59 protein-coding genes (2 of these 59 only partly in view) are annotated in these 55053 nt (G+C 47.1%); 35 read left to right on the top strand and 24 right to left on the bottom strand.

What is annotated here, in order from left to right:
* On the top strand, positions 1-243 hold the 3' end of the coding sequence (locus ACQ4M5_RS03420; RefSeq protein WP_430674194.1) for a uracil-DNA glycosylase. Its footprint begins 456 nt before the window's first position; the window shows 243 of its 699 coding nt (coding positions 457-699); the start codon falls outside the window, past its left edge; its stop codon occupies positions 241-243.
* Here the strand turns inward: ACQ4M5_RS03420 and ACQ4M5_RS03415 are convergent.
* A complete protein-coding gene (locus ACQ4M5_RS03415; RefSeq protein WP_430674193.1) occupies positions 236-790 on the bottom strand; it encodes a hypothetical protein in 555 nt (184 codons plus the stop codon). The two genes, ACQ4M5_RS03420 and ACQ4M5_RS03415, sit on opposite strands and share 8 nt — an antisense overlap.
* A 144-nt stretch (positions 791-934) precedes the next feature.
* On the opposite strand from ACQ4M5_RS03415, the gene psbN reads away from it, so the two are divergent.
* The 3 genes from psbN to ACQ4M5_RS03400 all read left to right on the top strand — a co-directional run bounded on the left by psbN (position 935) and on the right by ACQ4M5_RS03400 (position 1792).
* The gene (gene psbN / locus ACQ4M5_RS03410; protein ID WP_430674192.1) at positions 935-1081 is read left to right on the top strand and encodes a photosystem II reaction center protein PsbN; all 147 of its coding nucleotides are present in this window, start codon (positions 935-937) and stop codon (positions 1079-1081) included.
* Positions 1082-1173: 92 nt separating this feature from the next.
* Entirely contained in the window at positions 1174-1416 is a 243-nt protein-coding gene (locus ACQ4M5_RS03405) for a hypothetical protein (RefSeq protein WP_430674191.1), read from the top strand.
* Positions 1397-1792: a type II toxin-antitoxin system RelE family toxin gene (locus ACQ4M5_RS03400; RefSeq protein ID WP_430674190.1), complete on the top strand. Its 396-nt coding sequence runs from the start codon at positions 1397-1399 to the stop codon at positions 1790-1792. The genes ACQ4M5_RS03405 and ACQ4M5_RS03400 overlap by 20 nt, the downstream gene beginning before the upstream one ends.
* Here the strand turns inward: ACQ4M5_RS03400 and ACQ4M5_RS03395 are convergent.
* On the bottom strand, positions 1789-5055 hold the full coding sequence (locus tag ACQ4M5_RS03395; protein ID WP_430674189.1) for an alpha-mannosidase: 3267 nt from the start codon (positions 5053-5055) through the stop codon (positions 1789-1791). The genes ACQ4M5_RS03400 and ACQ4M5_RS03395 overlap by 4 nt on opposite strands.
* Before the next feature lie 22 nt (positions 5056-5077).
* Between ACQ4M5_RS03395 and ACQ4M5_RS03390 the strand changes: the two genes are divergently transcribed.
* From ACQ4M5_RS03390 to ACQ4M5_RS03375, 4 genes are all read left to right on the top strand, one after another.
* Positions 5078-6571, top strand: a complete 1494-nt coding sequence (locus ACQ4M5_RS03390) for a hypothetical protein (RefSeq protein ID WP_430674188.1) — start codon at positions 5078-5080, stop codon at positions 6569-6571.
* Between the two features lie 72 nt (positions 6572-6643).
* A complete protein-coding gene (locus ACQ4M5_RS03385) occupies positions 6644-6760 on the top strand; it encodes a photosystem II reaction center protein I (protein ID WP_071837045.1) in 117 nt (38 codons plus the stop codon).
* A gap of 149 nt (positions 6761-6909) precedes the next feature.
* On the top strand, positions 6910-9084 hold the full coding sequence (locus tag ACQ4M5_RS03380) for a DUF3769 domain-containing protein (protein ID WP_430674187.1): 2175 nt from the start codon (positions 6910-6912) through the stop codon (positions 9082-9084).
* Between the two features lie 142 nt (positions 9085-9226).
* Positions 9227-10066 (top strand): hypothetical protein, encoded by an 840-nt coding sequence (locus ACQ4M5_RS03375; RefSeq protein ID WP_430674186.1) that lies wholly within the window; start codon positions 9227-9229, stop codon positions 10064-10066.
* Positions 10067-10147: 81 nt separating this feature from the next.
* Here ACQ4M5_RS03375 and ACQ4M5_RS03370 read toward each other — a convergent pair whose 3' ends face one another.
* Positions 10148-10978 (bottom strand): PRC-barrel domain-containing protein, encoded by an 831-nt coding sequence (locus tag ACQ4M5_RS03370; protein ID WP_430674185.1) that lies wholly within the window; start codon positions 10976-10978, stop codon positions 10148-10150.
* A gap of 168 nt (positions 10979-11146) precedes the next feature.
* On the opposite strand from ACQ4M5_RS03370, the gene rplU reads away from it, so the two are divergent.
* The 4 genes from rplU (at position 11147) to ispD (ending at position 13813) form a co-directional block, all read left to right on the top strand.
* Positions 11147-11500, top strand: a complete 354-nt coding sequence (gene rplU / locus ACQ4M5_RS03365; RefSeq protein WP_068382799.1) for a 50S ribosomal protein L21 — start codon at positions 11147-11149, stop codon at positions 11498-11500.
* 36 nt (positions 11501-11536) lie between these two features.
* Positions 11537-11806 carry a 50S ribosomal protein L27 gene (gene rpmA, locus ACQ4M5_RS03360; RefSeq protein WP_068382800.1) on the top strand — a complete coding sequence of 90 codons (270 nt, stop codon included), beginning with the start codon at positions 11537-11539 and terminating at the stop codon, positions 11804-11806.
* A 493-nt stretch (positions 11807-12299) separates the two neighbouring features.
* Positions 12300-13061 (top strand): pentapeptide repeat-containing protein, encoded by a 762-nt coding sequence (locus ACQ4M5_RS03355; protein ID WP_430674184.1) that lies wholly within the window; start codon positions 12300-12302, stop codon positions 13059-13061.
* A gap of 35 nt (positions 13062-13096) precedes the next feature.
* On the top strand, positions 13097-13813 hold the full coding sequence (gene ispD / locus ACQ4M5_RS03350) for a 2-C-methyl-D-erythritol 4-phosphate cytidylyltransferase (protein ID WP_430674183.1): 717 nt from the start codon (positions 13097-13099) through the stop codon (positions 13811-13813).
* 95 nt (positions 13814-13908) lie between these two features.
* Here the strand turns inward: ispD and ACQ4M5_RS03345 are convergent, their stop codons facing one another.
* Entirely contained in the window at positions 13909-14478 is a 570-nt protein-coding gene (locus ACQ4M5_RS03345; protein ID WP_430674182.1) for a Uma2 family endonuclease, read from the bottom strand.
* Positions 14479-14616: 138 nt separating this feature from the next.
* On the opposite strand from ACQ4M5_RS03345, the gene ACQ4M5_RS03340 reads away from it, so the two are divergent.
* Positions 14617-16398 carry an autotransporter domain-containing protein gene (locus ACQ4M5_RS03340; RefSeq protein WP_430674181.1) on the top strand — a complete coding sequence of 594 codons (1782 nt, stop codon included), beginning with the start codon at positions 14617-14619 and terminating at the stop codon, positions 16396-16398.
* A gap of 490 nt (positions 16399-16888) precedes the next feature.
* Positions 16889-17815 (top strand): zinc-binding dehydrogenase, encoded by a 927-nt coding sequence (locus ACQ4M5_RS03335; RefSeq protein ID WP_430674180.1) that lies wholly within the window; start codon positions 16889-16891, stop codon positions 17813-17815.
* Here the strand turns inward: ACQ4M5_RS03335 and ACQ4M5_RS03330 are convergent.
* On the bottom strand, positions 17768-20104 hold the full coding sequence (locus ACQ4M5_RS03330; protein ID WP_430674179.1) for a cation:proton antiporter: 2337 nt from the start codon (positions 20102-20104) through the stop codon (positions 17768-17770). The two genes, ACQ4M5_RS03335 and ACQ4M5_RS03330, sit on opposite strands and share 48 nt — an antisense overlap.
* A gap of 247 nt (positions 20105-20351) precedes the next feature.
* Between ACQ4M5_RS03330 and ACQ4M5_RS03325 the strand changes: the two genes are divergently transcribed.
* Positions 20352-21509 carry a histidine kinase gene (locus ACQ4M5_RS03325; protein WP_430674178.1) on the top strand — a complete coding sequence of 386 codons (1158 nt, stop codon included), beginning with the start codon at positions 20352-20354 and terminating at the stop codon, positions 21507-21509.
* 771 nt (positions 21510-22280) lie between these two features.
* On the opposite strand, the gene ACQ4M5_RS03320 is transcribed toward ACQ4M5_RS03325, so the two are convergent.
* Positions 22281-22445, bottom strand: a complete 165-nt coding sequence (locus tag ACQ4M5_RS03320) for a hypothetical protein (protein WP_430674177.1) — start codon at positions 22443-22445, stop codon at positions 22281-22283.
* 16 nt (positions 22446-22461) lie between these two features.
* On the opposite strand from ACQ4M5_RS03320, the gene ACQ4M5_RS03315 reads away from it, so the two are divergent.
* Together ACQ4M5_RS03315 and ACQ4M5_RS03310 are read left to right on the top strand one after the other, a co-directional pair.
* Positions 22462-22734 (top strand): Npun_R1517 family heterocyst differentiation transcriptional regulator, encoded by a 273-nt coding sequence (locus ACQ4M5_RS03315; RefSeq protein WP_430674176.1) that lies wholly within the window; start codon positions 22462-22464, stop codon positions 22732-22734.
* A 104-nt stretch (positions 22735-22838) separates the two neighbouring features.
* Positions 22839-24242 (top strand): TldD/PmbA family protein, encoded by a 1404-nt coding sequence (locus ACQ4M5_RS03310; protein WP_430674175.1) that lies wholly within the window; start codon positions 22839-22841, stop codon positions 24240-24242.
* A gap of 198 nt (positions 24243-24440) precedes the next feature.
* Here the strand turns inward: ACQ4M5_RS03310 and ACQ4M5_RS03305 are convergent, their stop codons facing one another.
* Entirely contained in the window at positions 24441-25286 is an 846-nt protein-coding gene (locus ACQ4M5_RS03305; RefSeq protein ID WP_430674174.1) for a universal stress protein, read from the bottom strand.
* Positions 25287-25413: 127 nt separating this feature from the next.
* On the opposite strand from ACQ4M5_RS03305, the gene ACQ4M5_RS03300 reads away from it, so the two are divergent.
* Positions 25414-25878: an acyl-CoA thioesterase gene (locus ACQ4M5_RS03300; protein ID WP_430674173.1), complete on the top strand. Its 465-nt coding sequence runs from the start codon at positions 25414-25416 to the stop codon at positions 25876-25878.
* 42 nt (positions 25879-25920) lie between these two features.
* Here ACQ4M5_RS03300 and ACQ4M5_RS03295 read toward each other — a convergent pair whose 3' ends face one another.
* Positions 25921-26235 (bottom strand): thioredoxin family protein, encoded by a 315-nt coding sequence (locus ACQ4M5_RS03295; RefSeq protein WP_430674172.1) that lies wholly within the window; start codon positions 26233-26235, stop codon positions 25921-25923.
* Between the two features lie 128 nt (positions 26236-26363).
* Between ACQ4M5_RS03295 and ACQ4M5_RS03290 the strand changes: the two genes are divergently transcribed.
* Entirely contained in the window at positions 26364-26939 is a 576-nt protein-coding gene (locus ACQ4M5_RS03290) for a DUF2854 domain-containing protein (protein WP_430674171.1), read from the top strand.
* A 112-nt stretch (positions 26940-27051) separates the two neighbouring features.
* On the opposite strand, the gene ACQ4M5_RS03285 is transcribed toward ACQ4M5_RS03290, so the two are convergent.
* Positions 27052-27435 carry a single-stranded DNA-binding protein gene (locus ACQ4M5_RS03285; RefSeq protein WP_430674170.1) on the bottom strand — a complete coding sequence of 128 codons (384 nt, stop codon included), beginning with the start codon at positions 27433-27435 and terminating at the stop codon, positions 27052-27054.
* Between the two features lie 400 nt (positions 27436-27835).
* On the opposite strand from ACQ4M5_RS03285, the gene ACQ4M5_RS03280 reads away from it, so the two are divergent.
* Positions 27836-28144, top strand: coding sequence for a hypothetical protein (locus ACQ4M5_RS03280; protein ID WP_430674169.1), 309 nt, complete (start codon positions 27836-27838; stop codon positions 28142-28144).
* Here the strand turns inward: ACQ4M5_RS03280 and ACQ4M5_RS03275 are convergent.
* The gene (locus tag ACQ4M5_RS03275; RefSeq protein ID WP_430674168.1) at positions 28093-28569 is read right to left on the bottom strand and encodes a molybdenum cofactor biosynthesis protein MoaE; all 477 of its coding nucleotides are present in this window, start codon (positions 28567-28569) and stop codon (positions 28093-28095) included. The two genes, ACQ4M5_RS03280 and ACQ4M5_RS03275, sit on opposite strands and share 52 nt — an antisense overlap.
* 30 nt (positions 28570-28599) lie before the next feature.
* A complete protein-coding gene (locus tag ACQ4M5_RS03270) occupies positions 28600-29403 on the bottom strand; it encodes a DUF2927 domain-containing protein (protein ID WP_430674167.1) in 804 nt (267 codons plus the stop codon).
* A gap of 294 nt (positions 29404-29697) precedes the next feature.
* On the opposite strand from ACQ4M5_RS03270, the gene psaB reads away from it, so the two are divergent.
* From psaB to ACQ4M5_RS03250, 4 genes are all read left to right on the top strand, one after another.
* Positions 29698-31914 carry a photosystem I core protein PsaB gene (gene psaB / locus ACQ4M5_RS03265; protein ID WP_430674166.1) on the top strand — a complete coding sequence of 739 codons (2217 nt, stop codon included), beginning with the start codon at positions 29698-29700 and terminating at the stop codon, positions 31912-31914.
* Entirely contained in the window at positions 31886-32014 is a 129-nt protein-coding gene (locus ACQ4M5_RS03260) for a hypothetical protein (protein WP_430674165.1), read from the top strand. Before psaB ends, ACQ4M5_RS03260 begins: the two co-directional genes overlap by 29 nt.
* Positions 32015-32158: 144 nt before the next feature.
* Entirely contained in the window at positions 32159-32926 is a 768-nt protein-coding gene (locus ACQ4M5_RS03255; RefSeq protein ID WP_430674164.1) for a hypothetical protein, read from the top strand.
* A 23-nt stretch (positions 32927-32949) separates the two neighbouring features.
* Positions 32950-33246 carry a hypothetical protein gene (locus ACQ4M5_RS03250; RefSeq protein WP_430674163.1) on the top strand — a complete coding sequence of 99 codons (297 nt, stop codon included), beginning with the start codon at positions 32950-32952 and terminating at the stop codon, positions 33244-33246.
* A gap of 61 nt (positions 33247-33307) precedes the next feature.
* Here ACQ4M5_RS03250 and ACQ4M5_RS03245 read toward each other — a convergent pair whose 3' ends face one another.
* Positions 33308-34006, bottom strand: a complete 699-nt coding sequence (locus ACQ4M5_RS03245; protein WP_430674162.1) for a glutathione binding-like protein — start codon at positions 34004-34006, stop codon at positions 33308-33310.
* 192 nt (positions 34007-34198) lie between these two features.
* Between ACQ4M5_RS03245 and ACQ4M5_RS03240 the strand changes: the two genes are divergently transcribed.
* From ACQ4M5_RS03240 to ilvC, 4 genes are all read left to right on the top strand, one after another.
* Positions 34199-35038 carry an Rpn family recombination-promoting nuclease/putative transposase gene (locus ACQ4M5_RS03240; RefSeq protein ID WP_430674161.1) on the top strand — a complete coding sequence of 280 codons (840 nt, stop codon included), beginning with the start codon at positions 34199-34201 and terminating at the stop codon, positions 35036-35038.
* A 155-nt stretch (positions 35039-35193) separates the two neighbouring features.
* Positions 35194-36180 (top strand): GTP 3',8-cyclase MoaA, encoded by a 987-nt coding sequence (moaA, locus tag ACQ4M5_RS03235; RefSeq protein WP_430674160.1) that lies wholly within the window; start codon positions 35194-35196, stop codon positions 36178-36180.
* A 284-nt stretch (positions 36181-36464) separates the two neighbouring features.
* Positions 36465-37943, top strand: coding sequence for a DEAD/DEAH box helicase (locus ACQ4M5_RS03230; protein ID WP_430674159.1), 1479 nt, complete (start codon positions 36465-36467; stop codon positions 37941-37943).
* 72 nt (positions 37944-38015) lie between these two features.
* Positions 38016-39011 (top strand): ketol-acid reductoisomerase, encoded by a 996-nt coding sequence (ilvC, locus tag ACQ4M5_RS03225; protein WP_430674158.1) that lies wholly within the window; start codon positions 38016-38018, stop codon positions 39009-39011.
* Between the two features lie 152 nt (positions 39012-39163).
* Here ilvC and ACQ4M5_RS03220 read toward each other — a convergent pair whose 3' ends face one another.
* The 7 genes from ACQ4M5_RS03220 to ACQ4M5_RS03190 form a co-directional block, all read right to left on the bottom strand.
* Positions 39164-39454, bottom strand: a complete 291-nt coding sequence (locus tag ACQ4M5_RS03220) for a hypothetical protein (RefSeq protein WP_430674157.1) — start codon at positions 39452-39454, stop codon at positions 39164-39166.
* A 291-nt stretch (positions 39455-39745) separates the two neighbouring features.
* Positions 39746-40324, bottom strand: coding sequence for a protoporphyrinogen oxidase HemJ (gene hemJ / locus ACQ4M5_RS03215; protein ID WP_430674156.1), 579 nt, complete (start codon positions 40322-40324; stop codon positions 39746-39748).
* Between the two features lie 8 nt (positions 40325-40332).
* The gene (locus tag ACQ4M5_RS03210; protein WP_068381549.1) at positions 40333-40533 is read right to left on the bottom strand and encodes a DUF2811 domain-containing protein; all 201 of its coding nucleotides are present in this window, start codon (positions 40531-40533) and stop codon (positions 40333-40335) included.
* 640 nt (positions 40534-41173) lie between these two features.
* Positions 41174-41413 (bottom strand): 2Fe-2S iron-sulfur cluster-binding protein, encoded by a 240-nt coding sequence (locus tag ACQ4M5_RS03205; protein ID WP_430674155.1) that lies wholly within the window; start codon positions 41411-41413, stop codon positions 41174-41176.
* Between the two features lie 167 nt (positions 41414-41580).
* Positions 41581-43047, bottom strand: coding sequence for a cobyric acid synthase CobQ (cobQ, locus tag ACQ4M5_RS03200; protein WP_430674154.1), 1467 nt, complete (start codon positions 43045-43047; stop codon positions 41581-41583).
* Between the two features lie 21 nt (positions 43048-43068).
* Positions 43069-43470: an Npun_F0494 family protein gene (locus tag ACQ4M5_RS03195; protein ID WP_430674153.1), complete on the bottom strand. Its 402-nt coding sequence runs from the start codon at positions 43468-43470 to the stop codon at positions 43069-43071.
* 206 nt (positions 43471-43676) lie between these two features.
* Positions 43677-44549 (bottom strand): ABC transporter permease, encoded by an 873-nt coding sequence (locus ACQ4M5_RS03190; RefSeq protein ID WP_430674152.1) that lies wholly within the window; start codon positions 44547-44549, stop codon positions 43677-43679.
* A gap of 91 nt (positions 44550-44640) precedes the next feature.
* Between ACQ4M5_RS03190 and ACQ4M5_RS03185 the strand changes: the two genes are divergently transcribed.
* The 4 genes from ACQ4M5_RS03185 (at position 44641) to ACQ4M5_RS03170 (ending at position 49306) form a co-directional block, all read left to right on the top strand.
* Positions 44641-45198 (top strand): Uma2 family endonuclease, encoded by a 558-nt coding sequence (locus ACQ4M5_RS03185; protein ID WP_430674151.1) that lies wholly within the window; start codon positions 44641-44643, stop codon positions 45196-45198.
* A 312-nt stretch (positions 45199-45510) separates the two neighbouring features.
* Entirely contained in the window at positions 45511-48813 is a 3303-nt protein-coding gene (locus ACQ4M5_RS03180; RefSeq protein WP_430674150.1) for an Eco57I restriction-modification methylase domain-containing protein, read from the top strand.
* A 23-nt stretch (positions 48814-48836) separates the two neighbouring features.
* On the top strand, positions 48837-49040 hold the full coding sequence (locus tag ACQ4M5_RS03175; RefSeq protein ID WP_430674149.1) for a hypothetical protein: 204 nt from the start codon (positions 48837-48839) through the stop codon (positions 49038-49040).
* Positions 49037-49306: a type II toxin-antitoxin system RelE family toxin gene (locus ACQ4M5_RS03170; RefSeq protein ID WP_430674148.1), complete on the top strand. Its 270-nt coding sequence runs from the start codon at positions 49037-49039 to the stop codon at positions 49304-49306. Before ACQ4M5_RS03175 ends, ACQ4M5_RS03170 begins: the two co-directional genes overlap by 4 nt.
* Here the strand turns inward: ACQ4M5_RS03170 and ACQ4M5_RS03165 are convergent.
* The 3 genes from ACQ4M5_RS03165 to ACQ4M5_RS03155 all read right to left on the bottom strand — a co-directional run bounded on the left by ACQ4M5_RS03165 (position 49303) and on the right by ACQ4M5_RS03155 (position 50511).
* Positions 49303-49536: a type II toxin-antitoxin system RelN family antitoxin gene (locus ACQ4M5_RS03165; protein ID WP_430674147.1), complete on the bottom strand. Its 234-nt coding sequence runs from the start codon at positions 49534-49536 to the stop codon at positions 49303-49305. The genes ACQ4M5_RS03170 and ACQ4M5_RS03165 overlap by 4 nt on opposite strands.
* An 86-nt stretch (positions 49537-49622) precedes the next feature.
* Positions 49623-50150 carry an FKBP-type peptidyl-prolyl cis-trans isomerase gene (locus tag ACQ4M5_RS03160; RefSeq protein ID WP_430674146.1) on the bottom strand — a complete coding sequence of 176 codons (528 nt, stop codon included), beginning with the start codon at positions 50148-50150 and terminating at the stop codon, positions 49623-49625.
* A gap of 37 nt (positions 50151-50187) precedes the next feature.
* Complete coding sequence (locus ACQ4M5_RS03155) at positions 50188-50511, bottom strand: phasin family protein (RefSeq protein WP_430674145.1); 324 nt, start codon at positions 50509-50511, stop codon at positions 50188-50190.
* A gap of 141 nt (positions 50512-50652) precedes the next feature.
* Here ACQ4M5_RS03155 and ACQ4M5_RS03150 point away from each other — a divergent pair, with 141 nt between their 5' ends.
* On the top strand, positions 50653-51834 hold the full coding sequence (locus ACQ4M5_RS03150; protein ID WP_430674144.1) for a class I SAM-dependent methyltransferase: 1182 nt from the start codon (positions 50653-50655) through the stop codon (positions 51832-51834).
* 124 nt (positions 51835-51958) lie between these two features.
* Here ACQ4M5_RS03150 and ACQ4M5_RS03145 read toward each other — a convergent pair whose 3' ends face one another.
* Both ACQ4M5_RS03145 and ACQ4M5_RS03140 read right to left on the bottom strand, forming a co-directional pair.
* Positions 51959-52123 (bottom strand): metallothionein, encoded by a 165-nt coding sequence (locus ACQ4M5_RS03145; RefSeq protein WP_430674143.1) that lies wholly within the window; start codon positions 52121-52123, stop codon positions 51959-51961.
* A 341-nt stretch (positions 52124-52464) separates the two neighbouring features.
* A complete protein-coding gene (locus tag ACQ4M5_RS03140) occupies positions 52465-54642 on the bottom strand; it encodes a S8 family serine peptidase (protein WP_430674142.1) in 2178 nt (725 codons plus the stop codon).
* Between the two features lie 66 nt (positions 54643-54708).
* Between ACQ4M5_RS03140 and ACQ4M5_RS03135 the strand changes: the two genes are divergently transcribed.
* Positions 54709-54981 carry a hypothetical protein gene (locus tag ACQ4M5_RS03135; protein WP_430674141.1) on the top strand — a complete coding sequence of 91 codons (273 nt, stop codon included), beginning with the start codon at positions 54709-54711 and terminating at the stop codon, positions 54979-54981.
* Positions 54978-55053, top strand: partial view of a glutathionylspermidine synthase family protein gene (locus ACQ4M5_RS03130; RefSeq protein WP_430674140.1) — the start only. It continues 1172 nt past the right edge of the window; only the first 76 of its 1248 coding nucleotides appear in the window; its start codon is at positions 54978-54980; its stop codon lies beyond the right edge, outside the window. Before ACQ4M5_RS03135 ends, ACQ4M5_RS03130 begins: the two co-directional genes overlap by 4 nt.

The following is a 55053-nucleotide window of genomic DNA, read 5'->3' as shown; positions in this document are numbered from 1 at the left end:
GTGAACCCGAAGATCATTCTCTTAACTGGGGCGACTGCGATGAAAGCGTTAGTTGGGATTAAGCAAGGAATTACGAAAGTTCGGGGGCAGTGGATTGAAAAAGACGATCGCTGTTATATGCCGATTTTCCACCCTGCTTATCTGTTGAGAAATCAATCGAAGGATAAGGGCAGTCCGAAATGGCTGATGTGGCAGGACATTCAAGCGGTTCGATCGAAGTTAGACGAGATTCAATCTAGCTAACGTTCTCAGGCAGTCTCACGGTCACGTTAAATTGACCAGATAGAAACCGCACACTTTCGATAAACACTTCTGCCTGACCCGTTTGCTGAATCACGGGGAGGGCAGTTCCCACTAGGGCGAGAAAATAAGCTTTAATCCGTTGAGGTTTGCGACGATAAGCAACCTTCATTTCGTTCTGCAAATCTTCGAGGTAGACACAGGCGACTTCTGCTCGATCGCTGGGCAACTTTTCAATAATTGGCTGAATACGATCGAGCGCTTCAATAATCAATCCAATGTCATCGATTGGAGCCGCAACTTCTGGAGATGGCGTTTTAACGATCGAAGCTTTTCCTTTATCTGTCAAATACGCCCGCACCACTTGAAATTCGCGGGTTGCATTGTCATAAACTTTCGCAACTTTGAGATAGCCATCTTCGGACAAGGTATCGAGATAGTAGCGAATCATCTGCATCGAAGAACCGATCGCGCTGGCAATACCCTCTCCGGTAGTATTTCCGGCATCAATGATCTCTAAAATTCGCTGTTGTTTTTCGTTCAATAACATGAAGAATCGCTCTATCCCTGGCAGGATGTTTACTTTAACAAATTCGCCCAATCTTTAGCTAGTGCCAGAAAGCATTCTGAGCGATACTGCTACAATCTGTTAAAATTTGTAATAATTTCATAATACTATCAAGAGATTTCTCTCATGGATTTATCCCAAATGGAACCTGCATTCGCGCTAAATATTTCGATTTGCGCGACGATTATTGGACTGACCGGATTTGCGATCTATACGGCGTTTGGTCCTCCTTCCGCCAATTTGGAAGATCCATTTGAAGATCATGAAGATTAAAAATCAGGGGGTGTCAGACGATGCCCTCTTTTTTATAGGTTTTGGCTGTATGTACAATAGCTAGAAAACTCGTAAATAGTGAATGGCTAGTTATGCAGATCACGATCGAGCTTCCTCAAGACTTGCAAACTCATCTTGCCGAACAAGCTCAGCAACTCAATTTGTCGATCGAAACTTTAATTCTTCAATCTCTTCAAGAACGGTTCCAGTCTCCAGACCCGGACGAGACTCCAACCGAAGTTGTCATTGAGGGAATTCATCAGGGCTTACACGAAGCGTTCACTGGACAAACCATTCCACTCTCGCAAATGTGGGATGGAATTGATGCCGAGTGATTTACCTCCGGTTCAGATCGAACTTGCTCCCCGCTTCAAACGAGACTTGCGCGATCTGGCAAAATCGTATCGTCACGTTCGATCTGATCTTCAACCCCTGATTGATCAGCTTCAGGCAGGCGAGCTTCCCGGCGATCGTATCTCTGGAGTCAGATACACGGTTTTCAAAGTTCGTCTCAAGAATCGTGATGTCCAGAAAGGAAAGAGCGGCGGCTACCGAGTCATTTACTATCTCAAAGCAGGCGACTTGATCATTTTGGTTACGATTTACTCCAAGTCGAACCTTACAGATGTCGGGGTTGAAGTGATTGAAGACGCGATCGCGAAATACGAGGAAGAACTTGATTCGGATTCTTCAGATTTGCAATCGCTCTAACTCTGTTGCGATGTCTTCTTTTTGATTCGATACGATCGTATTTGCCAAGGTTCGATTTTGTCAGGAATATTGAGCGGTCTTTCTAACAAATCAACCGCTTCAATAATCTCGAAGTCGCCTTTTAAGTTCAGTTCTGCGGGTTCACCGTGGCATTCGTAACAGCGCAGAATGTACTCGTCGGGATTGTCTTCAGATTGCTTTAGGCTCGTGAGAATGAGGTTGTCTGAGCCGAGATCGAGAAAGGAATGAACGGGCGGGAGAGTGCCGTTTTCGGGGATTTTATCAAGTACGATCGCGTGAAGCGGATTGCAAAATTCTTCAGCTTTCCGAACTGTCTGAGCTTCTTTCCAGTTGCCCGCATGAGGATAAATCGCATAACTAAATGTATGTTGTCCCAAGTCGGCTTCTGGATCAGGAAACTCGGAACCGCGCAGTAATGTGAGCCGAATTTGATTGGCTGTGATGTCGGTTCCGTGCTTGTAATCACTCAAAATACTAATGCCATAATTGTTACCGCAGAAATCTACCCAGCCAAGAAAGGGGACTTCCCACTTTGCTTGATCTGCAACAGAGAGCGGTTTTGTAGTTCTAGAAATTGCACCAGCAGAAATACCACAAGTAAAAGAATCCGCTTCTAAATTTAACGGAAATGCAGCCTTGATTAGCGTGTGTCTTTCTTGCCAATCAGCACAAGTGAAGATTTTAAGAATCGCAGAATCTTTCTCTAAAGAATAGTATTGATAAAACTTGGAGCTTCCGATCTCTTTTTCAATGAAAATGCTCGATCGAAGATTGCTATGTGTAGCAGGTGTAATTCGTATGAGGTTGGCACTTGGTAACGGAAAATCCGCATAGCTAGGATTAATATTCCAAGCATCCCAATATTGACCTTCATCCTTGAAAGCCTGCAAATGATTGCTTTGTCTAGGTAGAATCTCTTCGTCCTTGATTTTGTCAAAAAAGCTAAATATTTCTCCGGTTTCTGAATCAATTTCTACTCTGATTTTCTCATTTTCTAAGACAAGAGATTCTGGAAAATTAGCCTTTTCAAACATAGAGGGTTCGGAGTATAGCCAGAAGCAACGATAGCCAAGAGAAGGGATATCTTGTGCATAGAAGCTAACAAGGTGAACTGTGCGTGGTCCAGTGATTTTAAGTTGGCTTTCTGACTCGATTTCTTTTCCAGTTTCATCACAAGCTTTCCAAGTTCTAGAAACTTGTCCTTCGGTTTCTTCAATGATTACCGTATGAATTTTAGAACGTGACCAAGTTGAAGCATTGAAGACAACTATTGATTTAGCATTTGCATGTGGAGACGGTGGCAGAGCAAGTTGATTTGCGATCGCGCTCATTGCTTGTTGCTGAATTTCGCCACAAATTTGCAGTGCATCTTCCCATTCTCGATTTGCATCCACAAAAACTTGAGTCATAGAAGAACCAGGAAGAATATCATGAAACTGGTTGAAGAGAACCTTCTTTCTAGCAATTTCTATGACTTCTTGAGGATAAGTTTTATTAGTTGTAAGTGCTGCGATCGATGCCCATATTTCTGCTTCACAAGCAGTATTTTCACAGTCGCGATTGAATTTCTTCTGATCGCCATGTGTTGTATAACACCCGCGATGAAACTCTAAATAAAGCTCATCATTCCAAGTTTCTTTTGGAGCTTCTAAGCTTTCTAAATAGTTCAAAGCAGTCGTGAATTCTAACTTTGGAAAAAAGGGCGATCGCTTCCATCTCTCCGCAGTTTCCAACATATCCCGCGTCGGACCTCCGCCATGATCGCCCACGCCAAACAGCCACAGTGCATGAGGTTGTCCGGTTTTCTTCACCCAGTCCCAAGCGAATTTTGCCATTTTGATCGGCTCGATCGATTCCCCGATCGGGGATGACATCAAACTTTTTACCTGACTTCCATCGGGTGCTTGCCAGTTAAACCATTCATACGGAAACTGAGTCGTATCATTCCATCGAAGTTTTTGAGTTACGAAATAATCAATCCCTGCAAGTTTGAGAAATTGCGGAGTTTGCCAATTGAAACCAAAAGTATCAGGAAGCCATGCAACGCGACAGATTTCACCAAACTTTTCTTGACAGTAACGTTGACCATATAAGAGATGACGTACGATCGATTCTGCATTGATCAAGTTCATCTCTGGTTCAACCCACATTCCGCCAACGATTTCCCACTTTCCAGCTTTGACTTGTGCTTGAATTTGAGCAAAAATCTCTGGTCGATTTTGTTCAATCCATTCGTATAATGCGGGTGTCGTGTGGCAGAAAGTAAGTTCTGGATAATCTTTTTGTAGATTTAGAACTGAAACAAATGTGCGTTCTGCGGCTCTCCAAGTCTCTTCAACATCCCAGAGCCAAGCCATATCTAAATGAGCATGACCGAGTAAATAAATTGTGTGTTGTTTGATTTTGGAACTGATTGGGAGAAGGGCAGTTCTTAGGGATTCTAGAGATTGATGAAATTGTGTTCTATTACGAATCTTCCAATCAAATTCAATGCCTGAGATGGATGGAGAGTTTTCGCTTCGTTTCGGTATCGCCCCGGAATAGAATTCGGGGCTATCGGTGCGAAGTCCGTTAGAAACGGACTGAAGAGATTCTTGTAAATTGTCTTCAGTCCCCTTTAGTGGACTTTGTTCTGTTAGCCCCGAATTCCATTCCGGGGCGGGTGAATGTGATGAATGAGTTTCTCCAAATACTCCCTCGGCATTTCCCATCTCAAATGCATTGATATAACTCCGAATCACTTCTAATTCATCTGCGACAAACCCCGGATCAATTTCGTCGTAATCCGATTCATAAATTAAACGCGATCGCATTAATCCCCCAATGTCATGCCCCGGACTAATCAATCGAATTGCAACCGCAACTTTTTCACCAGGAACAACATTAGAACTTAAAACAATTCGACAAGAATGATCAAATAAATCGCCTTCCTGAACTTTCTCACCGTTCACATAAACTTCTGCGAATTCTGCCCACCAAGTTAACGCCAATCTCAGTGTTAATCCCGCCACTGGATACTCATTTAATGACTCAGGAAAAACGAATTCTTGATAGAACCAGCGGACTTTTCGCCCTTTTTCCCACACTAAATACCGCTTCTCGTTCAGTTCAATTTTTGTAAAGGACTGTGACGGAACATCCTCGATCGCGCAATCTTCGCAGACTAACCAATGTTCGATCGTGTCTTGTTGGACTAAGTTGCGTAAACGCTCGATAAATGATGCAGCAAGAACGTCAGTCATACCGATATGATGAGGGTGAGAAATGCGATTCGTCCCCCAGTCTATGACTTCTCGACGCTACCAAAGCCAATTTTTCAAGTTTGTTACCCAACAAACTCAGAAACTCGCTGACAAAAGTGCCACGCTCCTCAGACACGCGAAAGTGACGGCAATCTGGACAACTCAGATTTTGCTGTACCCGATCTATGCAGCGTTTCAGGGCACAAGAGCGATCGGGCAACAAATTGGACGAACGGTTGAAAAAGCAGTCTTGCGATTGCGGATGAGTCGAGAGGAAATTCCGGTCGATTCTGAGTCGAATCTCATTGATGCACCGATTCAGAATGTTTTGACCGCAGTAAAACGAGCCTTGGTCAGCGGCGGAAATTTGCCTGTTTTGAGAGAACGGCATCCATTAGTCGTGATTGGGCGATTTTTGATGCGGCGGGAAGAAACGTCGATCGCATCAAATCCATATCAAATTCAAGCGATCGCTTGTGCGGTTGATACTCGAAAATTCGTTCTCATTCTCGAAGGCAATGTCATTTTCGACATTCTCACACCCGAACAGCAACAACAAATCGAGCATCGAATCCGGTTAGAACTGGCACGATATTGGCAGTGGAAACGCAAGCTGTATCTGAAATCTGCACCGCTCGGATTGCCTGAAGATCGAGAAACATTACTGCCACCGATTCGGGTGTTCAGACAATTGATGGCTTGGGTGCAAGCGAGTCCAGTCGCGATCGCAATTAATCTCTTCCAAGAAGCCGAAATCGTAGAGCAACCTGGAGAACTCGATTGGTTTGTGCCCTCTGTGCCGCTCTCTGCGTGGAATCCTGGCTCTTTAATTCCGAAAGCTCCAAGCCCAAGAAATATCACGTCTTGGTTTGCTCAACTGCCGAATTTGACGGACTTAGAAGCCTTGATTTGGGCAGCGATTCATTACTTTTTTGGAGAACGGACTCGATTCTCTCCGGCACATGAGGCATTATCAGGAACCACTTCGACAACTTTGGGATTTCGGGATCTGTTTCGGGTCTCAGGACGAGAAGCGATGCCTAAGGGCACAGCAAAGCTGTCCGCCACTCCAGAAACTCTGATTTTGGAAGGAACCGCGAGCGGATTTGGCGAAACTCGATCGTTCTCATTCGCGCCTTCGCTAAAACAGAAAATTCGCGAATATTTGAGAAAGCTTTCGGGTGCGATCGTGCATCAAAAGAAAGTCGTTGTGTGGGAAGAAACTTCGATCGTAATTTCTCGAACTGAAGAAATCGTCACTCAAACTCGATCAGATCTCATCAACGCCGAATCGAATCCTACTGAGATCACTTCAACTCAAACCAACACGCTAACCGTAGAAGCTCCAGAGCCTTTCGAGGTAGAAACCGCATTTGATTGGATCGAAACCCCAGTCAACCAAGCTGAATACGTTCTCACCCCGTGGCAGAAATTCCTTCAATGGATTGATTCTGGCTTCTTGTGGATTGAACAGAACGTCATTTTGTTCTGGCAGTGGCTCACTCGTAGGCATTAAAAACGATCCCGCACTCCTGTAAGATGAAGGGACGATTCCCAACCATCTCCCATCGCCTTTGGAGTTATTGACATGATCACGCTCAAAATTGTTGTTTATATCACTGTTGCCTTCTTCGTTGGCTTATTCGTGTTCGGGTTCCTTTCAAACGACCCCGCACGGAACCCCAACCGCCGCGACTTAGAATAATTCGATCTCGCATTCGAGAATGAGAGGGCAGACGACCTGCCCTTTTTTTATAGGAAAACCAGCGGAATCAATTTGGCGATCGCGCTCGTCATCCGTTAAAGTGCCTATGCGGTTCCCTATTGTTAGCTTCGAGACAAATTTATTAAGATATGCCTTATCCGGTTCCCCCTCCTGAACCCCCCGCGATCGTCCAACCCGCTCCAGTTGCAACAAAGGTCGAGCTTGCCAAGCCAACTCCGCCTGAAAAAGTTCCGATGGAGCAGGAAACATCCAATCGCGCCGTAGATTTAGCGGGAACCGAATCGATCGCAGCTTCAGAACCGAATTGGAGCTTTGCAGAAACTCCCGTCGCCCAAACGCCTCCCCCTCCAGCGACGACCCCCTCTAGCCCGCTTCCAATTCCGACTCCCGCTCCAACGCCAACTCCCGCTCCCACACCCGCCCCGACTCCAAACAATATTCCAACTCAGCGGCTTAATGCGGAGGGCGTTCTTGAACTCAAAGCCGATCGACAAGAATTCGACCAGTTTCGCCAAGTTTTCACTGCTGAAGGGAACGTCTCACTCCGGTTTCGAGGTGCGTTACTGACAGGCGATCGCTTACAAGTGAATTTAGTCAATCGACTGGTGGTTGCAGATGGAAATGTCGCACTGACCAGAGGCGAGCAAATTCTGCGGGGAGCGCGATTTCGCTACAACTTGATCCAAGAAGAAGGAACCGTCGAACAAGCCAGCGGCGAGATCTTTATCCCAAGTGCGGGAACTGATTTGAATCCGAATTTGCCCACGAATATTACGGCAGGAGTCGTTCCGGTTGGATCAGTGGGCGATCGCGCTTTGGCAACTCAGACTAATATTTCTCAGGCGGGTGGAGTGCGGATCAGTGTCGGGTCACAGCGGAACCCAAGCGGCATTCCTGGCTTGCCTCAAGATGGAGGAAGCGTCCGGAGATTACGCTTTGAAGCAGCACAAATCGCGTTTTACCCAGAAGGGTTTCAGGCAAATAATATTCGGATTACGAACGATCCATTTTCGCCACCTGAACTAGAACTCAGAGCCGATCGAGCAGAACTGAGAAGAGTCGGACCTTTGCGCGATGAAATTCGCACGACTCGAAATCGATTGGTTTTTGATCAAGGATTTAGCTTACCGTTACCCAGTCGAACGATCGTACTGGATCGAAATCAGCGATCGCCTGCGTTATTCAATTTTGGAATTGATGGAACCGATCGCGGCGGTGTCTTTATCGAGCGTGAGATCAATGTCTTGCCTCAATCGCCCGTTCAATTCACCGTTACACCTCAGTTTTTTGTGCAACGAGCGATCGAAGATCGCAGTAATATTGCCGATCTGTTTGGAGTACGCAGTCAATTATCGGCGCGGCTGACTCCTCGGACACTGATTCGAGGGGATGGCGTATTAACGAGTTTAGATTTTAGTCAGATCGAAAGTTCGCTGCGGGGAAGTTTGCGGGCGCAGCAACTCATTGGAACCCATACCTTGAGTTTGGAAGCGAGTTACCGCGATCGCTTATTCAATAATTCACTCGGTTTCCAAGATGTTCAAAGCAGCGTGGGAGCGGTCTTTTTCTCGCCTGTTGTCCCAATTGGTAACACCGGAATTAATCTGAGTTACCAACTGGGTTATCAATTTGTGAACGCAGAAACCGATCGAGCAGATTTACTGGCTCCTGTTCGATCGAATAATCGGATTAGTCTCAGTCGATTTCAAGCGAGTGCGGCTCTGAGTCGTGCATTTACGCTTTGGCAAGGACAACCGTTACCAGCAACTCCGGATCAAGGGTTGCGCTATTCTCCGATTCCGATTCGTCCGTTTGTGGCGTTGGCAGTGGGTGTAACAGGTGTGGGAACGGCTTACAGCAATGGAGACAATCAAAATAGCATCAGTGGTGCGGTGAGTTTGGTGGGTCAGTTCGGGCGATTTTCTCGTCCGTTTCTAGATTACACCGCGTTCAATGTCACGTATTCTCAGGCGTTTCGATCGGGATTATCGCCGTTTTTATTCGATCGACTAGAAGATACTCGAATTCTCTATGCGGGGATTACTCAACAGATTTACGGTCCGTTCCGCATCGGATTTCAAACCGCTTACAATATCGGTAATGGTCGTGAGATTAGCACTGATTACTTTTTAGAATACAAACGTCGTACTTATGGAATCACTGTGAGATATAACCCAGTGCAAGAATTGGGATCAGTGGGATTTGAGATCAGTGACTTTAATTGGAATCGGGGTAGTACAGAGCCATTCTCTGGTAGCGGCGTGACTCCGGTAGATGGCGGCGTGATTCGATCGCCTCAATAAGATGGAATTTGGCTGAGTTATGAAAAGCATCACGATTATCGTCGAGTTCACATTCGGATCTCTGGAAAAGACGAGTCAATTCTAAAAAGAATGGTTTTAGATAGAGGAAATCAACTGCTTTTTTGCCTTAGAATGGCGAAGTATGACGACAGATCAGGCAAAAAGTTCTTCTAGCGATTCCAACGTGGCTCTGTGGCATGAGACCGCGACTCAAGTAGTGGATTTATTGACCCACTACAGCTTTGATCTGGGCGGGAATCAGGCGCGACAATTAATCGATCGATGGCAATCCACTTACTCCCCCAATTGGATTCGATGGGCAGTGATCGAAGCCCTCTATCAAGGACGATATAAAGCAATTTCAGTCGAACAAATTCTGCAACTTTGGCAACGCCGCCAACAACCTCGCTATCACTTCAATTACGAGTTTGAACGGTTAGTTTGCAACAAGTTCCCCCGCACTTTATCAGAATACTCAAAACAAAAATCTGCCCCAGATACAACCATTTTGCCGGATCTGCCTGCACCGAGTCGAACCGCTTCCCCTGCACCAAAGGTCGTTACAGAGTCGTCGATCGCAGAACCGCCACCCTGGGCAGAACTGGCAGAGCAAATCCAACAAGAAGAACCCGCTGAACCTGTCAATGCGATCGTTCTACGTGGCGAAGCGATCGCGCCTCTAAAAGTGGATCACCTCGAAGCGCCAGAGATTTTGCTCAATCGAGTTGCCAAACTGCAAGCAGGAGTCGAAGCCCTAATCGAGCAAGCGACCTCAAGTCTAAATGCCTCCAATGAGGCGATGAAAATAAAGCTGCACCCTGAAGAAACGAAGAACGAATCAGAGAATTCTGAGGAGCCATCCCTGGATTTATCTGAAGAAGTTCATCCTCCGATTCACCAATTTATGCCAATGCCAACCGAATCGGAATTTCACAGCAAACTAAAGGCAGTGGTCGAACAAGAAACCACGATCGATTCTTGACACAACATACCTCTTTAGCTCTGGTCAGCCCCGAATTCATTCCGGGGCGAATCGAACACTTCGATGCTGTTCAAACAGCCTCTAAGCCCAATCGTCGTCATCGTCCCAAATATCAGCAGCAGGAGATGACGAGGTTTGGGGCGGTTTCACTTCTTGTTTGGGTCGCGGTTTCGGAGGTTCCTCTTCCCAATCGTCCCAAGGTGCAGGCTCAGACGTGGGAGCAACATACGGCTCGGTTTCATCGAGCGCAATCTCTTCGACAAATTCGTAAGCTTGCTCAGTCATCGATCGAGCTTTTTCTTTTAATTTCCGCGCTTTTTCCCGTGCGATTTCAGCCAGCGATCGAACTTCTTGTGTCACCTGAACTTTCTCATCGCTCAGAAGATCTTTCACTTTCGAGAATCGTTCCTGCACTCCACCGCGATACACCGCAAACGATTCGACCGATTCTTTCGGAACCATCGCCCGACGACTTCCATATCTCAAAATATAGTTCGGTGGCAAAAGATAAACGCTTCCAACAATGCCACCCCAACCATCGGAAACATAGAGATAGTGTTGAATTTCACCCGTTTGCAAATCGAATAAGTAATCAACAATTTTTCCAACTTGATCGCCTGAGTCCGTCCAAACTTCGCAACCGACAAGCGTTTCAAGCTGTTTCACTTTCTCGGCATCGGTTTCGACAGGTTCCGAATTGACTAAAACGCCGTTACTTCCGATCGCTTCAAGTTGCTCCAGATTAAACGCCGTTTTTTTCTTACCAAGCCAACCCGACTTACAGATAAAGCCCAAGACTCGATGTACTTTTGGGTACATCCACATGACTTCCACCTGTCCCACCTCTTGCATCGAACCCTGGTCGAGGACAGTCTGATTCAAAAGCTCACTCTGCTTAACGATTTCTGCCATAGCATCACAAACGCTTTCCCTACTTCTCAGTGTATCTCGCACCCGCAGAAAATGTGACTTGACAGTAAACCAATTCATTCTGCATACTAGATAACTAGCTCATGCTCGGATCAGGTATGAACTGCGGTTTCGATCGCGACCTGTACGGCAACTACTTAGGAAAACCTCATGGCTTACGCAATTATCGAGATCGCAGGGCAGCAGATTCGGGTCGAACCGAGTCGGTTTTATGATGTCAATCGCCTTGTTGGAGAAGAAAACTCACAGCTTGAAATCGATCGCGTTTTATTCGTGAACAACGAAGGCGACATCACGATCGGTGCGCCCGTTGTCGAAGGTGCAACCGTTCAAGCGACCGTCATGCGTCATTTGCGCGGACGAAAGGTGATCGTCTACAAGATGCAACCGAAAAAGAAAACCCGCAAAAAACGCGGTCATCGTCAAGAACTCACCCGGATTATGATCGATTCGATCAGCGTCGGTGGAAGTGCAATTGCGACGAAAGACGCGGCGAACGGTTAATCTAGAGAATACGAGAACACGATTTCAGAGGGAATTATGGCTCATAAGAAAGGGACAGGTAGTACTCGGAACGGACGCGATTCTAATGCTCAGAGATTGGGTGTAAAGCGTTTCGGCGGTCAAGTGGTCAAAGCGGGCAATATCTTAGTTCGTCAACGCGGCACGAAGTTCCATCCTGGAAACAATGTCGGACGTGGCAGTGATGATACGCTGTTTGCTCTGATTACTGGCGAAGTGAAGTTTGAGCGGGTTGGCAAAGACCGTCAGAAAGTCAGCGTTTACGCGACCGAAGGATGTTCCGCTTAGATTGAACTTGAATCGATCGAGAGCCGTCCAGCGTTGGGCGGCTTTTTAGTGACAAAAGCGAGATGAACCCAAACGCGGGTTAACTCAAATCTTGCACCAATCTCAAAAAGACCGTTTCTGGCTGTTTCGTTCCCCGCTCCATTCCGCCCTCGATTCAAATCGGGGCTAACCGAGGAAAGTCCACTGAAGTGGACTCAAGCCCCACACTCTGGCTCTTAGGAGATTTATCGAAAACAAATTACCCGCTGTCTTCGGCTTCGCTCAGTCAGCTAGAGATCGCGCCCTGAGCGAAGCCGAAGGGCAGTCTTTCAAGCGGTAAGCTCTTTCGTAGAAATCTCCTTAGTCCTCTTTAGAGGAGTTTCCTCGATTAGCCCGGAGATTGATCTCCGGGTGGGGCAGTGGACTGAACGAAAGGCTTGAAAACACGCGAACTGAGAGTGGTGCAAGATCTCAGTTAAACTACAATGAATTCTCTGCTTTGACTTAGATTGTTATGAAAATCTCGATCGCGCTTGCAACGATTACTGGAATTTTGCTCTCTGCTCTCTCAGCCCACGCCCAAACTGATCCTGTTCAACAAGTTCGATCGACAAAAGAATGTCGAGGGTGTAGCTTGATCAATGTGAGTCTGGCAAATTCCGATCTGAGCACTGCAAGACTGATCAATTCTTCGCTCTTTGGAAGTGATTTTAGTAACGCGAATTTGACAGGAGCGAATCTAAGTGGCGCTCAGGCGGGTGAAGTCGTTTTGGATGCTCGATCGAGCGAGCGACGAAACAGCAACTTTACCGCAGCAAACTTCACCAATGCAGATATTAGTCGGGCTTCACTCAGTCGAGCCATTTTCGATCGAGCAAACTTTACCAATGCTTATTTGTTAAGTACTGATTTTGGATCGGCTCGACTCGCAGGCGCGAATTTCCAAGGAGCAGCCCTTAGCACTGCATTCTTTGGTGGAGCCGATTTAACAGGTGCGAACATGGCAAATCAACGATTGGTTAGTGTGTATCTGAGAAATACCAGACTCGATCGAGCACAACTTGCAGGGGCACAGTTCGATAGCTCCGATTTGACGAACGCAGTTTTGAACAGCGCAGATTTGCGAGGTGCAACTTTTACTCGCACTACGATTACCAATGCCGATTTCACAGGGGCGCAAATTGATCCTGCGATCGTGCCTCAACTCTGCCAAATTGCAAATGGCACAAACACAATTACGAATGTGCAAACTCGTCAAAGTTTAGGCTGTCGCTGATACACTTTAAACCCGAAGTGTTGTTGAGATAGCTTGTGTACTTACTGATTCCTGCGGCGGGTTCTGGACGACGAATGGGCAGCGCGTGGCAAAGCCAGAGCAAAGCTCCCCGCAATAAATTGCTGCTTGATTTATTCGGAAAGCCAATATTAGCTTGGACTCTTCTCGCCGCAGAAGCTTCACAGACGATCGAATGGATTGGTATTATCGGACAATCGATCGATTGGGAAGACTTCAAATCGATTGTTCACGCGCTCAATCTCACGAAGCCTGTTCACTTCATTCAAGGTGGTGCAACTCGTCAAGAATCGGTCTACAACGGACTTCAAGCTCTGCCACCAGAAGCTGAGAATGTTCTGATTCATGATGGAGCGCGATGTTTAGCAACTCCAGAATTGTTCGATCGATGTTCTCAAGCTTTAGATACTTGTAATGGATTCATTGCTGCAATTCCGGTGAAAGATACGATCAAAATTGTAGATGCGTCGGGTGTAATTGCAAGTACTCCAGATCGATCGAAACTCTGGGCAGCACAAACGCCTCAAGGTTTCTCAGTTCCGTTGCTGAAGAAATGTCATACTGAGGGACGGCGGAACGGTTGGGAAGTGACCGACGATGCAGCATTGTTTGAACAATGTGGATTAGAAGTCCGAATTGTGGAAGGGGAAGAAACGAACTTGAAAGTGACGACCCCAGTGGATTTAGCGATCGCGGAATTCATTCTCAGACAGCGATCCTTAGAGGGTGTTTGAGAAGTATAAAAAGCGGCTTTGCTGCGTTGCCAGTCCGCCCGGAGATTCATTTCCGGGCGGGTGAATGCGATAAAAGATTACTTCTCAAACACCCTCTAAGCTGAAAAAATCTGCGTTGCAGTAAGCGTCAGCATGGAAAACGTTGGAGACTGAATCATTTGATCACCTTGAAAAGTTCCAACTTCTCGATAGGTTGTGCCGTCTAGCTCTAGAACAGTCACGATTTGAGTTTGAGGATCGATAATCCAGTATTCAGGAACGCCGCGATTTTCGTATTGTTCTCGCTTGGTCGTGTAATCTCTCGATCGACTGGCTTCCCCTGGGCTAACAACTTCAACAACTAGCAGCGGTGGAACCATCCACAACAGAACTGTGTTCCGTTGCTGTAATTGTTCAATGTGTTCTTCCTGGAGCACAGTAAAATCAGGAAATCGATTTTGGGGTTCTCCTCTAACCTGTAGTTCTAATCCATGCCCTCTGAGCCTGCGGTATCCAATCAGTGGCAATAGTTGTGCAAACAGAAAATTTGCAATTTGAAAATTTCGTCCGGATTCAGGTGGCAACGCGACTAACTCCCCGTTCAGCAATTCGTAAAGCTGTTCTGTCCCGTCATCATACGCCAAATATTCTTCAAAGCTCGAAAATCTGATTTTGGCTTGAGTCATCCCACTTGATCTCCAACGATCGCTCTTTCCATTTTGCCGCCATTTCACGGACTACAAATAATAATTGCTTAACTAGCAACATTCTGATTTATCTGCTTTAAACTGTAAGCCAAGTGTGATGGAGTATTACTAAGTACGATGAAACGCCAATTTGTTGTGGCTCTATTCTCGATCGCGGTTTGTTCACTGCCAGTTCGCGTCTCGGCTCAATCGATCGAAGGGTTTACTGTTTTCGGAGATAGTCTTTCAGATAATGGCAATGCGTTCAGAACAACAGGCGGTTTAATTCCACCGAGTCCTCCTTACGTCAATGGTCGCTTTACAAATGGTCCAGTTTGGATTGAAGATCTTGCAGCACGTCTGAATCTAACGCCAACTACGGTCAATTTTGCTTTTGGTGGAGCAACAAGCGGCACGGCGAATACTTTACCGATTCCTTCGCCGTTGTTTCCGGGAACGACCACTCAGGTGAATCTCTTTTTGCAAAATTCGCCGCGTGTGAGTGCCGATCAAGCTTTCGTTGTCTGGACAGGTGCAAACGATTATCTAGGCGGAGGAGTTACCAATCCAGCCATTCCAGTCGGTAACATTTCTAGCATTTTGCAACGATTAACTGCCGCAGGTGCAGAAAAGCTGATCGTCCTGAACTTACCAGATTTAGGAAAAGTTCCTGGTACGATCGGCAATCCCGCTCAAAGTGCAGGACTGACACAACTTTCAGCCGCACACAATCAAGGTTTGAGAGCTTCACTCCAAGCATTGGCGCAAAGTCAGCCGAATGTGACGATTATCCCGATCGACATTGCTGCATTAGTCAATGAAGTGACGACTGAACCCGCCCGATTCGGCTTTACGAATGTGACTACGCCTTGTATCGGAACAGGTGCAAACTGTGATCAATTTTTGTACTGGGATGCGCTTCACCCAACTACAAGAGCGCACCGAATCATTTCAGAGTATGCGTTTGATATCTTAACGGCTCCTCAAACGATCGTGCCTCAAGCTGAAATTGCGCTCGGTGTCGCTGGTCGCCCGACCACTGATTTGAATGGTCGATTAGTCACACTGCGAAGCCCGAATCCGAATCAGAGATTGGGTGTGTTTGTAAATGGGGACTTTAACTTTGGAAATCGGGATAGTAGCGATCGGACTTCCGGTTTCGATTTTGATACCAAGGGAGTCATCGTTGGAGCAGACTATCGCGTGACTGATGATCTAGCTCTGGGTTTAGCGTTTAACTATTTCAACAACAGCAGTGATTTGAATAGCAATCGAGGCAATGTTTCGATTGATAGCTATTCGCTTTCTGCTTATGGAAGCTATAACCGCGATCGATTGTATGCAGATGCAGTGATTAACTATGGTTGGAATAACTTTGACATCGAAAGAAACATTCAGGTGACTGGATTCCGACCTGCTACTGCCAGCACAGATGGAAACCAATTCTCAGTTCGATTGAACACTGGATACAATCTGGGACAAAATCAACTCGCGTTTGGTCCAATGGTTGGTGTTCGCTATACCAAAGTGAACATTGATGGCTACACCGAGCGCAATGGTAGTATTCTGAACCTCAATGTCCAGGATCAAGAAGCGGATTCTGTGGTTCTGAATGTTGGCGCACAAGTGTCTTACGATTTCCGTTCTCCTTCTGCCACAATTACGCCTTATCTAGCTGCGAACTATGAGCGTGAATTTGCGAATGGTAGCCGTGAGATTGTTACTGAGCTAGTCAGTCAGCCTGGAATTCCGAATCGAACTCAAACCGATTCACCCGATCGAGATTTTGTCCGATTGAGTGCGGGAGTTCAAACTCAATTTGCGAATAATTTATCGATCGGGGTTGGCTACGAAACGATTCTCGGTAAACGGGACGTTAGCGATCATGCGGTTCAGGCGCGACTTCGCTATCAGTTCTAGTTGATCTATGATTTTGAGGGCAGAGTGAGCAGATTGATGTCAGGAACCCAGCCCTAAAGGACTGAGCTTGTAGACTCCACGTCGCTTAGGCGCGTGTCGTTTGCCAGCTATTCTGACCAGACTAAGCCTTTACTGGCTACGTTTTTCGAGTCACGACACCCAAGAATGCGTCGCTAGTTCTTGGCTCTGTCATCTGCAATTAAACAGTTTCAAGGTCACTGAAACAGTGTTGCAGGTCGAACAAGCTCTTAAAACATTGTCGAAGCGAACATCACCCCGTAAGGGAGTTTCGTCGCGATGCGTACAGGACGAACGATTTGAAACGGTAATTGTCCCGTTGAAAGTGCAGTACAAAGGCACACCAAATCAAGTAGTTCCAAGGCGGTCGCGACACACCAAAAATACTGACAGAATTAGGCGGTTAAAACCGCTCGTTGGTTTGCCTCTCAGGTCTAAAGACGCTGAGTTTCCCACCTATCGAGAGTTTTTTATGAAAGCAGTTGTCGTTGATCCATCCGTTTCAGGGCGATTGATCCTTCAAGAAGTCGATCGACCTTCACTTCTCCCCTCGGAAGCATTAATCAAAGTGGCTGCCATTTCCCTGAATCGCGGTGAAGTCAGACGCGCTCAAACGGCTGCGGCTGGATGGCGACCCGGTTGGGATCTGGCAGGCACGATCGAGAGTCCTGCTGCGGATGGTTCAGGCTTTTCGGCTGGAACACGAGTCGTTGGATTTGTGCCATCGGGAGCTTGGTCAGAATATGTTGCGGTTCCAACCGATGCGATCGCAGCTTTACCCGATTCCGTCTCATTTGCAGATGCTTCCACGCTTCCGGTCGCTGGACTCACTGCACTACACGGACTTGCAAAAGGCGGATTGTTGCTTGGAAAGTCCGTCTTAATCACTGGAGCATCCGGAGGTGTTGGCTATTTCGCAGTTCAACTCGCTCGACAAGCAGGCGCGATTGTGACCGCACAACTAAGACGAGCAGACTGGATTAATTTCATCGAAGAAGCAGGCGCACATCGAACAATCGTGGGCGAATCTCTCAAAGAATTTAGTCCGTATGATGTGATTCTCGATTCGACAGGTGGAACATTGTTGTCGAATGCCATTAGCGCGATCGCGAAAGATGGAATTTGTGTGACTTACGGAACCACCGTAGAGGGAACCGTTACCTTTGATGCAAAATCCTTTTATGGTGCAGGTGGCGCAAGTTTATATGGTTTTATTTTGTTTCATGAACTGAAGCGCGAACCTGCTGCAATTGGACTAGCAAAACTGGTTCAATTACTCGCCGATCAACGATTGAAACCGCATATCGATCGAACTGCATCTTGGACAGAGATTGCAGCGATCGCGCAACAATTAACCGATCGACAATTCATCGGTAAAGCCGTTTTGCACATTAGTTGAAGCATCTTCGAGCAATGATCCATTAATACTTAATAGAGATTCAGAAGGCATGATCGAGGCTTGAGCCAGAATCAGCGAATGGAATCCACCGCATAACAATAGTCGATCGCCTGCTTGAATTTCTAAGTCTTCCTGTGGGAACCGAATCAGCTTGCTATCGCGGCGAATCGTTTGCACTGAGATCTTGTACCGCTGTTGCAAATCTAAGTCGGATAAAGTCTTACCAATTAAGGAACTCTCTAAAGGAACTTGCAGCCATTGACAGCAAGAATTCGTAGACGGAACCGCCGCTTCTCCTTTTGCCAATTGATCAAAGGCAGCCACTTCATCTGCTTCACCCACAATCAATAAGCGATCGCCTTGTTCTAAAGTCGTCTGACTATCCGGATAATCAAGTTCAGTTCCGCCCGCTCGTCGAATTGCCATCAGAGTGACACCCGTTAAGCGGCGAATATCGGTTTCTTCGATCGACATTCCTAACAGCGGTGATTCTCCAGGCAGCGCATACCAGCGACTATTCATTTCATTTGCTGCCGCTTTCAAATCGCGTGAGATCTGCTCAGAAGGTTGATCCGGTCGCATTTCCAAATAGTGCGAATTGCGAATTAACTGCACTTCTCGCTGAACGGCTGGAGTCGGTAAACCCATTCCTGCCATCAAATGTGCAGAGAGTTCTAAGCTCGTTTCAAATTCAGGTTGGACAACTTCACGCGCACCCAACTGATACAGCACTTCAATATCTTTATCTTTGTTCGCTCTCACAACCAAATCGAGATCTGGAGCAATTTCAAGCGATCGCTTTACACATAACCTTGTGCTCATCGCATCCGGAAGCGCGATCGCCATTCCTTGCGCCTGTCCAACTCCCGCTTTTTCCAACACGTACGAACTCGCTGCATTGCCGTAAATATAAGGAATTCCAGCTTCTCGAACTTTCTGAATCTGCGTTTCGGATTGGTCAATCACGAGAACGGGATAATTACGATCGCGCAGTAGTTTCACAATGTTCCGCCCAATCCGCCCATATCCACAAACAATCACATGATCCCGAATCGGCAAATCTTCTGAAACTGCCAATGGTTCATCCGATTGCTCTAAATACTTCGCTAACCACGGAACAGATTCACCCCAAGCAAACAGTTTCGGAACCAATCGCAGCACAAACGGAGTGAGTACCAAAGTGACGGCAGTAGTTCCCAAGATCAAGAGATACACTCGACGAGAAACAAGTCCTAAAGACTGCCCTTCACTTGCCAGGACAAACGAAAATTCTCCGATTTGAGCCAGTCCCAATCCTGCAATCAGCGCTGTTTTTAGAGGATATCGGAAGATCCGAACGAGCGGCGTAATAATTAGAAACTTACCAATAAATACGAGAGTGACTAAACCTAGAATCAGTTCGAGATTGTTCCAGAGAAACAGGGGATCGATCAACATCCCGATCGACGCAAAGAACAACGAGGCGAAAATATCCCGTAGCGGCTCCACATAGGTAAGTGTCTGATCCGCGTATTCGGCTTCGGAGATCATCAAACCTGCTACAAACGCGCCCATCTCGATCGACAATCCCAAATGCTCGGTCAAGAGTGCGATCCCTAAACACAATGCAACCACACCAAGCAGAAATAATTCGCGACTCTCGGTTTTTGCCAATAATCTCAGAAGCCTTGGGATCACCCAAATTCCAGCAGCGACGGCTCCAAGCGCAAACAATCCGGTTTGAATCAACGCCCAGCCGATCGCCAATCCTACTTCCTCGATCGGCTTATCCAACGCAGGCAACACCGCTAACATCAAGCCCAAAGCCAAATCCTGAACCACCAGAATTCCTAACATCACCTGCCCATGAGGAGTTCCGGTCTCGTTGCGCTCCATCAGGCACTTGAGCACCACCGCAGTCGAAGACAGCGACAAAATCGCCCCCAAAAACACGCCTTGAGTCGGAGAATCCACCCAACCCATTCCTAGCGCCACTAAAGTCGTCACCAGAATCGTCAGGGCAATCTGCAAACCGCCGCCACCGAGACTAATCGTTTTAACTTTCCTCAGTTCCGAAAATGAGAATTCCACCCCAAGGGCAAACAGCAAAAACGCCACCCCAAACTGAGCCAGCGTTTCGACTTGGACTAATTCCTTAATCAACCCCAATCCCGTCGGTCCGACGATCACGCCTGCCGCCAGATAGCCCAACAACACAGGCTGCTTCAACAAGGCAGCCAATAATCCACCCGCCGCCGCCGCCGCCAACACTGAAACCAGATCAACGATTAACCGAAAGTCTTCTTGCACGGGTTCTTATGAATTATTAGAAAAGGGTCATACTCTATTAACATCACTTTACAAGGGATCGGGAACTTCGTGGGGAAACCGCCGTGCAAATCCAGTCGATCGCATTTCACAGTGCAGCGGATACGATAATCTATATAAGAAGCGACTTGCATTTTTATCGATCATTTGCATCTGACTTGTGCAGCGCGGTGTTTCGCCGAACTCTGCGATCGCTCTTATTTTGCGCCAGTTCTGAGAGTGCTAATTCATGACGATGCAAGCACATCCCAATCCCAACCCCGAAACCCAAGTGCCACTCCAGATTTTGCTGTTCGTCGATCAGCGCCCTGCGTCACGAGAGCAAATCCGTCAAATCCGCGACTTCCTGAAAGATCGAAGTGCCGAATGCCCCTTTGAACTTGAAGTGATCGACGTGGGTGAACAGCCCTATCTGGCTGAACATTACCGTCTGGTCGCAACTCCCACATTGATTAAACTTCGCCCCGATCCGCGTCAAGTTCTGACGGGAAGCGACCTGATTGTTCAACTGAAAAATTGGTGGTCTCGCTGGCAACGATCGGTCAAAGATTTGATCACCGATGCTCCAAAGTCGAGTGAAACGAATATCTCCTCGGTTGGGCATTCTACGGAACTCATCAAACTCAGCGACGAAGTGTTCCGACTTAATCGCGAAAACGAAGACCTTAAGGCGCAACTGCACTTTAAAGATCAGATTATTTCGATGCTGGCTCACGATCTGCGGAATCCCCTCACCGCTGCCTCGATCGCGATCGAAACTCTAGAAATTGCTCACAAACAGTCCGATGGTCAACCGTCTCGCCTTACTCCTGAGATGACCGCAAACTTACTCAAACACGGTCGAACTCAGATTCGCACTATCGATCGCATGATTACGGACATTCTCCAAGCGGCGCGTGGAACCAGTGCTGAACTTCACATCCATCCTGAGAAATTAGATTTGGGTTCGCTATGTCAAGATGTAGTTCTAACGTTAAACGATCGTATTCAATCGAAACAGCAGCGGCTTGAAACGGATATTCCTTCAGATTTACCGATCGTCTATGCGGATTCAGAACGAGTGCGGCAAGTCATCGTCAATATTCTGGATAACGCAATCAAGTACACGCCAAATGGTGGAACGATTCAAGTCTCGATTTTGCATCGAACAACTCAGAAAGTTCAAGTGAGCGTTCACGATAATGGTCCAGGCGTTCCACCAGAGAACCGCGATCGTATTTTTGAAGATCATTATCGCTTGCAGCGTGATGTCGCTCAGGACGGCTACGGCATTGGACTGTCGCTCTGTCAACGAATTGTAAGAGCGCACTACGGTCAAATTTGGGTTGATTCGGTTGCCAATCAAGGGAGTTCTTTTCACTTCACGCTTCCAGTTTTTCGCTCTTAGGATTGGTGAAGTCTACGTAGGTTACGTAGTTGTACGGAAGTGACTTGTGAAACTAGAAAAGAGCAATAAATTGAGGTCTAAATTGGTTTAAATTGTGCGATCGCGCTTTAAATTCAACTTTACCGAATCAATTTCGATGAATTCCTCTACATTGAATCTTTAAACCGATTGCTGATCAAATCTGAGTACTGAGAAGATTCAAACACTCATTGATTGAACTGAGCAAGATGAGTCAGTAAATACAATTGTTAAAAACAATACACTGCAAGAAGGGTGGTCACTGAGAAACATTTTTTGCAATAGAAACTAATCTGAAGAATCGAATTGAGTCATTTCTAATGAAAGTCGCTCAAGCTGAGAATTGCATCATTCAATCTCCGCTTATTCCCAGTTCTCGAACTTGTAAAAACCATCTCCGTACCGCTGCCATTTCAAGTATTGCAAGCTACAGAAGAAATTAATGCTAGATTAAAACTTAGATTTCAGCCGAGATTTCAAAGAATACTTCATCAATTCATTACAGAGAAATCTATCTTCAAAATAAGAACTGAAATCCTCTAAAATTTCGCCTTCGTAATTCTTGCCTTCTCTAATTAAAGTATTTGAAAAACTGGTGTTATTACGGTACTAATTCCCAATTCACTCCCGTATAAATGAGCTTAAGCGCGAGTTGTGAACCGCAAAAAACCTGCGATTGACTTCACAACAAAGCTGCGAGATTCGTGTATTTGATTCAGCGATTTAGCTGATCTGACTTGCTTACTAAAAGTGTTAGGTTCGAGCAGAAACGAGAGCTTCTCTGACACTAGCTCGATCGCTCTTTCGAGTGACCTGCGCTAGAGCATGTTTGAGGTGCATCGAAGATTTGTAATACTTTCTTGGCGTTGTGCCATCGTCAAGTCCAGTCTGAACCCAGTCCATTATTCGCGTCGTCATGAGACTGCTTGCGTAGATGAATTACGATCCTTTAGAGTTCAATGTCGCCACTCCCCAAGTTGGAGTTTACGAGTGTGAGGTTCACTTAAAATTCAGATTAATCGAGGAAAAAGGTGTTCTTAGCAATCCAGAGCAACTGCTGGAATTGTTGCTTGATGCTTATTCCTGTGGTGTGGATGAATTTTTAGAACCTGTCGAAACAACCGTGAAGGCAGAAGAAATTTCTGAATTTACGGCTTCTCCCCAAATGCGTCGTCAATTAATTCGTCTTCGCAATTCAAAAGAATAAGCCATAAAAAAAAGAATATTCTAAGAGGAGTCGTGAATGCGGCTCCTTTTTTGCAGAGCGGGTCGATCGAGCGCACAATAAGAACAGCGATCGTGAAATACGTTATGAATTCAGCATTATCTGACGCGAAGAACTTAGTTTCTGATTTGATCAGCCAGTATCGTCACCGAGTGGATTATTTGGCAATTCGCCTAGAGGCAGCAGAGGGCACAGATATCTTGCTGCGGGGGCACAAGATCGAAACGTTGAGTGAAGGGATTTCGATCGGGGGACAAGTCCGCGCCTGTTATAAAGGCGGTTGGGGCTTTTCTAGCTTTAACCAATTATCCAGTCTGAAAGCGCGAGTGGAAGATGCGATCGCGGCTGCAAGATTAGTCGGAACCGATGAGACGCTTTTGGCTCCGGTTGCCCCCGTTCAAGATCAGCGATCGTTGTTACTCACCGGAAGCGATCCGCGTCAGATTCCTTTGGCTCAAAAGAAAGCGCTCTGCCAACATTATGGAGAAATTCTTCGCAGCGTTGATCCTCGAATTGCGACGATTTCTGTACGATATGGCGACAGCGCTCAGCGGATGATTCTGGCAACTTCAGACGGGACGATGATCGAGCAGTCGTGGGTCGATCTAGAGATGCGATTTGCGGCAACTGCACGAGATGGCGAAACGGTTCAGACGGGGCGAGAAACCGTAGGATCGCGAAAGGCTTATGAGGATTTACTGGGACTCGATCGACAAGTGCAAGAAGCAGCACAACGAGCGGTGAACTCTCTCTCGCTTCCGCCTGTGAAAGGAAATGCCTATACCGTTGTGATCGATCCAATTTTGTCGGGCTTATTCGTGCATGAGGCGTTCGGGCATTTATCCGAGGCGGACATGGCGTATGAGAATCCCGACATTTTGGAAGTGATGAGTATTGGACGACGGTTTGGATCACCGGAATTGCAAATTTATGATGGAGCCGCGATCGAGGGTCATCGAGGCAGCTATTTCTACGACGATGAAGGCGTTCCTGCCACTACGACACAATTGATCAGAGATGGTGTTCTCGTCGGTCGGCTGCATTCTCGTGAAACCGCAGGCAAATTAGAAGAAGCACCAACCGGAAATGCTCGCTGTTTGAACTATCACTATCCGCCGATCGTGCGAATGACGAATACTTGGATCGAGCGCGGTAAAACGCCTGTGAAAGACCTGTTCCAGGACATCAAAGAAGGAGTCTATGCCCGGAATTGGATCGGCGGAATGACGAATGGTGAAATGTTCACATTTACCGCTGGTGAGGCTTGGATGATCCGAAATGGCGAAATTGCCGAGCCTGTACGGGATGTGACTCTATCGGGAAATGCGTTCAAGACTTTGGCGGATATTGAAGCGATCGGGGATGATTTCTTCTGGGATGAGTCTGGTGGATGTGGCAAAGGGGGACAGAGCGGATTAGCAGTCGGGTGTGGCGGTCCGAGTTTACGAATTCGGGATGTCGTGGTTGGCGGAGAAGCGATCGAGGATTGATCAAAGTTAGATCGAGGATAGAGACACGAATCTTTGTACATCTTAGGAGATTTCTACGAAAGAGCTTACCGCTTGAAAGACTGCCCTTCGGCTTCGCTCAGGGCGCGATCTCTAGCTGACTGAGCGAAGCCGAAGACAGCGGGTAATTTGTTTTCGATAAATCTCCTTAGTGTTCGCGTCTCTATCTCAAAAATCGAACTATCCCACCGTCCGCGTCAACAACACCGGACAATTCGCATACACCCGCACATAATCCGATAACGATGTTCCCAACAATCGATCAAGATCGGGTAATCCTTTCGCGATCGAAGGTCTGCGATCAGGTGACCCTAACATTAATAAATCAGTCTTCGTTTCATCTGCAATCCGACAAATTGCTTCACCTGCTTTTCCGGTCGTCACGATCGCTTTATAACTTACGCCGTACTGTTTTGCTTGTGCGATCGCGTCCGCAAACACTGGAACCTTTTCAGCTTCCGCTCCTGCCTTCTCAGTCGCTTTCGGATCAGCATCCACATTCACGAGAATTAACTGACCGCCCTTAATATCTCTCAGCAAAAAGAGCGCTAATTTTAGGCATTGTTTTGAGGCTTCGGACTTGTCGATCGCAACTGTCACCCGATTAATTGCCCGCACGAAAATGTCGTCTTTTACCAGCAACATCGGACGTGATGAAAGCTGAAACACATACTGACTCACCGAATTTTCCAGGATTGAAACCAATCGCTTCAGCCCACGCGATCCCATAATGATCAGATCTGCATTGATCTCATCGGCTGCTTTCAGCACTTCGGTTTTGGGATCACCTTGACGCAGCATCGCCGAAACGTGACTGGGTTCGGCTTTAAGAGACTGAGCCGCTTTTGCCAGAAGTTTTCCACCTTCTTCCCACTTTTCCGCCATTGCATCTGAACTGGTTTGTGGGGGAACGACGTGAAGCACTGTCACCATCGATCGCTGAACGGACGGAATCGCCATGAGCGCGTTCAGCATATCCTCCGAACGCCCCGCTCCAGAATCGGCTAATAAAATTTTTTCTATCATCGCATCGCCTCGTTTCTGCGTAGACTTTAAAACAGGGTGGTCTCAAGATCGAGCGTATTTTCTCGGTCTGTCTCAAGTCTAGGCTTTGGGGCGACCCTGTGTTCATTATGGTTTGTGAAGAACGATCGTGTCTCAGTCTCCTCAGTTACCAACCTCTAACCTTGTCCCATCAACGATCTCGCTTGATTGGTTCGACTATCCAATCACGGTTTATGCTCACCATACGGATTATGCAGGTGTGGTATGGCATGGAGCCTATATTGCTTGGCTCGAAGAAGCTCGGATCGAATTTCTCCAGTCACGTGGAATCGATTTCGCGCAATTAGTTGAGATGGGCTGTAATTTACCGGTGATTGATTTATCGATTCGCTATCACCAACCGCTACGCATGGGCATGAAAGCGATCGTCAAAACGCGATTAATGTCGATCGAGGGTGTCAAACTCCCAGTCGAGTATGAGATTCGCTCTCTCGATCGTTCAGTCTTGTACGTGAGCGGTCGCGTAGTTCTGGTTCCGGTCGATATAGTGAAGGGCAAAATTTTGCGGCGATTGCCTTCGACAGTTGAGAGCGCTTTAGCGATCGTGCGTTAAAAAACAGCGCGACTTTCAGCCTGGAAGCCGCGCCGATGTAAATCAATTCGACTCTGCCAACACAGCTTGCAATCGACTGCGAAACTCCCCTTTAGGATGTCCGCCTTTCACTTCGCCCAAGATTTTAAAGTTCTCTTCGGGCGAATCGCAAACGATATAAGTGGGCCATCCCATCTCGGCTTTATCAGGATATTGCGTTAACAAAATCTTGCGGTACTTGCGATAAGTAGCAGTATCTTGCATCTTCACATCGACGAACTGCAAGCCCAATTCCTCAACCACTTTCTGATCGTAGAACGACATTTTATGGCAGATTCCACAATCTTCGGACGAAAACTTGATGACGGCACGATTCATACTGAACTTTCGATTTGAATACTGTTTCCAGCGTAAAAGATTCGATCGACAACTTGCGTAAAACTGTGTGAAGAGCACCCCTCACATCAGCGATAATAAAAATTAATAAATTTTGCAAATCATAGCCTATGTCATCGCTCCTTCGTCGTTTGCCTCCTTTGGGTGCGTTGTGCCTGGGTGGAGGAATCGTAATCACCGTTATCGGATTTACCGCCTACGTGCTCAATTATGCAGCGCTTAATATGATTGGTTTCTTTTACGGAATTCCGCTGATTTTAGGTGGAATTGCGCTGAGAATTACCGAACTCCGTCCCGTGCCGCTGACCATTCCAACCACTCCCGAAGTGGAATCGCTCAAAGCAACTCAAGCAACCGACACGCAGAAACAGATCTATGATGATTTGACTCGGTATCGCTATGGACAAGAAGCGCATTTGGATAGCGCCTTGAAGTTCTTGGGCTTGGCTCCAACTGATGACGATCGACCCACGATAGTCGGCATTCGCGAAGAGAATGTTGATGGAGCTTATGCGATGATTCTCGAATTCGATTCACCGTTTATCTCGATCGAAACCTGGCAAAGCAAGATTGAGAAAATGACGACCTTCTTCGGTCCTGGAGTGCGCGTAGATGTGAAGCAACCTGCGGAAGAAACGATCGATCTATTCATCATTGCTACGCCCGCAGTCAGCGCAATTGTTTAGAACTTAAAAAGCTGCCCTAAGATGGAGCAGCTTTTTTACTGAGTCAAAACACAGAAATTACATTCAGGTAAAAGGCAAGTAATCCCTTTTAGCGATCGCAGTGCTTGATTGACTAAACCGGAACTGCAACTTGCTCTTCGGAGTTTTCTAGTTCATCTTCTTTTACGCGATCGAGATGCACATCCAGCACCGTCATCTTCAATCCTGCTCTTGGCACATTACCATTGCTTGAAATAAAGGGATTCGGTTCAACATCACCCGTGCAGATAATTAACGATCCCTTCTTCAAGTAGGGCAACACTCGCCAAGCCGCTGATTTTTCCCAAATGTTCAGGGACACAGTAAAAGATTCTTCCCGATTACGAGGCTTCTGGACATAGAGCGTCGCATTGGCAACTTTCGCTTCTCGACCATCTTTAAGCGTCACTGTTTTTACTGTTGCATCTGCCGCTAGGTTGCCACTCACAACCCACTGATTGAGTCCAGCGCTCGACATGAAATTCTCCTTTTTTTAGGGTTTCTTAAAGCATCTGTCATGTCACTGAGCTAGACAACACACCGTAACAGGCAAAATTACTTCGTAGATTCATAGTGCCCATTTTTTCAATAACACAACAAGCAAAAACTCAGCGGCGAGTTTAAGTTGATGTGGAGATTGCACATTCAAGCAAATTCAGACATTTTTCTTTTTCAGTTGCATCCTTAACGCGGTTCGCAAATTTCTTTGCCTCTGAGTAATTTCCAACCTCAGCATAGTGTCCTGCTTTCGCACATCCTGTAACAATCGGTTCGATTAGTTGAACCCGTTCCATAGATTCTTTAAGGTCTTGAGAAGAAGCATTCGGAGCAGAAATGTAAGGTAACGCTGAAATATCAGCTACAAGACCGGGAGTTGTATGAGCGACTTGCCGATGCCTGAATGGATCACGCTAGAAGAAGCGATCGGAGCACACGAGGCAGTCATTCAACAATTTGGCGGTGCACCCGGAATCCGTGACCCCGCCGCTGGACTCGGCACTCGCTCAACCCCAAGCGACCTTTGCCGGGGAATTGTTGCATCCCACTGTATTCGATCAAGCCGCCGCCTACCTATTCCACGCGGACTGGATAAATATCTAGTTTTTCTGTCTTCTTTGTTTGACCACAAGAAAGCTCAACAGCATTTGACCCACGCGGATTGGATCGTACCATCTCGACCTGTATAGACCTCCTTTTTCCAAATTGGCGCACGATGTTTTAGAGTGTCGATCGCATATTGACACGCCTCAAATGCTTCCTTGCGATGCGGACATCCCACCGCAATCAACACACTAATTTCACCAATCTCTAAGCGTCCTACGCGATGGTGAATTACAACATGAGTTACATCGCTCCAGGTCTGCCGAATCTCCGCTGCAATCTGTCTGAAGACCTGAACTGCCATCGGTTCGTAGGCTTGATATTCCAGATGCAGCACTGAAAACCCTTCGCTATTGTTGCGAACCATGCCGCTCATCAGCACGATCGCACCATTCGCCGCATCATCCGCTTGCTTGTAAACTTCATCGATCGACAAGGGCGCGATCGTAATCACAAAATGATCATTCGGATGAGCAGAGATCGATTGAGAACCTAACGAAGAAGCCAACATAGAATTTCGCGCTATCAGTGCATTTCTATGTTAACGGGTTGCTCGGATCGAATTGAGCGTCCTTGAGACCTCTGCTTGAGTCATTCCGGGTCGAATTTGCGGCAAATAAAGCATTTGGATCAATGCTCGATCGAGTTCAGAAAAGCGCGTCACATCTGTCCAAGGTTGATAGAACATACTATCGGCATAGCGATAAGAGTCTTGCATTAAACCAAGCGCCTGAGTGAGTTCCTCTCGGATTAAATGCGATCGCTCTCTCTGCGTCACTCCGGTCGTAGTAACCAGAACATTTGCTCGATTGATGATGCCTTGATTGTTCCAGCGCGTGACAAAAAAGCCGAAATTGACGGGAATGTAAGCAGGCTCGATCGTGCGGAACTGGGATTCTGGAACAAAGTGTATTGTGACATTTGGATTGCTATTCACCAGTTGCAGCCGGATCGCGCCACCTGTTAATCCATTGATTTCGCTGACGACAGCTTGCAAGGTTCTTAGGTCTTCACTGGTCGGTCTGCCCAAGATTTGAACGCGAATGTCTCCACTCCATTTACGGATTCTGGGTGTCCCTTGCTGGTTGTACTCCGAACCCATTGCAACTTCCATGAAGTAGTCAATCTGTGCTTGGGAAAAAGCAGCATTAGAGCGAATCGTTTTGGATCGTTGAAGCTGTTTCGGTTGAGAAACAGGAACATTCGAGGAGAGCGAGCCACCGCCCATCGAATCGAAGGATTTTGCGGTCAGCGATCGTCCGACCCCTGCTGCCAAGACACCCAAAGATATTGCACCTGTCAGCGTCAAAATCCGACTCATCCGCTCCGCCACTCTCGAATCCATGAATTTCCTCCTCTGATAGAGCCTAGATGCCCCCTAGAGTTCCCCAGAGGTTTTTAATCTCACCTCATTCAAATTCTGTAACTTAGCACCGAAATCGGGACAATTTTGAGACAGATTAAATCGTCATCAGAAATTCCGATAAAAAACGCAAGAATTGTAAAACGGATTCTCTACCTTAGGTCGTAGCTCTGAGAGTCGAACTTTGATTAATCTATTGAACTATCGAGCGAGCTTTGTTAATGCTCAATCTACACCTCACTTTGATTTCCCTAGAGATGAGAGTAGTCAAATTATATGGCGACTAAATTTCCGAAATTTAGCCAGGATCTTGCACAAGATCCCACAACACGACGACTTTGGTATGGGATTGCGACTGCACATGACTTTGAAAGTCATGACGGCATGACCGAAGAGAAGCTTTATCAAAAGATTTTTGCGACTCATTTTGGTCACGTTGCAATTATTTTCTTATGGACTTCTAGCCTCCTGTTCCACGTCGCATGGCAGGGCAACTTTCCGCAGTGGATTAAAGATCCCCTGCATGTTCGCCCGATCGCTCATGCGATTTGGGACCCTCAGTTTGGTAAACCTGCGATCGAGGCTTACACCCAAGGTGGGGCTGACTATCCAGTGAACATCGCTTATTCGGGTGTGTATCACTGGTGGTACACGATCGGCATGAGAACCAATGCGGATCTCTATCAAGGGGCAGTCTTTTTGCTCTTGATTGCAGCATTGTTCTTGTTTGCAGGTTGGCTGCATTTGCAACCGAAATTCCGTCCGAGTTTAGCTTGGTTTAAGAATGCTGAATCGCGACTAAACCACCACTTGGCAGGTTTGTTTGGGGTTAGCTCACTCGCTTGGGCAGGTCACTTGATTCACGTAGCAATTCCTGAGTCTCGTGGTCAGCACGTCGGTTGGGAGAACTTCTTAACCACGTTGCCACACCCTGCGGGACTGCGACCTTTCTTTACTGGAGATTGGGCGGCTTATGCTCAAAATCCGGATACTGCGAACCATATTTTTGGGACAGGAGAAGGTTCGGGAACTGCCATTTTGACCTTCTTGGGAGGATTCCATCCGCAAACAGAATCGCTGTGGTTGACTGACATGGCGCATCACCACTTAGCGATCGCGGTGATCTTCATCATTGCGGGTCACATGTACCGAACTAACTTCGGGATTGGTCACAGCATCAGAGACATTCTCAACGCGAAGAATTTCTTTGGTAAAACCATCAACGGTCAAGGCAATCTGCCGCACGTTGGACTGTATGACACCTACAACAATTCGCTGCACTTCCAGTTAGGGATTCACCTGGCTGCATTAGGTACGGCGCTTTCTGTGGTAGCTCAACACATGTATGCGATGCCGCCGTATGCGTTTATGGCGAAGGATTTCACTACTCAAGCATCGTTGTACACGCACCACCAGTATCTTGCTGGATTCTTCATGGTGGGAGCATTTGCTCACGCAGCTATCTTCTGGGTGAGAGACTATGATCCCGACAATAACCAGAACAATGTGCTGGCACGATTGTTAGGACATAAAGAAGCTCTAATTTCGCACCTCAGTTGGGTTTCGCTGTTCCTTGGATTCCACACGCTTGGCTTGTATGTTCATAACGATGTGCAAGTTGCATTTGGAGCACCAGAGAAGCAAATTCTGATTGAGCCTGTGTTTGCTCAGTTTGTCCAAGCTTCGCATGGTAAAGCGTTGTATGGATTTAATGCACTGCTGTCGAACCCCGATAGTATTGCGTCGAATCCGGGTGCGCCTTACTTGCCGGGTTGGTTAGATGCAATCAACAGTGGGACAAATTCATTGTTCCTTACCATTGGTCCTGGGGACTTTTTGGTTCACCATGCGATCGCACTTGGCTTGCACGTCACGACTTTGATCTGCCTCAAAGGTGCGTTAGATGCTCGTGGTAGTAAGTTGATGCCAGATAAGAAAGACTTCGGGTTTAACTTCCCGTGTGATGGTCCTGGACGGGGCGGCACTTGCCAAATCGCGTCTTGGGAACAGTCTTTCTATCTCGCAATCTTCTGGATGTTGAATACGATCGGTTGGGTCACTTTCTACTGGCACTGGAAGCATCTGGCGATCTGGTCGGGGAACGTGGCGCAGTTCAATGAAAGCTCAACTTATCTGATGGGCTGGCTGCGCGATTATCTCTGGCAGTATTCAGCACCATTGATCAACGGGTACAACGTCTACGGAACTAGCAATCTTTCAGTCTGGGCGTGGATGTTCCTCTTTGGTCACTTGGTCTGGGCAACGGGCTTTATGTTCCTGATTAGCTGGCGGGGATATTGGCAAGAGCTAATTGAAACGCTGGTTTGGGCACATGAACGGACTCCGTTGGCGAACTTGATTCGGTTCAAAGATAAGCCAGTCGCATTGTCGATCGTACAAGGTTGGTTAGTCGGGTTAGTTCACTTCACGGTGGGTTACATTCTGACGTATGCTGCCTTCTTGATTGCTGCAACAACAGGAAAATTCGCATAGCGGCGAGTTTAGCTGTATGGCATTTCGAGCGATCGTCACATTGAGTTTGCTCGGTTTATTGATTGTTGCTGCAATCTACTACGGTGCGATCAATCCCTGAGCGATGATCTAGGAAAAGGGTGGAGTCAGTTGGCTTCACCCTTTTTCGATCGCCCTTTTCTGATCGCTTTGAGAACCGTCACAAGTTTTTGAGCATTGCTAAAGATAACCCGCACAATCAAACCACAGTGATTGGTGAGCGGTTATGTCCACGTATTTAGGGATTGGATTCTCGATCGTTGTTTTATTACTTCTGAGTTTCGCTGGATTGCAATGGCTGGATATTCCAACGGGTAGCTTTCTCGATTGGGTGATTGGGGTTGCGATCTTTGGCTGGTTGCTGATTATTGTGACTGTTCCGTGGAACATTTATTTTGAAGCGAAGGCAGCATTAGCTGAGGCAGAATACTCGATCGAGCAAGGAATTACTGTTGATCCGACGAAAGTTGACTATATCCGAGTGTTAGGAACGCGATCGCTTTGGATTGTTCTTCTGCTGCATGGAATTTCTGCGATCGCATTGTATGGACTCGCGATCGCGAATATTACATCAATTGGTTACATTGGCTCTGGTGCGGCGTTGTTGTTGACTGGATTGCGTCCTGCGATCGCAACTTATCGCTACTTTGCGACTCGGATTGCAATATTACGCCAACAGTTCAAATATCCGCGCCAAGATGTTTTAGAACTTAGAGATCGAGTGTTGACCTTAGAAGGATCAACAGAACAATTGCAGTTTGAACTGAATGTAGAGAATGTGAATTCTTTGATTGCATCACAACAGCGTGAGATGAATGCGTTGCGGCAGGATCTAACAAGAGTTGCGGCAATGCAGGAAGATTTGCGATCGACAAATCAGGCGGAACATGAACGATTGTCGAGAGAGGCGAGAAATGCGATCGCGCAATTGTCTACAGATGGGCAATTCTTGGAGAATGTTCGAGAGATTATTCGGTTCTTCAAATCGGCTTGATTCGATTGTTGACGATCATAGACGTGACAATTCATCCACAAGCCGAATCGTTCATGGTACGAACCGAATCGTTTATGCCACGGAACGATTCGTTTATGCCACGGAACGAATCGTTTATGCCACGGAACGATCGATTAAACTCACGGAACGATCGATTGAACTCACGGAACGATCAGTTGAACTTACGAGCCGAATCGTTTATGCCACAAGCCGAACCAATTGAACTCACGAACCGAATCGTTTATGTCACGACGCGATTCGTTCATGCCACGACACGATTCGTTTACCCGACGAGCCGATTCGCTCACCTGACGACGTAGAGACGCGAACACGAAATGCAGTGATTCTAATCGCGTCTCTACAAATTTGACGGCACAACGATCAATGTTTTACGGTTCCTGCCGATTGATTGAATAATAATTCTCGTGCCTGATCGGGACTAATCTGATCTGCCTTGAATGCTTCCGCTTTCTCATAAGCTCGAATTGTAGCTGGACGCGATCGAATCGCCTCAAACCATCGCTTTAGATTCGGAAATTCTTCAAGGTTCTGTCCTTGTCGCTCATAAGGCACAATCCAGGGGTAACTCGCCATATCCGCGATCGAATACTCACCCGCTACGAATTCACGATCGCTTAATCGCTTATTCAGCACTGCATACAATCGTCCGGTTTCGTTGACGTATCGATCGATCGCATAAGGAATTTTCTCAGGTGCGTACTGGCTGAAATGATGATTCTGTCCCGCCATCGGTCCCAATCCGCCCATTTGCCAAAATAGCCATTGCAGCACTTCCGTTCGTCCACGCAAATCAGACGGGATGAATTGACCTGTTTTTTCAGCGAGATAGAGCAAAATTGCGCCCGATTCAAAAACGGAAATCGGTTCACCGCCGCCAGTGGGATCACGATCGACGATCGCAGGAATTCGATTGTTTGGAGCAATTTTTAGAAAGTCCGGTTGAAACTGATCGCCCTTGCCAATATTGATAGGTACAAGCGTGTAGGGTAGTCCAACCTCTTCCAGAAACATCGTAATCTTGTGACCGTTCGGCGTTGTCCAATAGTAGAGATCAATCATAACGACTCCGCGAATCAATGCCCCAATTGTAGTGCGATCGCTCTATAGGGAAAGCTCGATCGATGAACCTGTTACAGAGCATCATGCGATCGCATTCGTTAAAGCGCGACATAACTTGTGATTTGTGAACGTCCAGTGATACTCTGAGCCAGCGGCAGCACCGCTCAATCAATCCGTAAACGGTAGCTAGTAATGAGCTTTGATACGACCTGTCGGCGGCTCGCTGAAATCTTTCCTGAAGACTTTGCAAGCTGGTTGCTCGGCTACCGGGTTCCTTTAACTGAACTGAGTCCGACTGAACTCTCGATCGAGCCAATCAGAGCAGATCGAGTGATTCTGCTTCAAGGTCAGAACGAAATTGTTCATATCGAATTCCAAACCGATCCGAAAGATGATGTGCCGATGCGATTAGCAGATTACCGCTTACGTCTGCATCGCAAATTTCCAGACAAGACGATTCACCAAGTTGTGATCTATTTGCGAGAAACAACTTCAGAGCGGGTGTATCAGAATTACTTTGAAATTGCGGGAATGTATGCGGAATTCAACGTGGTTCGGATTTGGGAAGTGCCTGCTGAGGAGTTGATAGCGTTTCCGGGTTTGCTGCCGTTTGTGGGACTCAGCCGTAGCGACAACCCGATCCAGACCTTACGACAAGCAGTGCGAGAGATTCAGAACATCGAAGACGAGTCACAGCAGCACGAGGCAATGGCGGCGACTTATGTGCTGTCTGGGCTAAAATTTGAAGCAGGAGTGATTGCACAATTGATTAGGAGAGATGTGATGCGGGAGTCAGTGACTTATCAGGCAATCCTAGAGGAAGGACGCGAGGAAGGACGCGAGGAAGGACGCGAGGAAGAGGCGATCGCTTTGGTCACGCGACAATTATCCCGACGACTGAGACAAGAACTTTCGGAAGAAGTGCGATCGCGGCTTTTAACATTATCTCTGCCGATGCTGGAAGATTTAGGCGAGGCGCTGTTAGATTTCACCAGTTTGTCAGATTTGGAGGCTTGGTTGGCAGAGCGCTAACCCACCAAAGGTAATATATTAGACTTGCTTTAAAGATAGAGTTTCATCCAGCAGTGTGAGCGTGAAAGCGGTCTTGCACGAATCAAAAATGCCCACCGATCGATTCTATGCCGATTTGATTTGATGCTAGGGTACGAATCCGGCAGAATGAAAACATGAATCAAGTGGATTATTTGCGAATTAGTTTGGTCGATCGATGTAATTTCCGGTGTCAGTACTGTATGCCGGAAGGAAGCGATCTCGAATATGTGTTGCAGCAAAACCTTCTCACACAGGAAGAATTGACGACGCTACTGCGGGAAGTGTTTATCCCAGTGGGATTTACGCGGTTTCGATTGACCGGAGGCGAACCGCTGATTCGTCCGGGAGTCGTGGAGATTGTGAGAACGATCGCGCAATTTCCCGAAACTCAAGATCTTTCGATGACGACGAATGCCTTTCTGCTCGATTCGATGGCGCAAGATCTCTACGATGCAGGACTGAGACGCATCAATATCAGCCTAGATTCCTTAGAGCCTGAGACGTTCGATCGTATTATTGGCAATCGCGGGAAATCTCGCTGGCAACAAGTCTGGAGCGGAATTCAGACCGCGCATCGAATTGGATTTGATCCGCTCAAGCTGAATGTGGTTGTGATTCCTGGTGTGAACGATCACGAAGTATTAGAGTTAGCGGCATTGAGTCTCGATCGAGAATGGCACGTCCGATTTATCGAATTTATGCCGATCGGGAACGGCGATCTCTTCACTCAACAAGGCTGGATTGATTCAGAAGCCATTCGGCAACAAATTCGACAACGTTGGGGATTAACGGAGTCGAATGTCAAAGGAAACGGTCCTGCTGATGTGTTCCGAATTCCAGGCGCGAAAGGAACATTAGGCTTTATCAGTCAAATGTCAGAATGTTTCTGCGATCGCTGTAATCGAATGCGTCTTTCTGCGGATGGTTGGCTGCGTCCTTGCTTGCTGAACGAGATTGGACAAATCGATTTGAGAACACAACTACGATCGGGCATTTCAACCAAAGAACTCCGCGAACAAGTCAGCGAATTATTAAATCTAAAGCCTGAGATTAACTACAAACAACGCGAATCAGGAACGACTGGTAAGTATCAGCGAACAATGTCACAGATTGGCGGTTAGAGGATGGTTGAGAAGTAATGCAAGTCTCTTCGCTAACGAAAGTCTCTGCGCTGCGGGCTATCTCGCCCCGGAATGAATTCGGGGCTATCGGTGCGAAGTCCTGTGAACAGGACTGAAGAGGTTGAAATTGTCTCCGCAGTCCCCTTCAGTGGACTTTGTTCTGTTAGCCCCGAATTCATTCCGGGGCGGGTGAATGCGATGAACGACTACCTTGAAAACACCCTCTTAGACTTCAACTCAAAAACCCTGTACGATGAGCAATAAGGTTAAGCGACAAATGTACTATGCCGAGAATGCCTTGCCTAACATACGATCGCGGTACGCTCATTCTTCACCCGCCGCCCAGAGGCAAAGCGTGGGTTGAGTTTGCAGTGTGGGACGATCGCATCGAAAAGTTTCGCGTTCCCGCTCATCAGTATCGGGAATTGGTTCTGGCATTGCGATCGGAAGGAACCGAAATCGACGATCGAGCCAAAGGATTTGATGCGATCGAGCTTGTGCCTGCGGTCGAAATGGAACCTTACCCGCATCAGAAAGAAGCTCTCGCAGCCTGGAAAAATTCAGGTCGATTAGGAGTCGTTGTCTTACCCACCGCAGCAGGTAAAACGTATCTTGCTCAATTAGCGATTCAAGCGACACAGCGCAGCACGTTGATCATGGTTCCAACGTTGGATCTCATGCACCAATGGTATGCAAATCTCTGTGCAGCATTTCCAGATACAGAGATTGGATTGTTAGGCGGAGGATCGCGCGATCGTACTCCGATTTTGATCTCGACCTATGACAGTGCTGCGATTAATGCCGAAACATTAGGCAGTCAATACGCGCTACTAGTATTCGATGAATGCCATCATTTGCCGAGTGATTTTAATCGAGTGATTGCGGAATATGCGATCGCGCCCTATCGATTAGGATTAACCGCAACTCCAGAACGCAGCGACGGTAAGCACGAAGATCTAAGGCTTCTAATCGGTGAAGAAGTTTATCGAAGAACAGCAGAGGAACTATCAGGATCAGCACTCGCGAAACATGAAGCGATCGAGATTAAAGTTTCACTGTCTAAGCAAGAACGCGAACGCTACGATCAACTGATTCAAATTCGCAACGCCTTTCTAAAAGAAGCAAATATCTATCTTAGTAACGCTCAAGGCTGGCAGCGATTTGTTCAAGCGAGTGCACGATCGAAAGCTGGACGAAAAGCAATGTTAGCTCACCGAGAAGCCAAGTCGATCGCATTCGGAACTGAAGGAAAATTACGAGTCTTATCTGATCTTCTCGCTCGCCACTATCCCGAACGCACTCTAATTTTCACAGATGATAATGCAACGGTTTATCGCATTTCTCAAGATCTATTGATCCCTGCCATTACGCACCAAACTCCAGTTAAGGAACGTCATGAGATTCTGACGAAATTTAAGCAAGGAGACTATCGATCGCTCGTTGCTTCTCGTGTACTAAACGAAGGTGTAGACGTGCCTGACGCGAGTATTGCGATCGTGCTTTCAGGAACCGGATCAGCCCGCGAATACATTCAGCGCATGGGACGAATTCTCAGAAAGAGCAAAGACCCCACCAAACTCGCAATCCTCTACGAAGTCGTGGCAGAAGATACGAACGAGGAAGGTGTATCAAGACGACGCAAACCGAACCAGAAAACAAAACCTAAATCACCCAACCGCCAACTCGAATTAGTCCCCTACTCCCCACCCCCCACCGTGATCCCCCGCGCCGCAGAAGGCGAAGCAAACTACGACGATTGGTGACAGACATTTTCTGATAAGATTAACGGTTCTGACACCCCAATTTATCGACTTGCTGGAAGGAGACTTTGAAATATGGCTCGGATGTATTATGACGCTGATGCCAACTTAGATTTACTTGCGGGAAAAACGATCGCAATTATCGGTTACGGTTCCCAAGGGCACGCCCACGCCCTCAACCTGAAAGACAGCGGCATGAACGTCATCGTCGGGCTGTATCCAGGTAGCAAGTCTGCAGCGAAGGCAAAAGACGCAGGACTCACAGTTCATTCTGTTGCAGATGCGGCGAAAGCTGCGGATTTCATCATGATTCTGCTACCGGATGAAGTGCAAAGAAGTGTCTACCAACACGAAATCGAGCCAAATCTGAGTGCTGGAAATGTTCTGCTGTTTGCACACGGTTTTAACATTAACTTTGGTCAAATCGTGCCGCCTGCCGATGTTGATGTCGTCATGGTTGCTCCGAAAGGTCCTGGACATTTAGTTCGTCGGACTTACGAGCAAGGTCAAGGCGTTCCCGCATTGTTCGCGGTTTATCAAGATGCAACTGGACAAGCCCGCGATCGAGCAATGGCATACGCGAAAGGTATCGGCGGAACTCGCGCTGGCGTTCTCGAAACCACATTCCGTGAAGAAACCGAAACCGACTTGTTCGGTGAACAGGTTGTCCTTTGCGGTGGTTTGAGTGCTTTGATCAAAGCTGGATTTGAAACGCTAGTCAATGCTGGATATCAGCCAGAACTAGCTTACTTTGAGTGTCTGCATGAAGTGAAACTGATTGTGGATCTGATTGTCGAAGGTGGTTTGGCAAGTATGCGCGATAGCATCTCCAATACCGCTGAATATGGCGATCTGACTCGCGGACCTCGAATCGTGACCGATGCGACTCGTGCAGAGATGAAGAAGATTCTCGAAGAGATTCAAACCGGACAATTTGCGCGGGAATTCGTGTTGGAAAATCAGTCGGGTAAGGCTGGATTTATGGCAATGCGGCGACGGGAAGCAGAACACCCGATCGAAGAAGTCGGTAAAGATCTACGATCGATGTTTAGCTGGCTGAAGAAGGTCTAGTAAAAATCGCGCTTCTGAGTGATTAGAGGGACAGAATTTCTCGCATTGAGTTGAAGTTTCGATCGCGCTCAATTCGAGGGATTCTGTCTCTTGAACGTTGAGTGCATGTCTCTACAACTATTTTCCCGTACATTAACTTTGTGTGGACTCGTTTAGTTGTTGTTGGAGTTGTTGAACTTCATCGATCGATAATCCCGTAATCCGCGCAACAGCATCAACTGGAAAGCCTTCTCGTAATGAATTATGGGCAGGCAATCTCTCTTTGCTTTCTCGCCTCTGCCCTTGCCTCGGCTTCTCGTTGAATCGACTTGCTGCATTGTTTTAGTCTTGTAGCGTCGCTTCCCCCGGACTCGATAATCGAGCTTCCGAAAGGGAATCTCTTCTTTGGGTAGCGTTTGAAACTCAATGTGGAGGATGGCTTCGTCAGACTGAAGCAAAATCATCGCATCAGCACGAATCGAGTCGAGCTTAGAGGGTGTTTGAGAAGGATAAAAAGCGGCTTTGCTGCGTTGCCAGTCCGCCCGGACATGAATTTCTGGGCTAATGGAGGAAACCCGCTGAAGCGGACTTAGAGCGTAATTCGGAGTTCTTAGCCCAGTTCAGTCGGCTTCCCTGATTAGCCCGGAGATTCATGTCCGGGCGGGTGAATGCGATAAACGCTCACCTCTCGAACACACTCTTACAAAAAAAGACGCTCGTCAGAACGCCTTTTCTAAAAATATGAAGAAATCAAGTTATGCACTCGCTTCTGTCGTTGGGGCGGCAGCCATTTGCTCTCTTGCAAGGCGACGTTTCTTGGCGTAAAGCTGGATAAAGGCTGCCATCGCCACAATCATGCCAAAGATACCCCAAGCGGTAGCACTGGTTGGAATGTCGTTTTTAAAGACAGCCAGCATCACCACAATTACAAACAGAACGGTTGGGAATTCATTAAACCAGCGGAATTGTTGTCCCGTGAGCTTGCACGTATCAGCGGCAAGGCTTTTCATAATTCTCAAGCACAGATGATCGTAAACAATCAACAATGCAACGCAGGCTAACTTAATGTGAAGCCAAGGCTGCTTGAGCACATCGGGTTCTGTGTAAACTAGCCCGATCGCCATTGCGATCGTCAACAGCAATGCCGGGGTCATGATGATGCGATAGAGGCGCTTCTCCATGATTTGATACTGATTTCTGAGAATGCTGCGAGCGGGTTCTGCTTGTTCGTTCGCTTCCGCGTGATAGACAAATAAGCGCGGCAGGTAAAACAGTCCCGCAAACCAGCAGACAATTCCCACAATGTGAAATGCCTTAAACCACTGATATGCCATAAGAATCGTTATGCAGAGTGTTTGAAAAGCGTATCGAGGTAAACCGCAGTGGTTGATCGATCGCATTCTCCATTCTGCAATAAAAAGAGGCTCAATGCGGCAGTGAGAACTTGATCTTGATCCCAGTCGGGATGTTTTTCTAAATAGGTCGCTAAAGAAGAATGAAGGGCTTCGGGGAGTTCGGTCAAGATGCTTACGATCGGGTACATAACTCTCATCTCTAACAGGTTTCTGAGAATGTGCAAAGTCGAACCTCGCTTTTCAACAGGCTGTGGAAAACGTCAACTTTCACAGGAAAAAATCTTTCCTGCTGCTTCGGTGCAAACTCGCACTTATAAAGCGGCTAGAACGTAGCATTTGTACTGGTTTTAGCCATTTTTCGCGCGGCTGATTGAACGGTCTTATTGTGCGGGAAAGGGTGAAATTCTGTCAATGCAGAAAATGTATCACGGAGGATCAGTTTGAGCCGAATACAACGTAAGAATGGGGCTTTCAGCGATCTCACTTTCTAAATTCTGAAGACTACTGACGTAAATGGCACTTATTCTAATCGGTTTTTCAGTGGTTCCACGGTTTATCCACAGGAACGACTTTTTCGCTGTGGATAACTCCGCGAATCTGTGGAAAACTCACGTCAAAGCTGGGGAAAACATGAATGCTTTCCACCGAATCCATTTAGAAATGTGCGATCGAATTTCTATTCAGTGATTCCGGGGTGTGGAGCGGTTCCAAGAGCTACTGCGACCCTGACTGATAGCGCGGTGTAACAATCGATCGAGAAGATTTTGAGCAAAGATTAAGGGACACACCAAATTGAAGCTTACGAATTCTATCAGCCTTCGATGTCATTTACCAAGTCGGATCGTAAAAGAGATTAATCGTTACGCTGTCCCGTCCAGGCGGCACAGAAGCGATACAACTGCGGACGGTTTCTCCATCGTCTAGCTCAACTTCGCAGGCGTGACACGACCCCATGAGGCAGCCTGTGGGAATCGATACGCCTGCTCGATCGGCAACTTGTAGAAGCGGTTCGCCGACTTCGGCATCGACGGTGACATCATCGGGAAGGAATCGAATGCGAACACTCATGAGTAGGATTCTAAAGAATATCTAAACGCTACGGGCTTTTGAGGATTTTGCCTTTAGTGTATGAATCAAGGACAAACGGGTACGTTGCACCGAAAGGGTTAGGGATAAAAGCGCATTCAGGATGAATTCCGATGCGCTTGTTTTTTTGGAACTGGATGGTCTCTTGGCTAGGGCAAAATTGGTTTGAGATCGAGATGAGGCTCGATCGAGTCCGCCAACTGGTCTAACATCAATTCCCGCTGTTCTCGATAATTTGCTACTCCGGTCGGCAGCGATCGTAATCCGCGTTGTTGGCGCAGTCGATTTAACCAAGCACGTCTCCAAGGACCATTATCGAAAATACCATGCAGGTAAGTTCCCCAAATCGATTGCGATTCGTCTACAACACCAAGATTGGCATCATCGAATAAGGCTTTCGTTCCTTCGGATTCTTCGAGTAAACGGGTTCTACCTTGGTGAATTTCGTAGCCTGAGACGGGCAATCCATCTTGGGGGAAGTTGGAAGTCACATTGCGCTGACGGGCGATTTTCTGACCTGCAATCACTGTTTTAAGCGGCAGGAGTCCTAAACCGCGATATCGTCCTTCTTGTCCTTCAATGCCTTCTGGGTCAGCAAGAATCTTACCAAGCATTTGGAATCCGCCACAGATGCCGAGAACTGTTCCACCCGCAGCGAGATAGTTTTGGATTTCTTCTGCCATACCGGATTTGTGGAGCGCGATTAAATCTGCGATCGTCGTTTTCGATCCTGGAATAATCACGGCATCCGGATGTCCTAACGGCTGTTTCGGATGGAGATATTTCACATTCACCGAAGGTTCAGATTCAAGCGGATCGAAATCAGTGAAATTAGAAATTCGTGGAAGTCGAACCACTCCGATCGTAATATCGCCCTTAGTATTCGGAGCACGATCGAACAACGATAGCGAATCCTCTGCCGGGAAAACCTGATCGAGCCACGGAATCACACCAATGACCGGAATGCCCGTTTTCTTCTCCAGCCATTCAATTCCCGAATCCAGTAACGATCGTTGTCCCCGGAACTTATTAATGACAACGCCTTTGATTAATGCGCGTTCGTCTGGATCAAGTAACTCTAAAGTTCCGACAACGTGAGCGAACGCGCCACCCCGATCGATATCTACGACTAAAATTGTGGGCGCGTTTAAGTACTTCGCGACCCGCATATTCGTTAAGTCACGATGTTTTAAGTTAATTTCGGCTGGACTGCCCGCGCCTTCACAGACAATAAAATCGAACTCCTCGCTAATTCGTTTGAGAGAATCCTCGATCGCTGCCCATCCCGGTTCAAAAAAGTTCTCATAATAGTCCGCCGCGCCTGTTCGTCCGACGACGCGCCCTTTCACAATGACCTGAGAAGTCATATCGCCTTGAGGCTTTAACAAAATTGGATTCATCTCAACCCAAGGTTGAACTCCTGCCGCCCAAGCTTGAACCGCTTGAGCATATCCGATCTCGCCCCCGTTCGCGGTGACATACGAATTGAGCGCCATATTTTGCCCTTTGAACGGCGACACTCGGAAGCCCTGACGCGCCAGAATTCGACATAAGGCAGTTGCAACCATTGATTTTCCTGCGTGGGAAGTCGTGCCCACAACCATGACAGCTTTCATTCATTCACCTCCGGATAGATACTAGAACGGGAGTCGTAACCAGCGATTCATCGCATTGAAAAGTCGATCGCTAAAATTCGCTTTGCCATATCCCCCCACGGCTTGCCAATGTTGAACGAGTTGCCGACCGAGCGGAGTTAGCCGAAAACTATCGGTTAATCCTTGCCCGTCCACTTCACGCCGCAAGAGTCCAACTTGAATCAGCCAGAGCAATTCCCCGTCTGCCGAGAGTTCTGAGAGACTTCGCTTGCTGTACTGATTCCGAATGCCAGCCGTTCCGGTGAGAGAATTGAGCGCGACACTGTGATCGAGCATGACTGCGTAGAATTTCAGTCGAAACGGGGCGCAACGAACAGCACGAGCGGCTCGATCGAGGGTTTTCTGCGGATAGCGGAAGGCAGGATTAGAAGTCGTCTGGGTCATCAGTAATCGCGACTAAGTTTGGGTAAAGCTTTGGTGAAGTTTAAACGGATTCAGCCTCTATTATTGACAGAAATATTTTTGATTTGCGAAAGTCGCTCGATCGAATTGACGATCCGATTCACTTTTCGCAGAATTTCGGGCGAAATCCGGTTAAAGTTCGCTTCCTAACTCAGTAATTTTGCCAGTTTACGGATGCCTTTGGGAATTTAACGAGTTTTACGATCGACAAATTCGTTCAGTCCTTCACCAAATAAGGACAATCCCACGACCATTAATGTCATCGCCAATCCTGGAAATAGCGCCGTCCACCAAATTCCACCCGTTGAAAGCGCGTCTAGTGCCTCTCTTAGATCGTGTCCCCATTCTGGAACTTCATCGGGCAAACCTAATCCAAGAAATCCTAATCCACCGAGAGTCAAAATCGCGTCTGCTGCATTCAAAGTGAATAGAACTGGAACACTTTGAATCACGTTTGCGAACAAATACTTGGATAATACTCGCCACGTCGAAGCTCCCATCGCTTGAGCCGCTTCAATAAACAGTTCCGTTTTCACACTGACCGTTTGATTGCGCACGACTCGATAATATTGAGGCACATACGCGATACTGAGCGCGATCGCTGCGTTAAACACGCCTCGTCCTACGACAAACGCCAAAGTAACCGAAAGCAATAATCCTGGCAGCGTATAGATCGTATCCATCAGAAACAATAAAGCTCGATCGAGTCTTCCTCCCCGATAGCCGCTCACCATTCCCAACGGCACACCCACAATTAGACTTAGTGCCGTTGCTAGAATCACCACTTGAATCGCGGCTTGTGTGCCAAACAGGGTTCGAGAAAAGACATCGTATCCGAGGCTAGAGGTTCCAAACCAATATCTTAGGTTGGGTGCTGCATGAGGGGGATTATCGAGAAATTCAGTCGGGCTTTGGATTAGACCGATCGCTTGCAGAATTGGAGCGAAAAGCGCGATCGCCACAAAGACTAGAACAATCACTGCCCCAATTCGCATCATTTGGCGGGAAAGGGACGGACGTTCAGCAGCATTAATCAGCCTGGGAAGGCGAATAGAGGTCATAGCTCGATCGCGTAGATGATTGCCTATCATACTGGCATTAGGAAAAGTTCGATCGAAGACGAAAATAGAAAGTAAGTCTTAGGAGGTTGTTATGTCTCTCACGGTGAAAGACCTAGAAATTGTGCAAGCTCAGCTTGGTCAGCTTCATCAGGACTACCAAATTGAACTGATTGATGGAGAAGTGGTGATTATGAGTCCTTCGGGTTACGAATCGGATGAAGTGGCATCAGAATTTAGTGCCCAGTTGCGGAACTGGGTGAGACCTCGTAAGTTGGGACGAGTGACGGGAGCAGGGGCGGGATTTGTGTTGCCTGACTCAGATACCCGCGCTCCAGATGTGTCGTTTGTGCAGGCAGAGCGATTGCGCCGGAGTCCTCAGAGTTTTGCGGAACTTGCACCCGATCTGATGGTTGAGGTGAAGTCTCCGAGCGATAGTATCAAGGCATTACGCGCCAAGATTGATCAGTTTTTGGCACAGGGATCGAGAGTCGGCATCTTGATTCATCCAGGGCAGAGATGGATTGAGGTTCGTCGATCGAATATGGAACCTGTGACGCTGAAAGATGGCGATGTGTTGACCCTTCCCGATTTGTTGCCGGGATGGGAAGTACAAATTTCAGAATTGTGGTCGCCTGTGTTTGAAGATTAAAGACAATTCGAGATTGAGACCGCAAAATTGGTGTGTCAATAGTCGCGGATTGGTCTAAAAAGAGGAATGTTGCTGTTTTAAGTGAGAACAGTCCGATGCAGAGTGAGAATGTTCTTACTTTAAGAAGGAAATTTCTATCAATTTGATGAAACTTTCTCATTTCACATTAGAACTTTTTATCTTTGTGATGAAACGTTCTGCCTTTTTGATAGAACTTTCTATCTTGATACTGGAATATTTCGATTTGAAGTGAGAATGGTCGGATTGAAGAGAGCAGCGATGATGTTTTGAGAGAGACGGGAGCGATCGACAATGATAAACCGCACAGATAAAGCGCTATTCAATCGCAAAATTTTGAATCAGGCGGTGAGTCAGTTTGTTTTTCCATTGGATTTGAAGCAGAAGCATCAAACGGTTTTGCAATGGATGGAACTGCTGGAGTCGGGAACGCTGTATCAAGCGAAAGAAGTCTCGCTGCATGGGGATTTTTTGCGAGATATCTTTCAAGATGTGTTGGGATATCGATCGGTGATCGCAGGGGGCGGAAAACTTTGGGAACTTGCCGCTGAAGCGACGATCGCAAATGGTGGCGGATCGGCGGATGGTGCGATCGGGTTTTTTAGCGGACGGACAACGACCGGAAAAAAAGTCCAGCTTGAAGGGCGAGTGATTGCACCGATCGAGCTAAAAGGCGCGAAGGTGGATCTCGATCGACAAAAGGCGAGTGAGTCGCCTGTCGATCAGGGATGGCGGTATGCAAATCATTCGCCCGGTTGTCGATGGGTGCTGGTGTCGAACTATATTGAGACGCGGATTTATCAGACGACGAAGAGTACCGCGTTTTATGAGGCGTTTTTTCTTGAAGATTTGAAGGATTTGGAGGCGTTTAAGCGATTCTATTTCTTGCTGTGTCGGCAGAACTTTTTACCGTTGCAGTCGGCGAAAGAACAGGAGTCGAGAATTGATCGATTACTGAAAGAATCGGAGAGCCGACAAGAAGAAGTCACTGAAGATCTGTATGCCGAGTACAAGAGCATTCGAGAATTGTTGGTGAATGACTTTATTCGGTTGCAGCAGACGGAATCGAATCAGGAATTGGTGCTGATTGAGAAGGCGCAGAAGTTACTCGATCGAGTTTTGTTTATCGCATTTTGTGAGGATCAAGGGCTGTTACCGAGAGACACGCTGAAAAATGCTTATCAAGCCAAGAATCCATACGTGCCGATGACGGTTTGGGAGTTGTTTAAGCAGTTGTTTCGCTGGGTCGATCGAGGAAATTCGGAACCGCCGATCGCGGGATATAACGGCGGATTGTTTGCTTATGATCCGGTACTGGATGAAACCTTAACTGTGCCCGATTCTCGCTGTGAAAGGTTAGTGAGTTTGACGCGGTTTGAGTTTGATACGGATGTGTCGGCGGATGTGTTGGGACGGATCTTTGAGCAGTCGATTACGGATTTGGAGGCGTTGAAGGCGGAGAAGACTGGGCAGAAATATGACAAGGCGGAACAGAAAAAAGGCAAGCGGAAAACGCAAGGGGTGTACTACACGCCTGCTTGGGTGACACAGTATATTGTCTCGACTGCGATCGGGGGATATTTGACGCGGCGGGAGATGGCGTTGCGAGATCGATACCCAACTTCAACGGCAACAGATGAGCAACGGTTTTGGCTGACGTATCGGGATGAGGTGCTGAAAACGGTTCGCGTGGTTGATCCGGCTTGTGGATCGGGTGCGTTTTTGATTGCGGCGTTGGACTTTTTGCGGGGGGAACACGATCGAGTAAATCGTCAGCTTGCAGCATTGGGAATCGAAACTGAGGATGCAGCAACGATCGATAAACATCTCCTGACTGAGAATCTATTTGGGGTAGATTTGTCTCCGGAATCAGTGGAGATCACGAAATTGTCGTTGTGGTTGAAGACGGCAACACCGGGGAAGACGCTGACGAATTTAGATGGGAATGTGCGGTTTGGGAATTCGATCGTTTCGGATCGATCGACCGATATGAATGCGTTTGATTGGGCGGTGGAGTTTGCAGCGGTGTTTGCGACGGGTGGATTTGATGTGGTGATTGGGAATCCGCCGTATGTGAGACAGGAATTTTTATCGCACGTTAAGCCGTATTTGCAGGCGAATTATGCCTCTTATGATGGCGTAGCGGATTTGTATACCTATTTTTATGAACAGGGCATCAACATTCTGAAACCGGATGGGGTGTTGTCCTATATTGTGACGAATAAATGGTTTCGCTCTGGATATGGTGAGCCGTTGCGCCGCTTTTTTACTGAAAACTGTGTGTTTGATCAAATCATCGATTTTGGTCACGCACCGATCTTTCAGGATGCTGATACGTTTCCTTGTATTGTGGTAGCGCGAAAGAAGCAGAAGATAGAAACAGAGACGCAACAAAAAGAAGTGATTGTTTGTCCTGTTCCACGAGAAAAATTATCAAACCTTAGCCTTACTGATTATGTGAGAGATGAAGGCTATGAAGTTCCTTGGAATCGCTTTAGTTCAGAAGCGTGGAGTTTAGAGATTCCAGACGTGGATAAGTTAATGCAAAAGATTCAAAAATCAGGAGTTCCGCTGAAAGAATTTGTTGGTATCAAGCCAGTCTATGGAATCAAAACGGGATACAACGAAGCATTTCTGATCGACGATGAAACAAGAAAACGCTTAATTCAATTAAATCCAAAATCTGGCAACGCAATTAAGGCTTGTTTACGAGGACAAGACATAAAGAGATGGAAATCGAATTGGCAAGAACTCTGGATGATCGTTATTCGGCAGGAGGCAGAACTTGAGGATTACCCAGAAATTAAAGATCATTTAGAACAATATCGCTCAAAATTAGAAGCTAGAGCAGGAAAACAAGCATGGTGGGAACATCAAGGAAGTTTAGCGTCTTACGAGGTTTTTGAAAAACCAAAAATAGTGTATCCAGACATTATTTGGAGACCACAATTTGCATTATCTGAGGATGCGACTTACCTTCTTAATACTTCTTACCTATGTCCAAGTTCAGATCTCTACCTGTTAGCTGCTCTGAATTCGCCTCTTATGTGGGCTTATATGTGGCGAAACTGTGTACACGCAAAAGATGAAGCCCTGAGAATGTTCAATCCTTCTACAGAAACTCTTCCGATCGCAGAACCCACCCCAGAAATCCGATCGCAAGTCGAACCCCTCGTTCAACGCCTCATCGAAATCACCCAAGCCAACCAATCCGGCTATCGTGATGTGCATGACTGGTTACGATCGCGCTTTCGCATGGAAAAACTCGGACAAAAACTCGAAACCTTCGCCACCCTCAGCAAACAAGACCTGATCGAAGAAGTCCGCAACCGCATTCCCAAAGCCGGATCAAAAAGCAGCGATCGATTAGGCATTGCAGGCATGAAAGAAGTCACCGAAGTTTACAACGAGTATGCACTTCCCATTCAAACAAGAGCGATCGAAGCCCAAAAACTCGAACGCCAACTTTCAGACTTAATCAATCAAGCTTACGGACTCACACCCGAAGAGATTGATTTGATGTGGAAGACTGCACCGCCACGAATGCCGATGGCTTCGCCACGCGGTAACGCAACCACCAATCCGCTTTTAGAATAGAAACAGCACAATTATCCAAGCTTATGATCAACCCGTCCTATCCCTTTGCTCAAGAATTCATCACCGACGCATCCGGACAGATTCGCAAAGTAATTCTCGACATTAACGACTATGAAAAACTGATTGAAGCGATCGAAGATGACGCAATGGGAAGAGCGATCGCAGAAGTTCGACAAGAAACTCCGCTCTCGTTGACCGAAGCGCTTAACGAACTGGAGCAACCGTGAACGTTGAATATCAACCCAGCTTTCTAAAAGATCTCAAAGCACTAAAAAGTACACCTGCGTTCGCAGCAATCAAAGCACTCTGTTTTGAAGAAATTCCAGCTTGCAATACGCTAGACGAAATTCGCAACCTCAAAAAACTGGCAGGTTATGACGATTGTTATCGCGTTCGTGTGGGAGATTATCGATTGGGGCTAATCATCGAAGGCGACTTGATTACATTTGCTCGTGTTCTACACCGACGGGAAATATACCGCTACTTTCCCTAATCTGTTAGCGACTCCCACATCTGCGAAAGCGGAATAGTTTGCCCAGTAATCGCCTCGTATAATCCTTGTCGAACATCTTCCAAGATCTTCTCTCGCGGTTCATCCTCATCCGTTTCAGACTCAGGAATCAATACCGTCACTTGTACGCGCCCAGTATATTCAACTTCTAAAGGCTGATCTAGCAACAATTTGCCGTTTTGAATTGTGCCTGTAACCTCGATCGCTTTCATACGTTTCCTACACAGAATGCTTTCACCTTATCAAAAAACAAACTCTCCAGCGTTGACACTGGAGAGCCTGAAAAATTAATCAGAAATTAGCCCACTTTGAGCAATTCCACATCGAATAACAGCGTCGAATTCGGGGGAATCGGACCAATTCCGCGACTGCCGTATCCCAACTCTGCGGGAATTTCCAACATCCGCCGACCGCCGACTTTCATCGTGCCGACTCCTTCATCCCAACCCTTGATCACTTGACCGACACCGATTTTGAACTTGAATGGCTGACCGCGATCGCGGGAACTATCGAACTTCGTGCCATCGGTTAACGTGCCCGTGTAGTGTACCGTCACCAGTTGACCCTGCTCAGGAGTTGCGCCCGTGCCTTCCACTACATCGGTGTACTTCAGACCTGAAGCGGTTGTCGTGGATTCTTTATTCTCAGGATTTGGAGTCGTCATCGGTTTTAGATCGGCAGCTTGCGCGACTTGTACAACAGGAGCAGCTTCGGTTACGGGTAAATTACCAGCGATCGCGCTGTCACGGGAACCCGTCACTTGTGCCACAATCAGCAGCACGACACAGACCACCATTACCCCGAAGCTGATCAAAATCTCTCTCATCGATCAGTCCTCTCGAATGTGCTTTTCAATTTTGGCACTATTTCCAGAGCTTATTCTCTAAATCTCGCAGTTGACGCTCTAAGCGATCGAGTCTTCCCCGCAGTTCGTCCATCTCAGCCTGACGTGGGACACCGAGATCCATGAGCATATTCCGAAGTTGACGCTGCATTTGAGCCTCAAAGCCACCCTGCTCGGTTTTGAGTTGATTCATTAGATCATCGACAAAGCCCTTTGCCTGATCGGGGTTGAGTTTGCCATCTTTTACCCACTGATCGCCCACTTCTTTAAGCTTTTCAGCGACCAGAGAGGTCGTTCCCACACCTAGCATCAGAAGCTGCGTGACCCAATTATTGTTATCCATGATTTTTGTATCGCTCGATCGATTCAGCTTTGTTCATTGTGGCAAATCTCGATCGATTCGTAACAGGACGGATTCCCGTCTACAGTGGCGCATCGGATGAGAGACTAGATCTATACGCGCTTGCTGTTATTTCTCGAAGCCATGTCAGATCCTCAAACGATTAGTGCTGCGGTTGCTGCACTTTATAATACTTATCCTTTTCCGCCTGAACCTTTGTTGGATGAGCCGCCACCCGGTTATAACTGGCGTTGGAATTGGCTTGCAGCTTATAGCTTTTGTACCGGACAAAAACCGAAACGCCAGGATGTTCGGATTTTGGATGCAGGCTGTGGAACTGGAGTTGGAACTGAATATTTAGTGCATTTGAATCCTCAAGCTCAGGTGACGGGGATTGATCTCAGTTCGGGAACGCTGGCTGTGGCGCGAGAGCGATGTCAGCGATCGGGAGCCGATCGAGTAGAGTTTCATCACCTGAGTTTGTACGATGCAGATCAGTTGTCAGGACAGTTTGACTTGATCAATTGTGTAGGAGTGCTGCACCACTTACCTGATCCGATTCGGGGAATTCGATCGCTGGCGACAAAACTCGCACCTGGTGGATTGATGCACATTTTCGTCTATTCGGAATTGGGACGACGCGAGATTCAATTGATGCAAGAAGCGATCGCGTTACTCCAATCGGATCGATCGAACTATCGAGAAGGGGTTGCGATCGGGCGACAGATTTTTGCTTCTTTGCCTCCGAATAATCGATTAGTGCGGCGCGAACAAGAACGCTGGTCGATGGAAAATACCCGCGATGAATGTTTTGCAGATATGTATGTGCATCCGCGTGAAGTCGATTACAACATTCAGACTTTGTTCGAGTTGATTGATGCTTCGGGATTAAAGTTCTTGGGCTTCTCGAATCCGCGTCAGTGGGAAGCGGCTCGATTGTTTAATCATCCAGATTTGTTGGAAAAAGCAGAGAGTTTGAGCGATCGAGAAAGATATCGCTTGATCGAATTGCTTGATCCAGAATCAGTCACGCACTACGAATTCTTTTTGGGACGAGGAGAATTACCGCGATCGGATTGGAGTTCGGATGAAGCGCTGTTGCAAGCCATTCCTGAGCGGAGTCCTTGTATGGATGGTTGGGAAAGTCGATGTTTATTTAATTTCGACTATCAGATCATCAACTTGTCAGAGGAAGAGTTCGCGTTTATGAAAGCTTGCGACGGGAATCAAACTCGATCGACGAAAGAGATCTTGGCGGAAATTCCGATTTCGATCGAGAAAGTGCGATCGCTGCAAGATCAGCAGTTAATTCTGCTCAGTCCGTGAGGTCTATGAGCCTGAGATGCCCACCGAATTCCATTCGCCACGGCATAATTCAAGTCGGTTAATTCATTCAAACAAAAAAGAGATGGAGCTATCTTTGCCTCATCTCTTTTTTGTTTGTTGTCGTTTAGCAATTACAGCCTTTGTGTCCGCAGTCGCCATGTCCGTCTGGATGTCCATTCGCGCAGGCATCACTGCAATAGAATTTCTCGTCTTTCTGAACGGCACTCTCGGTTGAAACAATGCACAGGCAAGGCTCACAGGCGCATTTCATTTGATTTACGGTGGTCATTTTGGTTTCTCCAAATTCAGTTGTCTTTATCTTAACATCTGAACAACCATTCATATATTAAAGAATCGTTGCAGGGAGTCTTTAATTATTCCAATTGATAAATTTTTTGTAATACCAATTTGATTTTTGAGTGCTACAGATTCGCGTTGCCCCCTAACCCCCAAATTTGGGGGAACAAGAATCAAAGTCCCCCAGAATTGGGGGATTTAGGGGGCGAAGGATCTGTGGCATGAATAGATTGATTTGGTATAACGTGATCCTGTATGCAGGGAGCAAACCCAATCTGATTCCAGCACGATCGATCGATCTCGCAGTCTTCATGAGTATCCCTTGTTCGATTATTAGATCCCGATCGATAACCTCCATCCATTAATGATTCCGGTATCATTCGCGATCGCATCGATTACTCTCAATTGCCATCGTCCTTGTGCAGATTGTCCTAGCATTCTGCTTAAGGTTGGTGTCGTTTGGAGGGAATACGATCGGGTCAAAGCTGTTTGTCTTCCTAGTGTTCGACCTTGCAGTAAAGTGACTCGTCCAGAAGGTGAAACGAGACTCGCTTCAATGTCACCCAGAAAAGCATGAGTAATATTTACTGTGACTTGAATATCTTTAACTGTTCCAGTCTCGTTAATCTGGATGTCGCTAACAATCCCAGATGAATTGCCATCAGGAATCATCAGCATATTATTATTTTCACCAGAAATCGATCGAGCAACCATTAAAGGAGATCTTCTAGCGATCGCGGCTTGAGTTGCTTTCGCGGCATTGACTTTTCCATATCCAAACCAATCACAGCGACCATTCGCATCGTAAGTTCCTTTTCGCAATCCGAACTGTGGATCGGGATCAGAATCAATAATCTTGTCTGCGGTTTGCTGTAAGATTTGCCGTACTTCTTGAGCAGTTAACTCTGGATTTGCAGATAAAACTAATGCTGCAACGCCCGCCACCAAGGGACAAGCACTCGATGTACCACCAAATCCATAAGTGAAATCGCCTGCATCATAACCATCATTGCCTCGTCGATCGGCGGTTACAATTCCTAATCCTCGGAGCGGCGATCGCACTTCTGGAGGAGTCGCGACATAACCAATTCCAGGCAGTCCCATTCCTGGAGGAGCATTGTTACTCGGCGCACAGATAGCAACTTCCGCACCCCAATTACTATAAGCTGCCTTCTTGTTCAAACTGGTCGAAGCTGAAACTGTGATCACATCGGGGTGAACTGTGAAGCCTCCAAGCCAACTGGTATTCCCGCTAATCGCATTGTTTCGCCAGCCCGATTCATTAATCGTTCCATTCGTTGGACGATTCGCATTTCCCGCAGCAAATAGAATGACGCAACCTTTTCCATCTCGTCCTTGAGTTGCTGCACGAGTAATTGCAGCCCGTTGTCTTAAAGAAAGTGGGTAATAAACTGCACTCGGACCCCAACTACAAGAGATCACCGCAGCACCTCGATCGACTGCCCATCCGAATAAATCCTCGATCGTTTGATCATCTAAAAATCCGGTTGTCCGAATCGGCATCAAAGCGCATCCCGGAGCAATTCCCACGACACCGAATCCGTTCTCTTCGGCAACCGCAACTCCCGCACAGGAAGTGCCATGATCTTCTCCCGCATTATCAGGTTGAGGGTTGAAGTCTCTGCCCTTAAAGTCTCTAGGTGCAACGATCTTGCCCATTCCTTGAAAGTCAGGATGATTCAGATCAATCGCATCATCCATCACAGCAACGACTATCGATCGACTTCCTCTCGTAATGTCCCAAGCTTGTTCTGCAAACACATGAGAGCCAGAAACTAAGTCCTGTCCGCCTGTGTGATTGAGATGCCATTGTTTCGGATAGATCGGATCTTTCGGGCGATAGTAACCTTCTTGGCGAACAATAATGTTTGGTTCTGCGGTGAGAATTTCCGATCGAGTAATTAATCGATTCGTAATCTTCAACGGATTTTCAGTCGAATTCGCAGTTAGTTGATAAACGAACGTATTCGGAATTTCAGGAATTTGTTTGAGTTGTTCAAGCGCAAATTCTTGAGCGATCGAACTAATCACATCCGATTTGATATTCGGATCAAACTGAACCGTGATTTGATTCGTCACGTACAACTTTGAGCCAGGATTGTCTTTAATTTGGTAAACATGACTTGCATAGTTCACTGCGTCTTCTGCCCGGACTTGATTCAGCACTTGATCCTTCTGATTCGGATCAACAATAAATTCTGTCAATTGAGGCGGAGCAGCACCGGGATTAATTTGCACAGGAGCTTTATTGACGATATCCCACGCTTCTTGTTTGGAAGTCGCATTCACAGCAAAGCGATCGTCTAATTTTTCCACAATCAATTCTTCGCCGCCGCGCTGGAGAATTCGACCGCGATTCTCATCGGGAATGCTGGCGTTTCCTTGGGGGTTTGCGGGATTCGTCATGGTAATGCTCCAACGGTGTCCTAACTCGATATCAATATAGTTCTGCCCAGTTTCGGAGAGCGCTTTACGGTTTTTAACATCCACGGTGCGGGAACATTGAGATCGCGTTGTATCTCTTTAGTATGTGCCCGTCAGTTCTGGACGGTAATTATGAAATCAAATCGCTTACAAGTCCTCTTTCCCCTGGCAGTGTCAACCATGATACTCTTGCCGCTCTCAGGGTGTACGCCTTCTTCAACGGAATGCCAACCAGATGCCCAAGGGCGCGTCCCCCAAAATTGTTCATCGGGTGGAAGCTCTGGCGGGACATATTATCGCTCTGGTGGCGGTTCTTCTGGAGGTTCAAATCGGACAGGGGTTTCTGGTCGATCGTCGGGTCGGAGCGGATTCGGTAGCTTTGGCGGAGGTCGCGCAGGAGGATGAGTAATCCATTTCAAAGTGTGGAACGCGATCGCTTTTTTCGTCAGCTTCAAATGCCTTGGTACAATCTCGCGC

Origin of the sequence: Leptolyngbya sp. AN10, from assembly GCF_050565645.1 — a bacterium.
Lineage (GTDB): Bacteria > Cyanobacteriota > Cyanobacteriia > Leptolyngbyales > Leptolyngbyaceae > Leptolyngbya.
Note: the sequence above shows the minus strand (reverse complement) of the source record. Positions and strands in the feature narration are given on the sequence as shown.

What these genes read in the sequence shown, in the direction of transcription:
- ACQ4M5_RS03415 (WP_430674193.1), bottom strand. Translation starts at nt 790, where the DNA reads ATGTTATTGAACGAAAAACAACAGCGAATTTTAGAGATCATTGATGCC.
- psbN (WP_430674192.1), top strand. Translation starts at nt 935, where the DNA reads ATGGATTTATCCCAAATGGAACCTGCATTCGCGCTAAATATTTCGATT.
- ACQ4M5_RS03405 (WP_430674191.1), top strand. Translation starts at nt 1,174, where the DNA reads ATGCAGATCACGATCGAGCTTCCTCAAGACTTGCAAACTCATCTTGCC.
- ACQ4M5_RS03400 (WP_430674190.1), top strand. Translation starts at nt 1,397, where the DNA reads ATGGAATTGATGCCGAGTGATTTACCTCCGGTTCAGATCGAACTTGCT.
- ACQ4M5_RS03395 (WP_430674189.1), bottom strand. Translation starts at nt 5,055, where the DNA reads ATGACTGACGTTCTTGCTGCATCATTTATCGAGCGTTTACGCAACTTA.
- ACQ4M5_RS03390 (WP_430674188.1), top strand. Translation starts at nt 5,078, where the DNA reads ATGCGATTCGTCCCCCAGTCTATGACTTCTCGACGCTACCAAAGCCAA.
- ACQ4M5_RS03385 (WP_071837045.1), top strand. Translation starts at nt 6,644, where the DNA reads ATGATCACGCTCAAAATTGTTGTTTATATCACTGTTGCCTTCTTCGTT.
- ACQ4M5_RS03380 (WP_430674187.1), top strand. Translation starts at nt 6,910, where the DNA reads ATGCCTTATCCGGTTCCCCCTCCTGAACCCCCCGCGATCGTCCAACCC.
- ACQ4M5_RS03375 (WP_430674186.1), top strand. Translation starts at nt 9,227, where the DNA reads ATGACGACAGATCAGGCAAAAAGTTCTTCTAGCGATTCCAACGTGGCT.
- ACQ4M5_RS03370 (WP_430674185.1), bottom strand. Translation starts at nt 10,978, where the DNA reads ATGGCAGAAATCGTTAAGCAGAGTGAGCTTTTGAATCAGACTGTCCTC.
- rplU (WP_068382799.1), top strand. Translation starts at nt 11,147, where the DNA reads ATGGCTTACGCAATTATCGAGATCGCAGGGCAGCAGATTCGGGTCGAA.
- rpmA (WP_068382800.1), top strand. Translation starts at nt 11,537, where the DNA reads ATGGCTCATAAGAAAGGGACAGGTAGTACTCGGAACGGACGCGATTCT.
- ACQ4M5_RS03355 (WP_430674184.1), top strand. Translation starts at nt 12,300, where the DNA reads ATGAAAATCTCGATCGCGCTTGCAACGATTACTGGAATTTTGCTCTCT.
- ACQ4M5_RS03345 (WP_430674182.1), bottom strand. Translation starts at nt 14,478, where the DNA reads ATGACTCAAGCCAAAATCAGATTTTCGAGCTTTGAAGAATATTTGGCG.
- ACQ4M5_RS03340 (WP_430674181.1), top strand. Translation starts at nt 14,617, where the DNA reads ATGAAACGCCAATTTGTTGTGGCTCTATTCTCGATCGCGGTTTGTTCA.
- ACQ4M5_RS03335 (WP_430674180.1), top strand. Translation starts at nt 16,889, where the DNA reads ATGAAAGCAGTTGTCGTTGATCCATCCGTTTCAGGGCGATTGATCCTT.
- ACQ4M5_RS03325 (WP_430674178.1), top strand. Translation starts at nt 20,352, where the DNA reads ATGACGATGCAAGCACATCCCAATCCCAACCCCGAAACCCAAGTGCCA.
- ACQ4M5_RS03320 (WP_430674177.1), bottom strand. Translation starts at nt 22,445, where the DNA reads ATGACGACGCGAATAATGGACTGGGTTCAGACTGGACTTGACGATGGC.
- ACQ4M5_RS03315 (WP_430674176.1), top strand. Translation starts at nt 22,462, where the DNA reads ATGAATTACGATCCTTTAGAGTTCAATGTCGCCACTCCCCAAGTTGGA.
- ACQ4M5_RS03310 (WP_430674175.1), top strand. Translation starts at nt 22,839, where the DNA reads ATGAATTCAGCATTATCTGACGCGAAGAACTTAGTTTCTGATTTGATC.
- ACQ4M5_RS03305 (WP_430674174.1), bottom strand. Translation starts at nt 25,286, where the DNA reads ATGATAGAAAAAATTTTATTAGCCGATTCTGGAGCGGGGCGTTCGGAG.
- ACQ4M5_RS03295 (WP_430674172.1), bottom strand. Translation starts at nt 26,235, where the DNA reads ATGAATCGTGCCGTCATCAAGTTTTCGTCCGAAGATTGTGGAATCTGC.
- ACQ4M5_RS03290 (WP_430674171.1), top strand. Translation starts at nt 26,364, where the DNA reads ATGTCATCGCTCCTTCGTCGTTTGCCTCCTTTGGGTGCGTTGTGCCTG.
- ACQ4M5_RS03285 (WP_430674170.1), bottom strand. Translation starts at nt 27,435, where the DNA reads ATGTCGAGCGCTGGACTCAATCAGTGGGTTGTGAGTGGCAACCTAGCG.
- ACQ4M5_RS03280 (WP_430674169.1), top strand. Translation starts at nt 27,836, where the DNA reads ATGAGCGACTTGCCGATGCCTGAATGGATCACGCTAGAAGAAGCGATC.
- ACQ4M5_RS03275 (WP_430674168.1), bottom strand. Translation starts at nt 28,569, where the DNA reads ATGTTGGCTTCTTCGTTAGGTTCTCAATCGATCTCTGCTCATCCGAAT.
- ACQ4M5_RS03270 (WP_430674167.1), bottom strand. Translation starts at nt 29,403, where the DNA reads ATGGATTCGAGAGTGGCGGAGCGGATGAGTCGGATTTTGACGCTGACA.
- psaB (WP_430674166.1), top strand. Translation starts at nt 29,698, where the DNA reads ATGGCGACTAAATTTCCGAAATTTAGCCAGGATCTTGCACAAGATCCC.
- ACQ4M5_RS03255 (WP_430674164.1), top strand. Translation starts at nt 32,159, where the DNA reads ATGTCCACGTATTTAGGGATTGGATTCTCGATCGTTGTTTTATTACTT.
- ACQ4M5_RS03245 (WP_430674162.1), bottom strand. Translation starts at nt 34,006, where the DNA reads ATGATTGATCTCTACTATTGGACAACGCCGAACGGTCACAAGATTACG.
- ACQ4M5_RS03240 (WP_430674161.1), top strand. Translation starts at nt 34,199, where the DNA reads ATGAGCTTTGATACGACCTGTCGGCGGCTCGCTGAAATCTTTCCTGAA.
- moaA (WP_430674160.1), top strand. Translation starts at nt 35,194, where the DNA reads ATGAATCAAGTGGATTATTTGCGAATTAGTTTGGTCGATCGATGTAAT.
- ACQ4M5_RS03230 (WP_430674159.1), top strand. Translation starts at nt 36,465, where the DNA reads ATGCCGAGAATGCCTTGCCTAACATACGATCGCGGTACGCTCATTCTT.
- ilvC (WP_430674158.1), top strand. Translation starts at nt 38,016, where the DNA reads ATGGCTCGGATGTATTATGACGCTGATGCCAACTTAGATTTACTTGCG.
- ACQ4M5_RS03220 (WP_430674157.1), bottom strand. Translation starts at nt 39,454, where the DNA reads ATGATTTTGCTTCAGTCTGACGAAGCCATCCTCCACATTGAGTTTCAA.
- hemJ (WP_430674156.1), bottom strand. Translation starts at nt 40,324, where the DNA reads ATGGCATATCAGTGGTTTAAGGCATTTCACATTGTGGGAATTGTCTGC.
- ACQ4M5_RS03210 (WP_068381549.1), bottom strand. Translation starts at nt 40,533, where the DNA reads ATGTACCCGATCGTAAGCATCTTGACCGAACTCCCCGAAGCCCTTCAT.
- ACQ4M5_RS03205 (WP_430674155.1), bottom strand. Translation starts at nt 41,413, where the DNA reads ATGAGTGTTCGCATTCGATTCCTTCCCGATGATGTCACCGTCGATGCC.
- cobQ (WP_430674154.1), bottom strand. Translation starts at nt 43,047, where the DNA reads ATGAAAGCTGTCATGGTTGTGGGCACGACTTCCCACGCAGGAAAATCA.
- ACQ4M5_RS03195 (WP_430674153.1), bottom strand. Translation starts at nt 43,470, where the DNA reads ATGACCCAGACGACTTCTAATCCTGCCTTCCGCTATCCGCAGAAAACC.
- ACQ4M5_RS03190 (WP_430674152.1), bottom strand. Translation starts at nt 44,549, where the DNA reads ATGACCTCTATTCGCCTTCCCAGGCTGATTAATGCTGCTGAACGTCCG.
- ACQ4M5_RS03185 (WP_430674151.1), top strand. Translation starts at nt 44,641, where the DNA reads ATGTCTCTCACGGTGAAAGACCTAGAAATTGTGCAAGCTCAGCTTGGT.
- ACQ4M5_RS03180 (WP_430674150.1), top strand. Translation starts at nt 45,511, where the DNA reads ATGATAAACCGCACAGATAAAGCGCTATTCAATCGCAAAATTTTGAAT.
- ACQ4M5_RS03175 (WP_430674149.1), top strand. Translation starts at nt 48,837, where the DNA reads ATGATCAACCCGTCCTATCCCTTTGCTCAAGAATTCATCACCGACGCA.
- ACQ4M5_RS03165 (WP_430674147.1), bottom strand. Translation starts at nt 49,536, where the DNA reads ATGAAAGCGATCGAGGTTACAGGCACAATTCAAAACGGCAAATTGTTG.
- ACQ4M5_RS03160 (WP_430674146.1), bottom strand. Translation starts at nt 50,150, where the DNA reads ATGAGAGAGATTTTGATCAGCTTCGGGGTAATGGTGGTCTGTGTCGTG.
- ACQ4M5_RS03155 (WP_430674145.1), bottom strand. Translation starts at nt 50,511, where the DNA reads ATGGATAACAATAATTGGGTCACGCAGCTTCTGATGCTAGGTGTGGGA.
- ACQ4M5_RS03150 (WP_430674144.1), top strand. Translation starts at nt 50,653, where the DNA reads ATGTCAGATCCTCAAACGATTAGTGCTGCGGTTGCTGCACTTTATAAT.
- ACQ4M5_RS03145 (WP_430674143.1), bottom strand. Translation starts at nt 52,123, where the DNA reads ATGACCACCGTAAATCAAATGAAATGCGCCTGTGAGCCTTGCCTGTGC.
- ACQ4M5_RS03135 (WP_430674141.1), top strand. Translation starts at nt 54,709, where the DNA reads ATGAAATCAAATCGCTTACAAGTCCTCTTTCCCCTGGCAGTGTCAACC.